Below are 57,671 nucleotides of genomic sequence, written 5' to 3'. Positions count from 1 at the left end.
ATGATATGCATAGTGATGTACAGGTTCTGTGTCTACAATAACACCATCCATATCAAAAATTACTGTTTTTATCATTTGTGTTGTTTGTACAAAAGTAATTATCTTGAACTGAATAAAAAATTCTAAAATAACAATCAAATTCACAACTGTGATTCTATGAAAGTAATTAATTTTAAGAATTAGAAATGATTTAAAATATTGTATAAGGAATAAAATGATAGAGATAAGAATATCTCAAATAACAAAGGCAACCTTATAGATTGCCTTATGTCTATTTTTTAAAATTTTGTAGCTGAGGATCATTAAGATCTGCATCTACTTTTTTATTGTATTTCTTTTGAATATAATCAGCTGCAAGACTAACGCCAATACCGCCAATAATTCCATAAATAGATCTTTTACCTAAAAATCGTGCAACAGTAATACCTGTCGTAGCTGCAGTAGCTAAAAGTCCAATTTTAGTTCCTTTTGTCTTAGAATTAGATCCTAATAAATTTAATAAATTACTCATAGTTTAATTGATTTACAATATACTACGCAAAGAATATTCCAAAGATGTTTCAGGCAAAAAAAAGCCCAGATAAACTGAGCTTTTATAATATTAATATTGAATTAAAATATAATCAATTTGTTTTTGAAGATTTAAAAACTCTAGAACTAATTTATCTTCTAGTTGATGCTCAAGTACATATTTATGTAATTTTTTAGCAATCTTAAGATTTAAATCTTTTTTAATGTCTTTAGACTTTTTATCTTTTTTAGATTTAGATTTTTTCTTCTTTTTCTTTTTCTTATCCTTCGCATCAGCTTTAACTTCTTTACGAATGATTTTCATTTGATCAATAACTTCTCTAAAAACTGGTAATTCAGAAATTTGTTCCGCTATAAGTTCATCTAAATCTGTTGTTCTCGCTAAAGTAATTAACTCTGCATGCGCATTATCCAAAATAATTGGATTAGGTACAAAGTCTAAACCTTTATTAAATTCTGCAGCAGCTATATCATCTATAACAATATAAGAATCTGCATCATCAATAGTAACGTCTTCATTCAACTCATATTCTTCAATAACTTCATCTCCATTTATTACAATGTAAGATTCGTCATCGTCTAAAGAAATTTCTTCTTTTTCTTCGAATTCTTGACCTTCTTCAATCTCAAAATCGTCGTCATCGTCATCTTCCCCTTCTCCAGGTTCTACAACTTGTAAAATTTCTCCATTTACACGTACAAACAAATAATCATTTTCATCTGTAAAGAAAGATTCTACATCAACAAATTCTACGGTAGAAATAACTTTGTCTTTTTCAACAAAAATAATTAAACGATCTAATGCTTCAGGAACCATTTCATTTGAAAAATTGTAGTCTAAATCATCAAAAAGGCGAACGAATAATTCAGCTAATGGTTTTAATTTTTTGTCCACTTCAATAGAAGCTATCTGCTCCTCAACTAATTGAAATAATTGAGAAGTGATATAATAATTGTGAATTGTGCTCATAGTATTAAATCATTGTTTACACTCAAATTTACGAATTGGATCCATATAAACAATAGCATTAAAAATATAAAAAACACATTAATTCATAATCAACGGATTAACTATATAAATAGCGGTAATTCCATCCATAATAATCCCACAATGCTCCACTATTTTCCACATAATAGTATATTATAAGCATTTTAATTTCTTTTGTAATCAAGAATATTTATCTTATTTTAGTTCAACTGATTAGCATGATATGGCACGAATTGATAAAGATGGATTAATAAGAGGTAAAATTGGAGACTTCGTTTACCGTAATTATAGAGGCAAACAAATCGTTCAAAGAGTCGCCGATGAATCAAAAACATCTGAAAAAGTAAAAAAGAATAATTCTGAATTTGGATACGCTAGTAGTAAGGAATCTATTATTCGTAATTTCTTTTTAGATCAGCTAAACTTAATAAATGATGGAAATTTACATAATAGACATCGTAAGGTTTTGTATGAATTATTAATCCATAATTATGCACAAGAACCTCATCAACGAAAATTATTAGATGGAAATCCTAAACAATATATTGGACTTAATTTTAACATAAATTCTAAATGGGAAGATTTTATGCCTTATTACATTCCAGTAAATGAAGAACAAAATAAGTTTATTATAACTATCCCTTTATTGTATGCAAAGTTGTTTCAACAAAAAGTAAAAAATTATGCGCTCGATCATCTGAAAATGACTTTATCATTATGTTCAATAGATCCTGACTTAGAACAGAACCCTAATGCAATTATATATAATCAACGAGAATTTGTAATATATAAAGATCAAAAAATAGAGGAAACTATTTGGGAGATTGCTGCCCTACCCTCTAACAGATTTTTATTAGTAATTGGTAAAATTGAATATTTTGAAATGAATTCTGTATTTGGTTTAAAAAGTTTAAATTCTAAAGAATTATGTCCAGCATGTGTAATTTATGCTACAAAATTTTAATAAACGAAATCATTATATATTATTCAATAAATTGATACATCAATTAAATAATATGTAATTCTACTCGGACAATAATTACGAATATGATATTTAAATACTAAAAAGTCTAAATTAAGGGATAAAAAGGAGTTCTAATACAGAAAAATCGGCTCACAAAATGGAAGAATTAGGCAAAATATAAATTACTAATAATTTTTAGTTAATTTAATTAAGATAAATGCAAACCTAATCGAGTAGATATTATCATATTCATAATACGAAAAAAGTCAAATCTAAATGATTTGACTTTTGTTTTAAGTATATTTTAAACGATTATAATTATAAAGTAACATTAAAAAAGAAGATATGAGCCAGAACCAGTATCCAAATAAGGGAAAGTCATAGTCACTAAATTCGATGATGTTTAGTTTAAAAATATAATCTAAACCAAATATTAGCATTTGTAAAAATGATAATATACTTGTGATAAAACTTAATTTAAAGCGATGAAATATCCATGAAAGGATAAGCGTAAAATTACCTAACCAACATATAAAATCGATTGGTAATTCAAAGGCCGTCATATATCCCATCAACAAATAAAAATAACCTAAATTTTCTGGATTATCTGCTGTATAATATTCTATAAAATGATCTCTGCCTAAACTAACAGGCAATAGTAGACTAATACTAAAAATTAGCAGACTTGCCCAAATAAAATATTTACTTTTCAACTTTGGCTTCTAATTTTTCAATTTGTTTTTCAAGCTTTAGTTTTTCTTTTCTTAATCGATTTTTAGGGCTAAACATGGCATAGGCAAACAAACCAATTCCAATTCCTACAATTGCTCCCAATTTTTGATTTTTATCTATAGCTTTAGAAATTGCAATACCAGCTGCAGCTCCCGTAGTGATAATTGAAACTGTATTTTCAAATTCTTTTGATTTAGTATCAATGGTATCTAATAAATTATTCATAGTATTTGTTTTTCTATTGTTCTTCAATTAATATTCCTAAATATAATCACTCTGAATTTATTTTAAAAATTGTGCTTATTAAATCTACGGATTATCTTTGCTTCTAAGTAAAACGACTATGGACATTCAAGAAAGAATATTAGCCTTACGCGAAGAATTAAATCAACATAATTATAATTATTACGTTTTAGATCAACCTTCAATATCAGATTTTGAATTTGATTTGAAATTACAAGAACTAAAAAAATTGGAAGATGAAAATCCAATATTTTTTGATGTAAATTCTCCTACTCAACGTGTTGGTGGAATGGTTACTAAAAATTTCCCTACAGTTTCGCATGAATTTAGAATGTATTCTTTAGATAATTCTTATTCTGTTGAAGACCTTAAAGAGTGGGAAAAACGTATTGAGAAAACTTTGGATGAGAAGGTTGAGTTTGTATGTGAACTGAAATATGATGGTGCTTCAATCTCTATTTATTATGAAAATGGAATTTTTAAACAAGCTATTACACGTGGAGATGGTTATCAAGGAGATGATATAACTAATAATATACGTACAATTCCATCAATTCCATTGCAATTAAAAGGTGATTTTCCAGAGAAATTCTATATGCGTGGAGAAATTACAATCCCTTTACAAACATTTAAATTAATCAATGAAGAAAGAGCTATCAATGGATTAGAACTTTACGCTAATCCAAGGAATACAGCCTCTGGTTCATTAAAATTACAAGATAATACTGAAGTTGCAAAACGCGGTTTACAATGTTTCCCGTATTATTTTATTGGCAACAATCTACCTTACCGTACACAATGGGAAATGTTAGAAGCTGCAAAACAAAATGGTTTTAAAGTTCCAAATACATCTAAACTATGTAATTCATTAGACGAAGTATTAGAATTTGTAAATTATTGGGATGTAGAACGTAAGAATTTACCTTACGAAACAGATGGAATTGTTATAAAAGTAAATTCTTTTACTCAACAAGACGAATTAGGATATACGGCAAAAGCGCCTCGTTGGGCAATGGCTTATAAATTTAAAGCAGAAGCAGCAGAAACTGAATTACTAAGTATTGATTATCAAGTAGGCCGTACCGGAGCTATCACACCAGTTGCTAATTTGGCACCAGTATCTTTAGCTGGAACTATTGTAAAGCGTGCGTCAGTACATAATGAAGATATCATTAAAAAATTAGATATTCGACTTGGTGACATGGTATATGTAGAAAAAGGAGGAGAAATAATCCCTAAGATTGTTGGAGTAAATACTGATGTTCGTCAACCAGATACGAAAGAGATAGAATTTATAAAAGAATGTCCTTCATGCGGAACTTCTTTGGTAAGAAAAGAAGGAGAAGTACAACACTATTGCCCAAATGATACAGGTTGTGAACCACAAATTATTGGAAAGTTAGAACACTTTATTTCTCGTAAAGCAATGGACATTGATAGTATTGGTGGAGAAACTGCCGCTCTTTTATACCAAGCAGGATTAGTAAATAACGTAGCCGATTTCTATACCTTACAAAAAGAAGATATTTTACCGTTGGATCGTATGGCTGAAAAATCTGCTCAAAACATCGTGAACTCTGTAGAAAAATCAAAAGAACGTCCGTTTGAAAAAGTACTTTATGCGATTGGAATACGACACGTTGGTGAAACAGTAGCGAAAAAATTAGTTAAACATTTCCAAACTATTGATCGTTTAATGGAGGCGACTATGGAAGAGTTAGTCTCTGTTGGAGATGTAGGGGAAAAAATTGCAATTTCTATTAAAGATTACTTCGGTAATGAAGAGAATTTAGCAATGATTACACGTTTACGAGAATACGGGTTACATTTCGAAATGGGTGAATCAGAAAAGCCTAAATCTGACGTCCTTGATGGAAAAACATTTCTATTTACAGGATCATTAACTAAGTTTACACGTACAGAAGCACAAAAAATGGTTGAAGCCAATGGCGGTAAAAATATTTCCGGAGTTTCTAAAAATTTAAATTATTTAATAGCAGGAGAAAAAGCAGGAAGTAAACTAAAAAAAGCAGAAGAAATCGGAACTATAATAATTTTAAGCGAAGATGACTTTTTAAATCTGATTGAAGAATAATGGGTGCCGGACTTGCAGTGATACTTTTAGGAATCATCATTTTAATATTGGTTCCGTTTATCTATTTTGGAATTAGAATGGCTGGTTATCCGAAACTAGCAATTGCAATTAGTATAACTATTTTTCTTATAATTTCTATTCCTTTATTGAAGTTAAGTTATCGTAGTCAAATGTATAGTAAGGAAGATGCTATGGTTGATTTTAATGAAGCACATTTACCTATAAAAGGCACATTGCGTATACTAGAGAATGATATCTCGGGTTTTAAATCGATTCATCAACAATCAACTTTTTTATTAGACTCAGCGGAAGTTAATCAATTCATCCATAGAATAGAGATACGTAAAGATTTTATCATTTCTCCTACTGTTCTAAATTTATATAATGAGTTAAAAAATGATAAAGTGAACAAAGTGATTCGTAGTTATAGACATAAGGATATGTATTTTATTGAAACCTATCAAAAGTTAGATGAATATACAATTCGAACATCCACTTTCACCTTAAAAAAGAATAACGATACGGTTCGTTTTAAAAAATTAGAAGAATAAAAAAGCGACCTTAATAGGTCGCTTTTTTATTTTAAACAACTAATAATAGGATTTATAAAGTTTTAATTCATATGAATTTGAAACTTTCGCGAAATTGATTTTTCAATCTTTCTCTGAATATGCTCATTCTTAAATTGAGTTGAATCAAAATCTTTTGATGTTAATGGATTAGATAAAAACATTTCTATTGTAGAATTCTTTCTATTGATTTATTTTATTTGTATCAAAAAAGATTGAATCGTTGTTTATCGTATAATTGCCTATTTCTCTTCTATTTCCAAAACAAAAAGATTTCTGTATATAAATTCCATTGGTTTTAAATGAAAATGATGATGAACAACTCGCTACACCTTCTTCATAAGCAAATAATACATTATCTCCATAGATCATTTTATCATCGATTATTCCCAAAGGTTTGTATACGGTTAAACCTAATAAGATACTACTTATCCATAAGGCAATTTTATGCGAACGTATCGGATTATTTATCCATTTATATATTCCAATAAGTATCATAACTAAAATAATAATGAAGAAAAAAATCTCAATGATGTAAAGTATAAAAGAAATTATACCGAGATTTAAAAAGTATTGAACTTGAATTACTAGAAATAATCCAACTGAGAAACCAAGGATTAATTTAAAGAATTTAGACATTCCGAATAATTTTAATAAAACCAAACAATAAACTTAAAATTCCTAAGCCAACACCAAGATATAATAATAACATACCGATAAAAATGCTTTGATTAAAAAATCTATGCGGAAAATATCCCGTCCACATCAATGCATTAATAATCCATCCTATAATCATTAATAGAAATAGATTTGTAAAAGGATATTTTATTCGCATATAAATTAAACGGTTTCATTACAATTCTATTGCATAAAAAAAAGCGACCTCATCGGGTCGCTTTTTTTTATATTATTTATAAATTCTATTTAGTTGTTTCGTGGTAACGGTTAGCTCTTTTAAATGTTCCTAAATCGTTAAAACGAACACCATTTGCTTTCATAACTTCATATGCTTTTTTACGTGCAATATGACGAACATAAAATGTTTCGTTTACAACAAAGTGATGAATAGCGTGTGTCCAACCAAAAAAGAAACAAAAAATTTGGAATGGATATGTCCACCAAACATTCAAAACTTGAGTCTGCTCTACAACATTTCCTTTTTCAACGTCTCCAAAATAATGAAGATTAGAAGTTATAAAATGTAATGAGAATTGACGTAATAAGTTTGGTAATAAAACGATATATATAATTGGATTACTCCATTGTATAATTGCTTTTAATGTTTCAGATAATACAATTCCTGTAGAAAACTTAGAATTTATAAAATCTAAGATAACATCGAACGAAAATAAATACAATACAATATGAGAAATAATAGTTAATGGAATTAATCCAAAAACTCCATATAGCTTAATCTTCTTAGCCGTTTCAAACTTTAGATTACCATTTTCAACTTCACGTTTTATATCTCTAAATAATCCTGTAACACGTAATAAGTTTCCTATAACTAAATCTGGAGTGAAAATTAAACGTTTTAAACTCCATTTTTCACCATTAGTAACTCCACGTTCCTCTACATCATGTAATGTACCTGAAAATCTATGGTGGTGAAAATGTAATGTTCTTCTAAACCATGGATTTAAAGTTAATGGGCGTAATATCCAAACCCATCCAAGCATGTAATTTTGAATAAATTTATTATTTTTAAAATACATAAAATGGATTAGATCATGTTCCAATTCATGTAAAATTCCAAATAAAAATGCATTAACTAAAATTAGTACCCACGCTGGGACAACTCCCGTATACCATAAATATCCCATCAGAAGACTAATGCAAACTGCTAAAGCAAAGATTGAAAAGCCAATGGCATTCTGATGTTTTAGAATTGGATACTTCATTTTCAAGTTTTTGTAAGACTCTGAAATACCTTTTCTAATATTACTCGTTTTCTGTTGATGCGTCACGATATAATTAATTCTAAATTTATCGCAAGTTAGCTAATAATCCGGAAGAAACCCAATAATGGACCTATCTTAACAAGATATTTACACTTACAATAATGTATGTCAAAAGTTATGCTAAGAACGAATAATAGATGTTATAATTTTATTCCCATTTTCTAGTAGTTTATGCACTGGACAAGCATTTGCAATTTTTTCAATGCGAGAGAATTCTTTATCATTTATAGATGTTGATACTTTTATAATTCTATTAAAAATTATAGGCGTAATTGTATTATCAAAATCGACAGCGACCTCAATAGTATTATAATTCCAACCTTTATGATTAAAATACATTTGTAATGTAATAATAGTACATGATGATAAAGCTCCAGCAATTAATTCCATAGGGGTCATAGCAGTATTTTGTCCTCCTTTTTCTAATGGTTCATCCACTGTTAGGGTTAAATCTCTTGCAGACAACAAAGTAATAAAATTAGAACTTGTTGATTTCCCTGTTATTTCTACACTCATTATTTGATATTATTTTTTAGTATAATCTGGTAAGGGTACATAATCACTATCTCCAGGTATCGTAGGAAACTTATGGTTTTTCCAATCTTCTTTAGCTTGTTCTAAACGGTCTTTAGAAGAACTAACAAAATTCCAATATATAAAACGTTCCTCAGGAAAAGCATCTCCCCCAAAAATATATATTGTAGAACCTGCTTTTATTTCAATTTCACACAGAGAAGCATCTTTAGCAATTAGTAGTTGTTTTTCTCCATATTCATTTCCACCATCTATCACTTTACCATCTAGAATATATAATGCTGATTCACCAAATAATCCATCCCCTAAATTTATTTTAGCATCTTCTTTGGCTTTAATTTCTATATAATATAAGGGAGAATGCACAGGAACTGGAGATTCTAAATCCTTGTATTTACCTGCAATTAATTTAAAATCAACACCATTTTCTGACCAAGTAGGTAGTTTATCAGCTTCTATATGATGAAAACTTGGCTCCATTTCTTCTAAATGCTTTGGTAATGCAATCCAGATTTGTAACCCATGTAACATTTTTTCCGTCTGGCGTAAATATTCTGGCGTTCGTTCAGAGTGTACAACTCCTTTACCACCATTCATCCAATTTACAGCGCCTGGAGTAATTTCTAAATCATTACCTAAACTATCTTTATGCTGGATAGAACCTTCGAAGAGATAAGTCAATGTAGATAAACCAATATGGGGATGTGGACCTACATCTAAATTTTGATAATCTTTTAAATGAGCTGGTCCCATGTGATCGATAAAAACAAATGGTCCTACTGCTCGTTTCTGACGAAATGGTAATAATCTACCAACTAGAAAATTCCCTAAGTCAGCTGCTCGTTCTTCTATTATTAATCCTACGTTTGACATATTAAATATATTTCTACTAAAATAATTCTTTATTTTAATACACTTATTGATTTAAGTTAATAAAAAAAGCTGACCAATTGGTCAGCTTATAAAATATTATTAATGATTAAATTTAGTAATCATAAGAATTTTGTGTTTCACCTCCAAAGTTCCAAGAAACTCCAAAGCGTAAAGTATTTTCTAACGCATTATTTGTTTTAGATGTTGGTATTAAATATGAAAAATCAATTCCAAATGAATTATATTTTAATCCAGCTCCTAATGTCATATGTTGACGATCACCTTTTAACTGGTTTTCGTGGAAATATCCAGCACGAATAAATAATGCTTCGTTGTATGAATATTCTGCACCTACAGCAAATGTAATTTCTTTTAATTCTTCTTTACCTCCTCCTGGTGCATCACCAAATGAACTAAAGATTCCATCAATTGGACCTTTATTTGGAATATATTTATATAAAATGTTTCCTTCTTCGTCCAATTCAAACTGAGGTGTCGGTACTAGTAATTTAGCAAATTCTGTAGATACTGCAACTTTATTATAATCATCAAATTTAAAATCATATCCTAAACCTAATCGTAAAGTTGTTGGTAAATATGATGAATTGTCATCTGAATTTGAATAATCTAACTTTGGTCCAATATTAGAAAGTTGAAAACCTCCTCTAAGTTTACCATCAAAACTATTCGTGCTCATTGTTTCAGATTGGTAAAAACCTGCTATATCTACTGCAAATGTGTTTGCTGGTTGTACTGTAGCGTCATTTAAACCATTGAAAAGATCTGAACGAATAAAACGACCTGTAACTGCCATCGAGTAGTTATCTGATAATCTCAAACCATAAGATAAATCGATCGAGAATTCATTTGGTTTAGCTAATCCATCTTGTTGAATTTGACCTGTAGCTGCATTTAAACTATTTAATTCGATTTCACCCATATTAAAATAGTAAATACTCGCAGCTAAAGTACTTCTTTCATCAGTTCCTAAGAATGTAAAATATGTAGCATTTAATAAGAAAACATCACTTGTTAAAGAACTCATATATGGAGTATAAGTAAATGCTACTCCTGAATAATCTTTACTGAAAGCATACTTAGCAGCATTCCAATATTGAGAAAAATTATCGGCTGATGTTGCAACCCCCTGATCTCCTAGAGATCCTGCTCTAGCATCTGGAGATATTCTTAAAAAAGGTGCACCTGTTAAAATCGGATTAGGTTCTTCTGTTGTTTGTGCAAAGGCTGCAACCGATAGTAACATTAATAAGCTACTGGTAATCTTTTTCATCCTCGTATAAATTGTATAGTTATTTTTTATTTTTTTGTATATATCACACTCAATACATGTAAATATACACTCTTTTGATATATAGCAATTTTATTATTTAATTTTACACCTCATCATGTATTTTGATTGGTAAACTAAATTCAGTAATTACTAATTTTTAACTTAAAATATGTATTTATAAATATTTCGTATTAACTCAATAGTAAGAAAACGCTATATGATATAAATTATTGTAAAATATTTTATTAAAATATTAAATCATGTTATTTAAGAATAACTAAACGTTCTATAGCTGTTGCAGTTCCTTTACATAACTCTGTATCTAAACCTTTTACATTTACTTTATACAAGTATGTACCTTTACCTATTTTATCGCCAAAATCATCTAATCCATCCCATTCTAGTGCATATTTTCCCGTACGATAACCTTCTCGAAATGGTTCTGCAGAAACGGTTTGGCGTATTGTTTTTACTAAACGTCCTGAAACTGTGAATACTTGCACCATAACATCTAATTCTGAATCACAATTATGTTCGAAATGGAAAAAAGTGTTATTTGTAAATGGATTCGGCCAATTCAAAAGTTTGTCAATTACCAATTTATTACTCCCATTTTCCATTACAACAAAATCTAGTGTTGCTGTATTAGAATTATTATTAATATCCCAAAATTTTAAATCTATCTTGTGTTGTCCTAATTCTAATTTTTTGAGTTGATAGATAACTTGACCTTTTTGATAATCCTCAAAATCTTTATTTATACATGGATTTGAATCACCTGATTCAAAATACTCATTCAATACATAGGAATCCTGCACTTGTCCGTCTAAGGTTGCAACAATATCATGGCCAATACTAGATCCTGTTGCATTAATTCCAGTATTATCTGTAAGACAAGCAACTAAATAAGGATCTCTATCTGTAATTCCACCATTGGCAAAGTTTAAATTATTCATGTATAACTTTCCTTGCGGAATTTCACTATCATTTAAACCATTTTCATTAATACCTCCAATTATTACCTTAGAATTCATTACAGCATCACTATGATCACTGTAAGCGTATAAAACAATTTTTCGTTCACCGACTTCAAAATTAATATCTTTAGGAACATAATATTTCATGATGAATTTACCTTCATTTACCTTAGAACTTCCTTTGTAGATAGTTTTAAATTCCTCTGTAAATGTATAAGGTTGGAATGTACTAAGACCTTTATTATTTCTTAATGGTTTTTGGATTGGTTTTTCATAAAGAATATTCTGCACAGTACCATTAAAACTACCATCTATCTGAGAGGATGGGTTTAAAACTTCACCTTCTATTTCTACAAAATCTAATGCTTTTATTTGATGAGATTTATAATCCACCTCATTTCCATTAACTTTAAATTTTACAATAGAGATGTCTTGTTTCGGTCTTGAAACTGCAACCATAGGATCACCCAATAAATTTACCCTTGCATGATCTGATGAATTTGGATTGTAAGATTGCTTGGCCTTTATCAATGCTTGGCCTGAAGTTAAGTTCTGATGATTATTTTCTCTAAATAATTCTTTTAGTAAATAGGAATTAAATTCTGAACCATAAATAGTACCAATCGGTCTATTTGTAGTTAACATAGATAATGCTCCTCCGTTAGGATTTTTTAACATCAATTCTCCTGCAGAATTGTATTGTGGTAAGTCCCAAACTGTAAAATCACATGTTATAGTTGCTACAATTGGAATACGCGAAAATGTATTTGTAAAATTATTTAGGTTAGATAGCTCCTCACCAGTAAGAATACGTTCTTGTGCCCATGACCTTGGTCCACCATGGCCATAATAAATCATGAAATTAGTTCCTAATTCTAAATTATTTAAAATGGATTGATTAATAATTGGATATCTTAATCCAGCAGAAGTTTGCTCAGGTTGATAAGCGTCTATATATAATTTATTAACTGCATAAAATTTGTTAATTGGAGTATTAAAAGTATCATCTATGTCTTTATCAAATTTAGGAGTGTTGATTTCAGATTTATCTGGATCATCAGATACCGCTACAATTTTTGTTCGCCAATCTCCGTAAGAATTTCCTTTATTTGGGATTTTTTGATAATAAGATATAATCTTATCAACTAAAGTCTTCGCTTCGGAAATATCGGATGCTGGTAAACGACCAATTGCAATATCAATCATTTTAGCGTTATAACTATATGAACCATTACCTGCTTCCGCTGCAAAATTTACATTATCCCCAATCATAGTGAAATAATCATCTGTAGTTGAAGAGGTTTCTAACGATTCTGAATTTAAATTATAAAATGAAGGAATGTAATTAATATTTCCTTGTACACGATTTTTAGGATCATAAGTAGTTGCTCCAAATAGAATTGCATATTCTAATGGATTCCCATTATCTTTTAGATATTTAAAGAAATCTCGGATAGCAATCGGATCTTGTGAACCAGATGAAAATTCGTTGTATACTTCTTCTGTTGTGACTACAGCTACTTTAATTCCATCATGTTCTTCACGAAAATTAGCTAATCTTATTGCTTGATCTTTAAACTTATTTGGTGTAATTATAGCTAAAGTAACATCATTAAATTTTCTGATATCTTGGTTTACAATACGACCAACATACTGTACATCAGTATATAAATCTTCCTCTTTAAAGGCTACAAATTCATTCCAAAAAACATCAGAATTAGATTGATATTTGTATACATTATCCGAAGGTTTAATTTGAAATGTCGATGAAATATCAGATACATTCCAAACTTTTATACCTGAATTATTTTGAATATTAAATCCAAAAATTTCTCCTGTATTTAAATCTTCTAAACTTCTGAAATCAAATTGACCACTTGTATATTGTAACTTTTCTTTATATTTTAATTCTATGAAATTAATAAAGGCTAACCCTCTTGGATTGGAAGCATTAGTATAATTTATTTCAACATTTATTTCATTTCCTTGCAATGGAAATTGTTGTTTTAATGTTCTATTGTTAAAATCAGATACATTAAAAATTATATTATCTAATGGATTACCATTTACATTTATTTTTGCTGAAGTATTTTCTGCATTTTTACCTACAACAGAATATCTTAAATATGCAGTTTGCCCAATATCAGCTTGTTTTGCGGTAAATTTCTTTGTAAAGTTATTACTCCCATTCAACATTTCACCAACCCATTGTCTTCCTACTTGGTTGATATTTAATGAATCTTTTTCATGAAACTGATATGCATCAAAATTGGTAAAAATACGTGTAGGAGTTCCTGTTAATTCATCTTCTACAATTCTTTTGCCCGCATCACCATCATAAGTGATATAGTAATAGGAATAGTCATCATATAAATTAAACCTAAGAAAAACGTCATCTAGAGAATTTTTCTGTTTTCTATACCACTGATGTGGACCTTTTGCATAAAATGAAATATAATCACCTTCATCAAAAGAATTATCAGTACTTCCTATAAATTCTATAGGAACCTCTTGTAAACCATCGTATCGATGATCTTCCATATTTTCAAATAGGCGACCACTTCCATTCCCATATACTTTTAACGTATTTAGATTATATCCTGAAGTCGGTATCCCGTTTTGAGTAAAGAATTTTTTATCTAGTTTAAAAACACCGGTTTTATCGACTTTAATTTTAAACCAATTTCCATCTTTTAATACACTTGTGGTATTACCAAAACTTCTATTCTGAAGGGTTTTAGGCGCTATGTTTTTATAAGTTGATATCTCAAAGGAATTTATCTTATGAATAACATTACCTTTTTTTAAATAAGGAAAAACAGAAACTAATGTTTTAGATTTATTGTTTTCAGTATAATTTTGAGAAATATATGTAATTTCATCTTTTATTAAATCATAAGCTTTAAATTGTATTAACTCTAAAGGAGATAATGCGGTAGTTTCTACATTAAAGATCTTCACATCTCTAACCGTTTCGTTAAAGATAACATTATAGTTTGGAGTATAATATTCATTTAAAGCATAATGCTCTGGATTATTAAAAAATGGAACCTTTATTATTTGCCCATTAGTTAATGCATAATCTTGGCTATTTTCCCAATTAATTTTGTATTTTTGAGAAAACAAATTGCTATAATTTAATAATGTTATTGCGAGAATTAGATATTTCTTCATTGTAAGAAAACGATTATTGAACAAATATATTTTTAGATTAATAAAATAAAAAATAAAATATTTCGTTTGACGTAAATAAAATGTATCTACCGGCATTGTTAAATTGCTGTTAAATGCTTTTATTTGCAATAAATATAATATTTGATAACCAGAAGTATTCTATGAAAATGAATAAAGGACGTATTTTTTCTTTAGTACTAGCAGCCGCTTCACTTACATTTGTAAGTTGTGCTACAGGTGGTGGAAAGAAAAAAGGTGGTGGAACTAAAAAATTCACAAGCCGTACAGGTTGGAACCCGAATGACAGTAAAGGATGGTTTTTTTCCGGGAAACAAAAACAAAATGTTAAAGGATGGCCAGGTATGGTCTACGTGGAAGGAGGATCTTTCACTATGGGGCTTACTAAGGACGACGTGATGCGCGATTGGAATAATTCACCTGTTCGCATGCAAGTTAAATCTTTCTTTATTGGTGAAACTGAAGTAACTAACTACGAATATCGTGAATACTTAACATGGTTAAAAGTAGTTTTTCCTCCAGAAGAAACATTATATAAAGATATTTATAATGGTGCATTACCTGATGAATCTATTTTTAATAATACACTTTCTCGTGATGATTTCTCTACAGAAAATTATATGTTTTCACCAGAATTCAGCTATTATCCTGTAGTTGGTGTAACTTGGTTACAAGCTGTTAACTATTGTGATTGGTTAACTGATCGTGCAAATGAAAAATCTTTAATGAATAAAGGTATTCTTGCAAAGGATTATTATTCTAATGAAGAATATAATTACGGTGAAAAAACTTTCAATACTGAACAATACAAAAAGAATGATTCTAATGTATCTGAAGCTATTGATTCAACCAAATTATTAAAGAGCTACCAAATAAAATCTACAAATACTCGTATACAGAATGCCAATAGAGCTACTCGCTCTGATGATGTTCAACCATTTCGCTTACCATCAGAAGCAGAATGGGAATATGCTGCATTAGGGTTAGCGGGTAATCGTGAATTTAACCAATATAAAGGCAAAGAAGTATCTCAAAATACTTTCCGTCAAGAAAAAGGAAAAAATAAAGGTCAATATTTAGATAATTTCAAACAAGGTCGTGGAGATTATTCTGGGATTGGAGGATTTGGAAATGATGGTTCTGCTATAACAAACGACGTAAAGAAATTCCCATCTAACGATTATGGAATTTATGGAATGCTTGGAAATGTAGCTGAATGGACGGCTGATATTTACCGCCCTATCATTGATGATGAAGCTAATGATTTTAATTATTTCCGCGGAAATGCTTATAAACAAAATATCGATAATGGTCAAGGTGGTTATGTAAAATATGATGACAGTAATATTGAATTTGATACATTAAACAATGGTCGTTTAGTTTACAAAGGTTTACCTGGATCATACAAAAAAGAAGTAACACAAGATTATAGAAATTATCGTGATGGAGATTCTAAATCTGCTTTAGAATTTACAAACAATGAGGATTTAAATACAAATGATATGTATAATTCTCCAATACGTACGTTTGTTGTAGATGATAAAGGTAAAGTGATTTTACAAAAAGATGCTACTACAAGAACAACAGAATTATCGGACGAAGTTCGTGTAATAAAAGGTGGTTCTTGGAGAGATCCAATATATTGGGTTGATGCTGGACAAAGAAGATACATGCATCAAGCAGATGCTACTTCTTGGGTAGGATTTCGTGTAGCGCAAGATTATAAAGGTTCAAAAGAATCTAAAAGATCAAGAAGATAATATTATCTATTTTTAATTATATTTAAAAAACTCGGTTCAATGAACCGAGTTTTTTTATAAATTTACTTCATGAATACATCAGCTATTTTTGAGTTATTTTTGAAGAATCCAAAGGTAACTACTGATACAAGAAACATAGAAAAAAATTCTATTTTCTTTGCATTAAAAGGTGCGAATTTCAACGGTAATTCATTTGCAAATCAAGCAATTGAGCAAGGTGCAAGTGCAGCTATTGTTGATGAAAAAAAATATGAGAATCAAAATAAAAATATTTTTTATGTAGATGATGCACTTTTTGCATTACAAGATTTAGCACGCGCTTACCGTAATTATTTAAAAATTCCTTTCATTGGTTTAACAGGTTCTAATGGTAAAACAACTACTAAAGAATTGATAGCTGCTACTCTAAAAGAAAAGTTTAAAGTACATTTTACTTATGGAAATTTAAATAATCATATTGGTGTACCGTTAACAATTTTATCAATTCCCGATGATACTGAAATTGCTGTTATTGAGATGGGTGCTAATCACCAAAAAGAGATTGAATTACTTTGCTCTATTGCTCAACCAAATTTTGGGTATATAACAAATTTTGGGAAAGCACATCTAGAAGGATTTGGTGGATACGAAGGTGTAATTAAAGGTAAATCAGAATTATATGATTATTTAAGAAATAATCATAGAACAGCTTTTATTAATTTACAAGATCCTATTCAAGTTGAGAAAACTGAAGATATTGATATTATCTCATTCGGAACTGAAAGTGGAAAATATATCATTGCTCCTGCTTCTTCAGATTCTGATTATATTGCTGTTGCTGTTGACGGAGTAAAAATCCAAACAAATTTAACAGGATCATATAACTTTAGTAATATTTCTTGTGCTATTGCAATTGGAAAACATTTTGGATTATCTATTGATGAAATAAAAAATGGCATAGAAAAATATACACCGACAAATAATCGTTCTCAAATCATTGAAAAAGAAGGATATAAGATTATAATGGATGCCTATAATGCAAACCCATCTAGTATGGAAGCTTCATTGAAAAACTTTTCTACTTTTAAAGGTACAAAAACTGTAATTCTTGGAGATATGTTTGAACTTGGCGAAACATCTGATTTAGAGCATAATAACATTGCTAGACTTGCTTTAGATTATGGTTTTGAGTACATTTATTTGTTAGGAAAACATTTTCAAAATACTGATATTCAATCTAATAATATAATAAAACTTGAAAATAAGGAAGAATTCACTAATTATGTTAAATCCAATTTTAAATATACAGACTCTATCCTTATAAAAGGGTCACACGGCATGCGTTTAGACCTATTATCTGATGTTTTATAAATATTAAAATTTAGAAATTTTAGATTTTGTAATTGATATTATCTTATATTTACTTTTATACAAATAAAGAATGATTGTTACTTTAGCATATTTAATTTTAAATACTATTTCTTTTTCAAATATTATAGATCAAACACCAAAGAAAGAGAAATCAATTGATTGGTCTGAGAAAAAATTGACTTTCAATGATTTTAAAGGTAAAACAAAAAGTTCAAAAGGAGTTCAAGGTGAATTAGCTACAAAAATCAGTTGGACTATTACAGAAGAAACTGGCCAACTTCCGATCTATAAAGTTTATAATAAAATGGATCCAAATCAATCATGGATGTCTGTAAAGCATGATGAACTTTTGAAAGAATATCAATTTATTTGGAATTTATCTGAACTGTATACAAGAAAAATAAGAAAGAATATCGAAGAGCTGAATCGTAGAAAAAGTAAGGACAAAGAAGCTTACCGAAAAGTAATTTCTAAACAGGTTGCTTATTTTCAGAAAGAAAGAAATCGATATTATGGTGTTTTACAAAATCAACCTGATATGTATAAAATGTTGGATAAGCAATATCAAGATTCTTTAAAACAATATAATAAATACAAATAAAATTATAAGTAAAAAAAAAACGTTCTCTATGAACGCTTTTTTTTATAAAATTAGTTAAACTATATTTTTGGTAAGAAAACTTCCGCCATCATACAACGAGCTGATCCTCCTCCTAGTTTTTCAATCATATCAATTTTAACAGGTAAAATCGGATTATATTTTTCAATAGCTTCAATTTGTTCAGATGTTAAAGAATCATAGGCAGTTTGTGACATGACAAGATAAGATTGTCCCATTCCCCCTACTTGCAACATATTTCCGGCAAACTTGTGTATTTGCTCCTCTGTTATCGCAATAATTTCTTTTCCGTAATCTTTTAAATTTTCGACTACATTTTTTCTTTCCTTTTTATCATCAATTGTATTAAGACAAATAATTGCGTATTTATCGGCAATACACATCATTACATTGGTATGATAAATTGGTAAACGCTCTCCATTAACTGTTTGGTTCGCAGTAAAAATTACAGGTGTATATTCTAATTCCTCGCAAAATTCGATAAACAAATCCTCATCTGTTCTCTGAGAAATTGCTGCGTATGCTAAATCATTAACACGGTCTAAAATAATACTTCCTGTACCTTCTAAAAAAATTTCATCTTCTTCGGCAGATGAAAAATCTAACACATCAATTATGTTAAATCCCTTTTCCTCTAAAAATTCTAAAACATCCTCTTCCCTACGTTCTAGCCTTCTATTTTCAGCATACATAGGATACATCACAACTGTACCATCTTCATGAAATGAAATCCAATTATTCGGAAAAATAGAATCTGGCGTATGTGGAGTTAAGGTATCTTTAATGGTTAAAACATTAATTCCTTTAGAACGTAATGTTGAAACCATTGTTCTAAATTCTTCTAGAGCTTCTTGCTGAATTTTTTCAGCTGCATCATCTACCTGATTCTGAAAATAATTATTTACTGCTGTTTGTGGATTGTAATTAAAATTTACAGGTTCCACCATCAAAATCGTATTTGTATATTGTTGTCTTCTCATTTTTATTCTCTAACTAAAGGCATTGTGGAACAACGAAGTAACCCTCCCATTTTAGAAATATTTCTATAATTGATTGGCTCTACTTTTATTCCCCAAACATTTTCTAAATGATTATTTAATCTCATAAAATTCTTTTCAGAAACAACAACTTCTGGCGAAATTGAAAATACATTTGGACTCATCCAATACATTTCTTCTTTTGTTACTTCAAAAATATTTTCTTCTCCAAAGATATTAACAATTGTTTGAAAATCCTTTTCAAATAGGAATCCATCACGATAAATTATTGCTTTATCATTTCCAACAGGCTGAAATGTGCAATCCAAATGTAAAATTCCTTCATATGGATTAGTATCATCTTTCTTTAAATCAAAATTCAGAACTTTTTTGTTGGGAAATTTTTCTTTTATGAATTCAACAAATTCAATGTTTGTTCTTCCTGTTTTAAAATTCTTGAAATCGGGTTGATTATATGTTCCAATAAAAATATAATCATTGTATAAAATAACGTCACCACCTTCTACAAAAATATTCTCTTGCAGATTTGTAATTTTATTTCCTTTGAATCTTTCTCTAATATTATCGTAAGCCTGTAATTCAGGTTCGCGATCAGGAATTATATTTGAAACGAAAAACTCATCTTCTATTACAAAACCTACATCTCTAGAAAAAACTTGATTACAATTTTCAATCAATTCTGGACGAAGAACTTCTACATCATATTTTTTTAAAACTTTTTCAAATTCTGCCATTTCACTTATCAAATCAACTTCATCCGGAAAATCATTATTCATAACCGTTTCATAAGATTTTGCGTCAAAAGTTTCTTCCAAAGTAGGAATAGCTCCATTAGATTCTGCTCTACCTAAAACGACTGATTTTAGTTTTGATGTCTCATTAATTACCTTTAATTTCATGGCTTTCTTTTGTTTAACGTTTTTCCAAAAAAAATCCCGCAGGTGCGAGATTTTTGAATTATTGTATAAATATACATTTTATTTTTGAATTCCTAAAGCTTTAAGTCCATTGTCTGTTGCAATTTCTGCTAATTTTTCCACATCATAAAAATGACAAGATTCTAGCATTACGCGCAATTCAGTTAATAAATGACCGTCTGAAAAAGGTTTATAAATATCATTAATATTGTCAGTTCCAAATGCAACATTAATTCCTCTTGGAATCATTTCATCAACAGGAGTTATTGAATTATGTGAAGGAGCTAATCGCTCAGTACGATTATGATCAATCCAAGCTGTTGGACAAGAAATAATGTGCATATCGGCTTGTTTTATTAATTCATATAATTCATAACGATATTTTCTTGGATGAGCTGCAACTGAAATTGAATGAACTGCTGAGACTTTACCTTGCATTCCATGCTCTATCGTTTTGCGTGCTAATTGTTCCGTTTCAATCTCTTCGTCTGTATTGAATTGATCTACATGAACGTGAACTAATTTATTTTTAGCTTTTGCTGTAGTTAGTAATATATCTAAATGTTCATCTTCTTTACCAAAATCTTTAGCTGGTAATCCTCCGATGATATCAACAAAATCCGATGATAAATCAAACCATTTTCGCGCAGCAGGATCAATCACACCTTTTAAAACTTGGTTTGCAAATCGTATTTCTATATCTTTTCCATAGTTTTCTTTAAGGCGAGTTGCTGCTAAAATTGAGCGATCCTCAATAACCTCATCACAGTCTATAAAAGATCCAATAGCCTGAGCACCTTGCTCTAACATAAATGTAATTGCTTTTTCCATACGGAAATAGATATCATCTACAGACGATTTACGTTTCATATCATCTACTAAATGCCATTTTTCTTTTAGATAGGAATTTGATAAAGCAAATGTATCAGCTGTTAAAGAATAAGCGCGATCTAAATGAGAGTGACTATTAACCCAACCTCCTTTAGCTTTAATAAGTTCTAAAACTTCTTCAATTGGATTATAATTTTTTGCGTTCATTGTGTTTGTTTTGTTTGTTTTCGGAGTGTAAAATTAATAATGATTTGTTGTTTTTCTTAACTGAAATGATAGGATATTATCTAAAATATTTCTTTAACTTTGTGCCTTTATTACTAGTCCCAACGAAAAAAGTCCAACAAAACATGTTGAACTTTTTATTATTTATTAGGTTTAGATTCTAGTTTTTATACGTTCTCTTAACCGTTTGTATGCCTTCAATATTTTGAAGTTCTTTCATTACCTCCTCAAGTTGATGCTTATTTTTAACAGATACTGTTATTTTACCATCAAAAATCCCAGCTTCTTCAGAAAGATTTATACTATGCATATTCAATGAATTATTTTTTGATACAACAAGTGTTATATCACTTACCATACCTGAACGATCAATACCTTGTAATTCTATAAGTGCCTTAAATTCACGCTGTGAAGAATCAATCCATTTTGCTTTGATAATACGGTAGGCATAATTAGCTTGTAAAGAAATTGAATTAGGACAATCTACCTTATGTACTTTTATACCTTTAGAAACTGTAATAAATCCAAAAACCTTATCTCCAGGAATAGGATTACAACAAGATGCAATTTCATAATCCAAACGTTCTTCGTCGTTACCAAATACTAAACTATCAAGTTTTGTTTTATCTACGAGTGGCTGTTCAACCTTTGGTTTTGGAGTAGGAAAAGTAGATTTTCTAAAACGATTAAAAAGTCCTGTAAAACCGGAATTTCGGTCAGCATATTGTCTTAGATCCGCATTATCGATAACACCAGTTGCAACATTATAAAATACATCTAAACTGGATGTTAATTTAAAAAATTGTTGTAACTGATTAACTGTTTGTTCAGAAAAATCAACTTTTAAATGTCTTAATTTACGAATTAATACTTCTTTACCTTCTTCTGCTATTTTACGTTTATCTGAATTTAGAGAAGCTTTAATTTTACTTCTTGCTTTACTCGTAATAGCATATTCTAACCATTCCAGTTTTGGCTTTTGTTGTGATGAGGTGATGATTTCAACTAAATCACCTGATTGTAATTTATATGATAATGGATATAGTTTTCCATTTACTTTAGCACCCAAACAGTGATCTCCAACATTGGAGTGAATAGCATAGGCAAAATCTAAGGAACTTGCACCTTTAGGCAAAGAATGTAAATCTCCTTTTGGAGTAAAAACATAAATCTCTTTTGAATACAAATTGAATTTAAAATTATCCATAAATTCAATGGCATCCTTTGTATCTTCTTGCTCCAACATTTCACGAACCTGATGTATCCATTCATCAACTTTCGTGTCATCTTCACTTATATTTTCTTTATACTTATAATGCGCAGCAATACCCATTTCCGCAACCTCATCCATACGTTCTGAACGAATTTGAACTTCAATCCAACGAGCAAGAGGCCCCATAACTGTAACATGAAGCGACTCATAACCAGTAGATTTAGGTTGAGTAATCCAATCCCGCATTCGTTTTGGATTTGGAATATATAAATCCGTTACCATTGAATAAATTTTCCAAGCAAGGAATTTTTCATTCTTACGATCAGATCTGTAAATAATTCGAATAGCAAATAAATCAAATACTTCCTCAAAAGGTATTCCTTGCTTTACCATTTTACGGTAAATAGAATTGATGGATTTTGTCCTTCCTTTAATTTCGAACTCTAAACCTTCTTCATTTAATTTATCCTGAAGAGTGCTTACAAAATTATTAATGTAATTAACTCGTTCCTCTTTAGTTTCAGTTAATTTACGATCTATAGCATAATAATCATCTGGTTTAGTATAACGTAAACTTAAATCTTCTAATTCAGATTTAATGTTATACAATCCCATCCTATGAGCTAAAGGTGCATATATGAATATCGTCTCTGACGCAATCTTAAGCTGTTTATCCTCTCGCATACTTTCCAAGGTTCGCATATTATGCAAACGATCAGCTATTTTTATTAAAATAACACGAACATCCTCAGATAAAGTAAGTAATAGTTTTTTATAATTTTCAGATTGTATGGAAACATCTTGCTTATTAAGTATAGCTATTTTCGTTAAACCATCAATAATTTTAGCTATTTTTTTTCCAAATAATTTTTCTAAATCATCTAGTGTATACTCCGTATCTTCTACTACGTCATGCATTAATGCAGCTGCAATAGAAGTAGCACCCAAACCTATTTCATCAGCAACAATTTTTGCAACAGCAATTGGATGGTAAATATATGGTTCCCCAGTTTTACGGCGTTGATCTTTATGTGCTTCGACTGCTAAATCAAAAGCCTTACGAATTAATTTTTTGTCATCATCTGATAACGTTACATAAGTGTTTTTCAACATTTCTTTGTAACGTCTCGTAATCTCTATATTTTCACGCTCAAGTTGTTCTTGCGTTATTACCGTGGGAGTAGCCATATGAACGAATTTATATTCTGTTTAAGTATAATCGGTCAAGAATTTTCTTTCCTTAGTTTAAAGATACACATATTCAAAAAAATCAACAATCTAAATGCCGATTTTTTGAAGGATTCAGTAATTAAAAATCAATCTAAAAAATAACTATTTGGTTTAATGGTAATTATAATTTGAAATAAGATTGAAAGAAAAAAATGCACTATCCATTAAAAAGCCTAGCGCTTTTAAATTATTTTAAAAGCACTAAAATAGCTTCGTTTCCTTGCAATATTGCATGGTCTTTCGCAGTTTTACCTGTATTATCTTTGATAGATTCATCAATTCCTGCTGCAATTAATTTCTTTGTAATTTCAACTTGTCCAAAGGTTGCAGCGAAGATTAATGGAGATGCACCACTATAATTAACTTGATTAACATCCGCTTTGTTGGCTATTAAAATATCGACCATTTCTGGATAACCTCTAAATGCTGCACCCATTAAAGCATTATTTCCTGAAGAATCTTGGGCATTCGGATTTGCACCATTTTTTAAAAGTAATTGTACAGCTTCTTTGTTATTGCTGTAAACTGCTAATATTAAAGGTGTATAACCTCTCGTATTTGCTTGATTAATATCAACACCATCAGTGATTAATTTTTCAATTTGAGAAGTATTATTTGATCGAGCTGCATCGAATAAATCCTGTGCATTTGCTACATTAAAAGCTAATACTAAAGCACAAGTTAAAATTAATTTTTTCATTGTTTTGATATTTTTTTGAAAGTCATGGAGCCGAACTCAATCGACTCCAATCCATTAGAAATTATTTTGGTAAATATTGTTTAACATCTTCCATTGAAGTATTTGTCGCTTTCATTAAACGTGTACCATACTCCGTATTTGCTTGATAGAAGTGTGCAATCATTTTGTGAACGATAACTTTATTTTTCACTGAATTTAAAGCTCCAGATAAGTTTTTGATTAAGTTATCTTGGTCTTTTTTAGAGAATGATTTATATAAATCACCTGCTTGTACAAAGTTATTTTCTTTATCAATTACATGCTGTGTTGTAGTTGTACCAGCTGGAAAAACAGATTTAGAATATTTAAATTTCACATTCTCTTTCACTTCAGGCACATTAGTAGATGGTTGATAGTTCACATCTCCTTTTTGTTCACGAATAGACATATACCCATCTTGGTTATAAGTTTTCACTGAAGATTTTGCTTGGTTTACAGGGATTTGTTGATAGTTTCCAGTTAAACGGTGACGTTGAGTATCTGCATAAGAAAATAAACGACCTTGTAATAATTTATCTTCAGATGGTTCAATTCCAGGAACTAAGTTTGAAGGAGCAAAAGCAGCTTGTTCAACTTGTTGGAAATAATTTGTTGGATTTTCATTTAAAGTCATTGTTCCCACTTTAACTGATTTTGCAACTGATTCTGGCCAAATTTTAGTTACATCAACTGGATTGAAATCTAAAGCGTCAAAATCTTCTTTTTTCAACATTTGAACGTATAAATCCCATTTAGGGAAGTTTCCTTTTTCAATTTCGTTACGTAAATCTAAAGTAGCATGTTCTATAGCTGATGATTGAATTTTGTTTGCTTCTTCTTGCGTTAAATTTTTCACTTCTTGTTGAGGAACCCATTTGTATTTAACGTAAGTAACCTCACCATTTGCATTCACCCATTTATAAGCGTGTACACCATTACCTTCCATTTGACGGTAATTCGCAGGAATACCATAATCAGAAAATAACCAAGTTAACATATGTGTTGACTCTGGTAGATTTGAGAAGAAATCAAATACACGGTTTGCATCAGAAGCTCCATTTGTGATTGGAGATGGTTTGAATGCGTGAACCATATCAGGGAATTTGATGGCGTCACGAATGAAAAATACAGGTAAATTATTCCCTACAATATCATAGTTCCCTTGTTCTGTATAGAATTTAACAGCAAATCCACGTGGATCACGGTAAGTCTCTGGAGAACCTTGTTGGTGAGTTACAGTTGAAAAACGCACCATTAATGGTGTTTTTTTACCTGCTTGAGATAAGAAATCAGCTGAAGTTACATCAGAAAAATCGGCTGAAGCTACAAATTCACCAAATGCTCCAGCTCCGCGAGCATGAACTACGCGTTCAGGAATACGTTCTCTGTCAAAAGCAGCTAATTTTTCAATTAAATGAATATCCTCTAATAAAACCTGTCCATTGTTCCCAATCGTTTTAGAGTTTTGGTTATCTCCTACTGGAGTACCAGTATTAGTTGTCAATTGCTGAGCGAATCCTACTGTAGATAAGAATGCTAAACCTAATAATAAACTTCTTTTTATCATAATTATAGTTATATATTGTGTGTCATTTATTAAAACAGGACAAATGTACACGCCTTACAACTATAAGTCAAATCTATAATATCTATAACTTATAATAAAAATTTATAATAACTGAATCTAAATGCATTACATACAGATTTTTATAAATTATTAGAATAATTTATTTTTTAATCAATAAAACAAATAATATTAAACAGTTTTTAATAAAAAATAGCTAACAATTATCAAATTGTTAGCTATTAAATTAAATTTTTCATAACCTCTTTTTTATCTTGCTCTTTGGAAAATCTGAGTAGGTTTAGATGTTATACTGTTATTATTTTCTAATACCATCAAATTTTGATGATGATTAAAATACCATAATGAATTTCCTTCTATCTCTACTCCTTGTAAAGAATGAATGTTGTTAATGTTGTAGTAACGCATCATAAATTTAAATATTTGTTAATTAATTATTAAAATGTTAATTATTCATCTTAACTAAATATATCAATATCAAAACTATGTATTAATAGTACATTTAGTCACACAAATTCTAATAAATCATTAATTATGCCAAAATAAATTTATTAAACTTAAAATGTGATTTTTCAAGAAATTTGGCTCCAACCAACTTTTTCTTTAAGGTTTTCTATAAAGTAATTTTTCATATTTAAATGAACTGGTAATGACATCGTAGGATCGAGTTTTAAAATATGTTCTACACAAGTTCTTGCCGCTTTTAAAATTTTTTTATCTTTTGTTAAATCAGCAATTTTAAAATTCAAAACACCACTTTGCTGCGTGCCCATCATCTCACCAGGTCCGCGCAATTCTAAATCAATTTCAGCTAATTTAAATCCATCATTTGTTTCACACATGGATTCAATTCTACGCTTACTAATAGGATTTAGTTTACCGCCAACCATCAAAATACAATACGATTGTTCTGCTCCTCGACCTACCCTACCTCTTAATTGGTGTAATTGAGATAAGCCAAAACGTTCCGAATTTTCAATAATCATTACAGATGCATTTGGAACATTAACGCCAACTTCAATAACTGTAGTTGCTACTAAAATTTGAGTTTCACCACGTTTAAAACGTTGCATCTCAAATTCCTTATCAGCCGGCTTTTGTTTTCCGTGAACAATACCTACAGCATATTTGGGCAAAGGAAATTCACGCGAGATACTTTCAAAGCCGTCCATTAAATCTTTTAAATCGAGTTTTTCAGATTCTTCAATTAAAGGATATACGATATAAATCTGGCGTCCTTTTTCAATTTCGTTTCGCATAAATCCAAAAAGCTGTAACCTATTAGCATCAGTTTTAGAAATTGTTTTAATTGGTTTTCTTCCTAATGGCAACTCATCAATAACCGAAACATCTAAATCTCCATACATTGTCATAGACAACGTTCTCGGAATTGGTGTAGCAGTCATTACTAAAATATGTGGAGGAAGTTTTGCTTTACGCCAAAATTTAGCGCGTTGAGCAACCCCAAAGCGATGTTGTTCATCAATAATTGATAATCCTAAATTATGAAACTGAACAGTATCTTCCAGTAAAGCGTGTGTACCTATAATTATTTGTAGTTTTCCTGATAATAAATTTTCATGGATTGGTTCGCGTTTTTTCTTAGTCACAGATCCTGTTAGTAAAGCTACCTCAACATTCATATCACCTAGCATTTCTACAATACTATTGTAATGTTGTTGAGCAAGAATTTCTGTTGGAGCTATTAATGCTGCTTGAAATCCATTATCCAATGAAATTAGCATACTCAGCAAAGCAACCATAGTTTTCCCAGAACCAACATCACCTTGTAAAAGTCGATTCATTTGCGCTGGTTGTTTCAAGTCTAAACGGATTTCTTTAATGACACGTTTTTGGGCTCCTGTTAATTCAAACGGCATATGCTCATTATAGAACTTATTGAAGTAGTTGCCTATAACTGGGAAAGCATGCGATTGATTTTTTGCTTTGTTTTGGATTTTTTTAGAAAGCATACTTAAATTCAAGAAAAAGAATTCTTCAAACTTTAATCTATTTTCAGCTCGTTTTAAATCATCTAAGTTATTAGGAAAATGAATAGTTCGGTATGCTTCTTCGCGTGACATCATTTTGAAGTGCGAAACCAAATTTTGGGGAATGTTTTCCTCAATTTTAATATTTTCGTCAAAAATAGAAGAAACCATTTTTTGAATGACTCTATTTGAAATTCCTCGTTTCTGTAGTTTTTCTGTACTTGGATAAACAGGAAACAATCCCATAGGGAGTTTCTTAGCATCTTCGACTGTGTCTACTTCTGGATGTATGATGCTATAATTCCCATTAAATTCATTTAGTTTCCCATAAATTACTACTTCTTTGAAAAGATCATTTTGTAATTTATCTCGTTGCCATTTAGTTGCTTTAAACCAAACTAGTTCAAGAGTACCAGTTCCGTCCTGGAATTTTGCAACTAATCGACTCACTTTACCCATTTTAATTTCATTTACAGAAATTATTTGGCCTTTTAACTGAATTTCTGCCGCAGTAGATCGAATTTCCCGTATCGTATAATATTTAGAACGATCAATGTAACGAAATGGAAAGTGGTTCAATACATCTTCATATCTAAAAATACCTAATTCAGCCTGAAGCGTTTTCGCTCTTTCAGGCCCACAACCTTTTAAATATTCGATGGTTTTCTTTAGTGGATTACGATACATGAAATAGACTTTATATTGCGAATTTAATTAATTTTAGCGACAAACAATGTCATATCAGAAACAAACCTATTGCTTAAAAAAGAACTATATTTGTGAAAATATTTAGAAGGCATGACATTATTAGATTTTATCCAAAAAGGATATAGTTTTGAAGATTATCTTGAACGCATTGAAGATGAATTAGAAGAACAAATTGAATTAGACGATCCAAAAGAGTTGGTAAAATATTATGCAATAGGTTTACAGCGCACAAGAAGAATAAGAAAGACTTTTAAATATAATCAAGGTTTAGAGAAAAGAATAAAATCTATCAAAACAGATTTAAAGTTTTTAATTATTTCTGAAGGATGGTGTGGTGATGCTTCACAGATTGTTCCTGTAGTTGATATATTAGCTAACACTCTAAATATAGAATCTAAAATTGTTTTTAGAGATGAAAATTTAGATCTTATGGAAGAATATAATACAAACGGATCTTTATCTATACCAATTATTATTGGTGTAACGCCAGAGGGTGAAGAAGCATTTAGATTTGGTCCACGACCTTCACAAGCTATGATTTTTACAAATCGCTTTAAGCAAGATCCTGATAAATATTCAAAAGATGATTTCCATGAAGATTTACAACGTTATTATAATGAAAATAATGGTCAGGATATCATTCTTGAAATATTAGATTCTATCAATGAATATGCATTAAATATAAAAGAGCAAGAGGATTAATATCCTCTTTTTTTATATCTGTTAGTCTACATTTAGTTATTATAAATACTTAAAATCACTTAAAATAATATTTATATATATATTTGTATATGATACAACTACAGTAAATGACGAACAAATCTAAAATAAGATCTGATTGGGATTTTTGGCTAAAATTTCCAAATAATGTTGCTAAAGAAACAAGGCCACAAATCAATAAAAGTTACTATTTTATTTATAATTGTATTACAAATGAAATATTATATACAAGCGATAGTTTCAAAGAAATATTGGGTTATAGTAAGGAAGATTACACCTTTGTAGAAATTATTAATTTTCTTCATCCGGAGGATTATGATTATGTTATTGCCTGCGAAAAGAAAGGTATAGAATTCACACGCAAACTTACGGTGAGCGAGCTACAGCGCTTTATTACTACATATTCTTATCGTACCAAAACAACTTATGGGTACTATATACGCGTCCAACAAAGCTATCACGCATTAGAAGTTAATGACCAAGGAAGCATGACAAGAGCAATTGTATTTCATGAATTAATCGATTATCATCAACCTAGAGAAAAGGATGATTTTAAAATTTTTGATAAACTGACAAATAGATATGTACAGCTTGAAAATCGATTTAATTTAACAAAGCGTGAAAATGAAATTTTTGAATTAATTATGAAAGGATATACAAGTCTTCAAATTTCAGAAAAGCTTCATCTGAGCAAACTTACTGTTGATACACATAGAAAAAATATTTTAGCTAAAACTAATACAAAAAACTTTATGGTATTAGGCCTACAATCGAATTGATAAGATAATATTTGTTGAATCTAAATTTTGTTTTCATCTTTGTTCAGACAAAAGACAATGTAATTTTATAAATTTTATAAATGAAAAAAGATAAACAAATCATTTTGGCAGTAGTTGTCATCATTGGATTAATAGCTATTATGTTTACACCTATCGGAACAAAAATAAAAAACCTGTTAGAAGGTGAAGATCACTTGGTTGGTGTAAGAGATGATAAATTATCAGACAGTGATTTTGATATTGATTTAATAGGATATAATGGTGCTAAAGATACAAACTTATTAGATTTTAAAAATTCTGGGGAAGTTGTATTTATTAACTTCTGGGGAAGTTGGTGCCCACCTTGCGTACAAGAAATGCCTACCATACAAAGCTTATACACTTCTAAAGGAAAAAATGTAAAATTTGTACTTGTCACTATACAAGATAAACCAAAAACATTTACAGCTTTTTTAGAAAAAAATAATTATACTATGCCGGTCTATGAACCTAATAGTCCAATTTCTGTAAATATGCTACCACACGTTTTTCCGACAACTTATATTTTAAATAAGAAAGGCGAAATTGTTTTAAAAGAAACAAAAACAAGAGATTGGAATGATACAGAAATCAATCAATTATTAGATAAATTAATTGCTGAATAAATAAAAATGTCACTCTATAAAGAGTGACATTTTTATTTTATATTAACTTCTCTTTCAGAAACTGACCTGTAAAAGATTCTTTAATTTTTATAATATCTTCCGGTGTACCTTCTGCGACTAACTTACCTCCATGTTTTCCTCCTTCAGGACCTAAATCTATAATCCAATCTGCAACTTTTATGATATCCATATTATGCTCAATAACAAAAACAGAATGACCTAAATCTATCAAAGCTCGCAAAGCTTTTATTAATTTTTTGATATCATGAAAATGTAATCCTGTAGATGGTTCATCAAAAATAAATAACGTTTTGTCAGCTGTTTCTCCTTTAGTTAAGAAATAAGCTAATTTTACACGTTGTGCTTCACCTCCGGATAATGTACTAGAAGATTGTCCAAGTTTAACGTAACCTAATCCTACATCTTGTAAAGGTTTAAGTTTATCTACTATTTTTTTCTGAGCATGAGTATTGAAAAATTCAATTGCTTCATCTATTGTAAGATTTAAAACATCTGAAATAGAAAGATCTTGGTATTTTATTTCTAATACAGATTTCTTAAACCTATCACCATTACATTCTTCACAAACTAAATCTACATCAGCCATAAATTGCATTTCGATTGTAATGGTTCCTTCGCCTTTACAAGCGTCACATCGGCCGCCATCTACGTTAAACGAGAAGTGCTTTGCTTGAAATCCATTTAGTTTACTTGCTTTTTGTACCGCAAATAAATTACGGATATCATCATAAGCTTTTACATATGTTACAGGGTTGGAACGAGAAGATTTACCAATTGGATTTTGATCAATTAATTCAATCCCTTTTAATTGAGCTAAATCACCAATTAGTCCATCACTTTCCCCTATTCTATTCCCATAAATTTCAAAATGACGTTCTAAAGCTGGCGTTAGTATATCTTTCATTAATGTTGACTTCCCAGAACCTGATACACCTGTAATAACAGTTAACATATTAAGAGGAAATTTAACATCAATATTTTTCAAGTTATTTTCTCTCGCACCTATAATCTTAAGAAAATTTTTAGGCTTTATTCGTTTATTTGGAATTTCTATTTCAAGTTTTTGATTTAGATATTTACCCGTTAAAGTATCTGCTTTTAATAGCTCTTCATACGTACCTTGGAAAACAACTTCTCCTCCATTTGTACCTGCTTCTGGACCAATATCAATTATATAATCAGCAGCTTTCATGATATCTTCATCATGTTCTACTACAATTACTGTATTTCCTAGGTCACGTAAGCGATGTAAAATTGTTACAAAACGCTCTGTGTCTTTTGAGTGTAAACCAATAGATGGCTCATCTAAGATATACATAGATCCTACCAAACTACTTCCTAAAGAAGTTGCTAAATTAATACGTTGCGATTCACCACCTGATAAGGTGTTAGATGCTCTATTTAGAGATAAATAATCTAGCCCTACATCTAATAAAAATTGTAGGCGAGAACCTATTTCGTAAATTATTCGATTAGCAACTTGACGATCAAAATCAGAAAAAACAATAGACTGAAAAAATTCGTTTAATTCATTTAAAGGAAGATCAACTAATTCTGAGATAGCTTTGTCATTAATTTTGACATAATTAGTCTCTAATCGTAGTCTACGACCTTTACACGTAGGACAAATAGTTTTACCACGATAGCGCGATAACATAACACGATATTGAATTTTATATGTATTTTGCTCTACCATTTTGAAAAATCCATCTAGACCTTCCCAACTTGAGTTTCCTCTCCATAGAAAATCTTTTTGATCTTCGGATAATTCATAATAAGGTTTATGAATAGGAAAGTCAACTTTAGTAGCTGCTTTCAAAAAGAAGTTTTTCCATTCACTCATTTTATCGCCTTTCCACGCTGCAATAGCATCCTCATATATAGAAAGAGATTTATTTGGAATTACTAAATCTTCATCTATTCCTATAATCTTCCCGTAACCTTCGCAAGTAGGACAAGCACCATAAGGATTATTAAAGCTAAAAAAATGCGTATTTGGTTCATTAAAAATCATCCCATCTGCTTCAAACTTATTAGAGAAATTTTTAATTACTTTTTCATCTACATGGAGAAGTTTAATATTCCCTTTGCCTTCAAAAAAAGCCGTTTCAATAGAATCAGCTAACCTATGAAAAAAAGAATCTTCAGCTTCTTGTGGAATAGAAATACGATCAATAAGTAATGAAACTTTATTGTCAGGTTGTGGATCAAAGTTAAACGAAATTAAATCTTCTATTTTAACTTGATTTCCATCTATAGATAAACGAGTAAACCCTTGTTGTTGAAGTATACTAAGATGTTCTACAAATGTTCTTTCCTCTGGAATAATTAAATCAATTCCAAGTATAAATTTAGACTCTGCAGGATATGTTTTCATAAAGTCAATTACATCTGTTACCGAATCTTTCTGAACCAATTCCCCTGTAATTGGAGAATAAGTTTTACCAATACGAGCATATAATAACTTTAGATAATCATAAATTTCTGTAGAAGTACCAACAGTAGATCTAGGATTTGTAGAATTCACCTTCTGTTGTATTGCAATAGCTGGAGCTATTCCATGAATATAATCTACTTGAGGTTTATTTAACTTACCTAAAAATTGTCTTGCATAAGATGATAAACTTTCTACATATCGACGCTGACCTTCTGCATACAATGTATCAAAAGCTAATGTCGATTTACCAGAACCAGACATTCCAGTTATAACTATTAGCTTATTTTTAGGTATAGCAACATCAATATTTTTCAGATTATGAAGCTTGGCTCCTTTAATCAGAATATATTTTTTAGGATCTAATTTACTTATATCTTTTTCCATCGAAAAGCAAATTTAATGAATTCTCTTTTGTTTTGAGCCAAATAAAATCTTAATTCCTTAAGCGAAGTATTAGCACTATGTTTTTATTTTTTTACAAATTGAAAATCTAGTGTTTTATCGGGATAAATGTATCTTTGTCGCATGACGATAAAAGGAATAAAAAACAGTTTATATCAAGAGTTAAATACTTTATATAATGACGATGAAATTGAAGCAATCTTTAGATATTATATTGAAATAAGATTAAATATTTTAGATTCATTTTTATTTAATGATGATAAAATTGAATTTAAAACTCCTCATTTCGAAAAAGATTTATCGGAATTAAAATCTGGAAAACCAATACAACAAGTTGTTGGATATGCATTTTTTTATGATTATTTCTTTAAGGTTAACGAACATACTTTAATTCCACGTCCAGAAACGGAAGAATTAATCTATTTAATTACTGAAAAATACAAAAATAATCTACCTCTAAAAATAATTGATCTAGGAACAGGATCAGGTTGTATTCCTATTACCTTAAATAAATTATACCCTACAGCAAATGTACAGGCAATTGATATTTCTACCGAAGCATTAAAAATTGCAAAAGAAAATAATGAAAATTTAAAAACTGATGTAAAATTTATACATCAAGACTTATTAGAAGATTTTCAACTTGATTATAAATATGATTTAATCATCTCTAACCCTCCTTATATCCGAGATTTAGAGAAAAAAGAAATGCATATAAATGTGCTACAACACGAACCTCATTTAGCATTATTTGTTTCTAATGATGATCCTTTAGTTTTTTATAAAAAAGTGGCTCAATTTGGAAAGTTACATCTAAATAACGATGGTAAAATTTTTTGTGAAATTAACCAATATTTAGGGAAAGAAACGCAGGAAATGTTTCTTAGATATTATGAACATGCTATTTTACACAAAGATATATCTGGAAATGATCGGATTATAGAAATATATAATTAATGTGTTAAAATTTATACTATATTTCCTATAATTAGTAGGAATTACTTACATTTAAATTAAAATATAAACTACTTATCACAAAAAGTGGTTTAATTATTGTTTTTACTTTAAACCAATATATTATAAACTAAAAAAACTTTGATTATGAAAAAATTATTCGTAGCTGTTGCTGTAGCTGGTTTAGCATTTGCAACTTCTTGTAAAACTGAAACGAATAAAACTGTTGTTACAGACTCAGATAGCGATACAATTGCAGTAGTAGAAACAACAGAAGTTGACGGTGTTTATGTAGACGAAGCGGAAGCTAAGGCTAAGGTAGACCAAGCACAGAAGGATTTAGATGAAGCTATTGCAAAAGGTGATAAAGCCGCTGAAGAAACAGCGAGAAAAGCATTAGACAATGCTAACGTTGCATGGGAAAACACAAAAACAGCAGTAAAAGGTGCAGCTAATGATGTGAAAGAAGGGGTAAATGATGCAGCAAATAAAATTGATCAAAAAGCACAAAATGTGAAGGAAGATGTAAATGCTGCTGCTAAAGATGCTAAGGAAGACGTAAACCAAGCTGCGCAGGATGCTAAAGAAGGAGTTAACAAGGCTGCTGAGGATGCAAAACAGGGAATTAATAATACATTAGAAAAAGCTAAAATTAAATAATTAAGCTTTATAATTTTATAAAAGCCCTGAAATTAATATTTCAGGGCTTTTATTTTTAAATAAAACATACTGTGATCGAAATACGTAAAGCCAAAATAGAAGATGCCGCAATCATTTCTGAATTAATGCTTTTTGCAATGAGAGATATTGCATTCGAATTTATTGGAGAAAAAAATGAAGATAAGGCAAAATATTTTTTAAGAACTTTAATTGAAAAAGAAGCAAATCAATATAGTTATCAAAACTGTAGCGTTTTACTTTATGATAATGAAATCGCTGGGAGTTTCACAATATATGATGGTGCAAAATTAGATGAATTAAGAAAACCAGTCTTAGAAGTATTATCTACCGTATATAACCAAGATATACAACCAGAAAATGAAACTGAAGAAGGCGAAATTTATATTGACACTATTAGTATTTTCCCAGAATTTCGTGGTAAAGGTTTCGGAAATTATATTTTAGATTACTTAATTGAAGAAGTTGCAAATAAACAAGATAAAGTGTTAGGTTTATTAGTCGATTTTACAAATCCTAAAGCAAAAAAATTATATGAGTCGAAAGGATTTAAAGTTGTAGGAGAAAAAAGATTGATGAGTGAAAATCACGAACATATGCAATATAAAAAAGGAGTTTAAAAAACTCCTTTTTTATATTATTAGTTATTTCATCACTCCTATTTGTTTAAGAATTTTTTCTTCATATGGATCAATTTCAAATTGTTCAAATGGAACAAACTCATTATTATCATTTAAGTAACCTTGCTGATAATTTTGTCGAACAACAGGCTTTCCATCATAACTTTCTAAAACGGGTAATTCAGAAACTGCTTCTAAAATGATATTATTTTCGATAGAAACCAGGCCAAAATTCATTAAATAATTATCTTTTGACAAGAAATAAGGAAAATAAGCTAATATATCTGGACGTTCAATTTTTATTGTAGTAGCTTTCCCAAATGTTAAATATTGATGATCAACTGGAGTTAAATATTCATATTGAAAGTCAATTTTAAGATTATTTTCTTTATCAATTACACCCCATTTATCATTTTTAACAACACCCGCTATTCCAGCTCTAAAATCTGTACATCCATCGTAATCAAATGGAATTATTTCAGTATTTAATAAATCAATAAACCCCCATTTATTATCTTTTTTTACAGCGCATAAATTTTCAATAAAATCTGAAGTTAAATCATAAATAATTGGAATAATTATTTGATTTGACTTAGTTACAAATCCCCATTTATCATCTTTGGAAACACTATATGCATTTATGGTAGACATCACAATAGACTGATATTCGAATGGAATAATTACGTCACCTTCTCCATTAATAAGACCAAATAAATTATTCTTAGAAACTGGAGCTAAACCGTTTCGATCAAATACTGTAACACTTTCAAACTTTGTTGAATCATCATGTATCAATTGATCAAATTGATCAATTTCATTTATTTTTATTCTCATTTTGCTTATTTTCTATTACAAAATTATGAAAACTTTACAACTACCTATTTCATTCTCACTATAATTGGGTAAAAAAAACTGTATATTCTTAACTTAATAATTATTATAGTATCTAAAATTATGTTATTTTTGTACAAATACTTTAAATGAAAACCTATGAACAGCTTTAAAAAAATATTGTTATCCGCTTTACTTATTTCAGCCAGCTACTCTTATTCACAACATACGGTAGTAATTAAGGATGATTCATCTTCTTTTAATCAACAGTATGAGTTTCGAGGGAATTGGGGAATTAAAAGTGATGATATGAATAATTCTTATGTTATCAATGGTTCTCAAATAATGAATAATTCTACTTCTAGAAGTAATGATTTAGAGTTATCTGTTTTTTTTGTTCCTACACAAACAAAGTATTCTATAAATGAATTACCAAATAAATTATCGCGTGTTACTGCGTTAGGTCAAATTGATGGTAATAAAACTAGTTATAATAATTTAAGAATAGTTTTCAGTCAAAAAGATATTGAAAATTTAGCTCCAGGTTCATATAATACAGTTATAGTTTTAAGAGATAAACTTAAAGGTTCTGTTATAAATTATAAAATTTTAGATAACACACTTAGATATGTTGATAACAAATTTAGATTAGTTGATGAAACTAGCACAAATTATTTATTAAATGGCGAGAAAGCTGATAATACATTATCTAACATCTATTCTACTGTTAAAAGTTCTCTAAGCTTAGCATATGTTCCAAATCAGATTGTATTAACAGGTGACTGGAAATTAGAAGTTGATTTTGCAGCATTATCAGTTAAAATTGATGGAGTGAATAATAGTATTCAGAATCGTACAGCTGAAGATACTAAAAAATTAAAATTGATGGTTTATTTCTCAGAAACTGAACCAAGCAATTATGCAAACGTTGAAGGTTACGAATTATTAAATGTAGATATTAAACCTATCTCTAAATCTTCTGAGCTTAAAAATACATCTATAACTACTAATATTACTAAACCGTTACCAAGTGGGGAGTATTATCCAATTTTAGTTTTAACAGAAGCTGATGAGGATGGAAATTATAAAGTGAAATCAGCAATCATTTATAAAGATAAATACGTTCTGTAATCATATACATAATTATAAAAAAAGGTGAATTTAATAATTCACCTTTTTTTTATTTTATAAAATGATAATAATAAACCAATTCAATATATTTAGAATATGATATCGTGCCTTCTTGGTTATTTGCTTTCAGAAATTGATCATTAAAATTTGAAAATATTTCATTTGTTTTACCATCAAATTGTGTATAATAACTAAGTTCATATTCTCTATCTGTCTTTATACCCAAGGGTAGATTTTCCATTTCCTTTTTTACAAATTGGGAATCATATTTAGAGATTTCACTTAAAAGTGAAAAAATCAATTTATAATTTACTGCATACCTTACTTCCGCTAAATTTGATTTGCTACCTAAATAATATGCAATAAAATTTGCTTCACTCTCAGATGCAAATCCCATTTGGTGTGCCAATTCATGAAAAATTGTACTTGGGGTTTTCAATTGTGTATTGTGAAAATTAATATTACTTTCAATTGTAAACGGATTATAATACCCTAGTATTCCAGAATAATTAAGTAAGTTTGAGATATATGAATGTTTAACAACAGGTTGTTCTATTATAATATAATTATTAATCCATTTTTCTTGCTGTAGCAAATACTGATTTTTTTGGAAATCATTCAAATAATCTACCTCGCTAAAATTAAACTTAACATATTCTTTTTCGTTTAACTGAAGACTATTTCTATCAAGTATAGATTTACTTAACGTACTGCAATAAAGCAATTTAAGATTATCAACCTCAATTATATATTTAGGTTTATCAATTTTAAAATTATCTTTATAATATGTAATTCCCCATACAGATTTATACAAGAAAAGTATACATGATAATATTATAAATGAGGATTTTAGAAAATATGAAATTGTCCTTACCTTAATACATTTGTATATCCAAGATAAAAGAATTATTATTACACTTAGGTATAAAAATTCTCCAATAGGCCAAGAAATTTTAGCACTTAAATGATATATTACTTGGTTATAATTTGCCGTTATTACATTAAACCATACTGAATTTAATGTATCAAAATTATGTAAAAATGTCCACCATACTATTTGAACAAAAAATATAATACCCCAGCTACTCCATTTTTTTAGCATATTGAGAAGCTTTATAACTTATAAACATTAATTGAAAAGTATGGTAAATCATGATTGGCAATAATATAAATCCTATTTCTTTACCAAAAATAATTCCAGCCATTACAGAGCCATGTACTAGAGATTTCTTCGTACCACAAAATTGAAGTGTAATGAAATCTGATTTTTTATATTTCCAGAATGCATTATTTAAATATTGTATAAAGTAAAATACAAATATAAATAATGAAACTACACATACAATTGTAAGGAACAAATTAAAATATCCAACACTTGTTATCAAACCATTATGAAAAGTATGGCTAAAACTAACGTATACAATTAAAACGATAGTAAGCTTATCTATATTACTAAATACATTTTTATATTTTTCATAGAATTTACCTAAAAATGGTTTACACAAAGCGCCTAATACTACTGGAAGAATTACGCTTATAATTAAATCTAAAAAAATTTGAAAAGAATCTACATCACCATTTTGTCTAATAAAGAAGCTCATTAATAATGGCGTAATTACAATCCCTAATAACCCTGATAAGCTAGCATTAAATATTGCTGATGTAACGTTCCCATGTGCCATAGAAACCATAACAACTGAAGAAGAAACGGTGCTAGGTAGACAGCATAAATAGAAAATAGCTAAAAATAATAGATAGAAATTTTCATTAATCAAGGTAATCGGATAGAATAATAATCCTAATATAGGAAAAAGGCAGAATGTAATAGCTTGGATTCTTACATGTAATTTCCAGTTTTTTAAATCTCTAAAAACTTCATTCCATTTCAATTTTAATCCATAAAAAAAGAATACAGCCATAACCCCAATGTCAATAATATTTTGAAGATTATACTCTTTAAAACTAATATCGCTAAGTTCAGGTAAAAAATATGCTAGGATAAGTGAAATAAGTAGATAAAAAAGTAATGGATCTGGAAATATTTTTTTAAAGATGGTCATGCGTTTTTTTTAATAAATATATCATACTTAATAACAATTATCAAAAATACATTTTTCTAATTATCAATAACTTACATAAATTTTATATTTTTATATAAACAAAATCAGCTAATTATGAGAAAAATTCTATTGAATATAACTTTAACTTCTTTATGTAGTTTAGCTTTTGGACAAGTACCAAATGGATATTATGATAGCGCAACTGGGGATGGGTTTGAATTAAAGACACAACTCTATCATATTATAAAAAATCATACCACCAAAACTTATGCTAATCTTTGGGGATTATATACCGGAAATCCATCTGCCTTTAATGACAATTGGTATGATTCTACAGATACGAATAAAATCATGGATATATATAGTGAAAAACCACAAGGTCAAGATGCATATACCTTTATCCCAGGAACGAACCAATGTGGCGGATCTGGAGGAAACGAAGGAACATGTTATAACAGAGAGCATTTAATACCTCAAAGTGTTTTTAACCAAAATTCTCCAATGGTTTCCGACCCTTTTCATATATGGCCTACCGATTATCAAGTAAATAATAGGCGAGCTAATTATCCTTTTGGCGTTGTAAAAAATCCTACATGGACTTCAACTAATGGATCAAAATTAGGTCCTAACAACAACTCAGGATATTCAGAAGGATATTCAGGAGTAGTTTTCGAACCAATTGATGAGTTTAAAGGAGATATTGCAAGAGCATATTTTTATTTTGCAACAAGATATCAAGAGAATGGAATACAAAATTGGAATTATCCTATGTTTAATGGAACCAAAGATCTTGTATTTACAACTACATTTTTAAAAATCTTAATGAATTGGCACACTAATGATCCGGTATCTCCTAGAGAAATTGCACTTAACAATACCATTTACACCTTTCAGAATAATAGAAATCCATTTATTGATTATCCCGAATATGCTCAAAAAATTTGGGGATATAATTTAAGTAATAGTGATTTTGAACATCAAGAAAGAAATGAAATTAATGTGTATAAAAGTGGACCTAATACGATATCCGTTATATCTAATAATGATAATAAGATTATAGAAATACATATATTTAATATAAATGGCCAATTTATTAATAAGATAGCTAATGTAAAACTTAATAATAAGGTTGATATTTCATTAAATAATAAAGGGACATATATTTTTAAAATTATAGGTAAATCAATGGAAATCAACAAGAAAGTAGTGTTATAAGTATGAATAAGTAATTTAAATGATTAATACCTATATTTAGGTATTTTTCATCAATATTTAACATTTTTGTTATATTGTATTAAATATTTAATAATTTTGTAGTGTATAACCTAACTTACTTATTATTTATGAAAACATGCATTCAATGCGGTCAAACCCTTTTTGGAAGAAAGGACAAGAAATTCTGTAATGATTTTTGCCGTAACACGTACAACAATCAATTGAACAAAGAAAATGTTGAAGTTATAAGAATAACCAACAATAGATTAAAAAAGAACCACAAAATTCTTAAAAATTTATATGATACGGAAAAGTCTACTGTAACATATACTGAATTAGAATTGTTAGGTTTTGATTTAAATCTTATAACTAGTTACGAATTCAATGAAGGAGTAATTTCAAGAAAAGTATATGATTATCTTTTAGAACAAAAAGATGATAAATTACTTTCTCTTAAACAAATTTCATAAAAACAAAAAAGGTTCCAATTAAGGAACCTTTTTTTTAATCTTTATAGTTAAGCTTGTATTTATTTATACCATTTACAAGCCAATCATTATACTTTTTGATATCTAATTCTGCTTCTAATGGCGTAGAGTAACGTTTAAGATTCTTATCAACTAGAATGTAATAAGGTTGTGCATTAGCTTTAAAATGTTCCATTTCAAAGGCTGTCCATTTATTACCTACAGTTTTTAATTTACGTCCTAAAGCTTCTGAGAAAACTTTTTGATCTTCTGGTAATTCTTTTTGATCATCTACATAAAGAGAAACTAAAACAACTTTATTAGTCAAAATTTCTTTGATTTGATTATCGACCCAAACACGCTCCTCAACCTTACGACAGTTTGCACACGCATGACCCGTAAAGTCTAATAAAAGAGGTTTATTTGTTTTCTCTGCATAGATTACTGCTTGGTCAAAATCTTTAAAGGTTGGTATTCCATGCGGACCTGCAACCATATTTGGATCATCAAAACCAGTTGATACACTATTTCCTCCTACACCTTCATGAAATCCTCGTGGAGACTCTGAATAAGTCATTGGAGGCATTAATCCACTTAATAATTTTAAAGGAGCTCCCCACATTCCAGGCACAAGATACACAACAAAAGCAAATGTAAATAGTGCAAAAAATAATCTTGGCACTCCAATTACTGGTGTTGGTGCATCTAACTCTAATCTGAATTTACCTAGTAAATATAATGCTAGTAGTAAAAACACTGCAATCCAAATTGCTAAAAATATCTCACGTGGTAGCCAGTTCATTTGCCATACTAAATCTGCATTAGATAAGAATTTAAATGCAAATGCTAATTCTATAAACCCTAATGAAACTTTAATCGTATTCAGCCATCCTCCTGATTTTGGTAGAGAATTCAACCAACCAGGAAACATTGCAAATAATGTAAATGGTATTGCTAAAGCCATTGAAAAACCTAGCATACCAATAATTAAAGAAAAGAAATGCCCTTCCTGCGTAGCTTGTACTAATAAAGACCCAATAATTGGACCCGTACAAGAAAATGATACTAATGCTAATGTAAAAGCCATAAAGAAGATCCCTATTAAACCTCCTTTATCTGCTCCTTTATCTGCAGCGTTTATCCATTTACTTGGTAAAGTAAGTTCAAAAGCTCCGAAAAAAGATATAGCAAATATGATAAAAGTTACAAAGAATGCTAAATTAACCCAAGGATTGGTTGACATTTCATTTAGGAAGGAAGGTCCAAATAACACAGTTGCTAATAAACCTAATATAACATAAATAAATATGATTGAAAATCCATAGATTAAAGCTTTAAAAACTCCTTCACTTTTGGTTTTACTCTGCTTCGTAAACATGCTTACCGTTAAAGGAATCATCGGAAAGATACATGGCATTAGCAAGGCAGCTAAACCACCTAAAAATCCTAACGAAAATATTTTAAGTAATCCATTGTTTCCTTTTTCATTATCTGCTAAAAAATCTTCATCTACAACACTTCTAGTATTAGACACAGGTTTTATTGTATCATTTTTAATTGTATCAATAGTTGTAGATGTGATAACTGTAGTAGAATCTGGAATAACTTCTATAAGAATATTCTCTTTTTCTTCAGTAACTTCTGTACTATTTTTAAGTTCACTAACATTTACAGAAGGACTTAATTTAACTGTTCCTGATATTTCATCTGGTGGTAAACATCTTTCAGCATCACACATCTGGAATTCTATTGTGTAATCAACATTTACAGCATCTTTACCTTTTACATTCACTTTCTGAACAAAAGTCACATTCTTTTCAAAATATTTCTCATCTTGCTCAAAAACAGTGCTGTATTTATCTATTCGCTTCCCTTTTTCAATGAATTTACCAACTAATTGACCACCGTTACCCGTTTGAAAATTTGCTGAAGCTGGAATTCCAATACCACCATCAGGATGTTTAGAAGAATATAAATGCCAACCATTTTCAATTTTACCAATTATTTCTACCTCAAAATTGTTATTCCCCAAATCTTTCACTTGAGTGGTCCATTTTGCAGGGCTATATAATTGTGCTTGTACTAAAATTGGAAACAAAAAAAGTATCCAAAGTTTTTTTAACATACGATAATATTTAAATAATTCTTAATATTCTCTTTCATTTTAAAACGTTCATCTAATCGGTAATTTACTACCCAAATAATTTGATCTAAATTATCCACTAATAGCCATGCGTTTTCCTTTTCAATTTTTGATAATTTTAAATCTTTGAAAAATTTACTGATCATTTTTTTCTGACCTTGCATTCCCAACGGAAAAAAATAATCACCTACTTTGACTTTTCTAAATCTTAATGGAAACTTTATATTATCTGCATTGATGCATTCTGTTGCATTTTCTAGTTTAGAGTTTGAACGAATAAATTTCAAATTTAAGGATTTGATTTTAATCTCATCTTGCTTTATGATAATTTCGTCCGTTTCCTCTATTGACTTTTTACTTAAAATTAAAAAATCCCTATTTTTTATTAATCTATAATATTGAGAGGTCAACTCACTACTATTTTCAGAACACTTCAATTTATTGATTAAATCAACATCTTTAAAACCATATCTTTCAAATAGATAGTATTGCACAAAGTTCATATTATCTAATGAATTAAGCGTCTCAATTTCAATAGCAGATTGTTCTTCATCATAAATAATCCTTTTACGAATATTCTCCATTTGACCCTCAATAAAGCTTTGAGCATCATTGATAAATGATAACGTTTTATTAAAATTAGTTTCAAAATTTGGATGAATCTCATTAAGAAAAGGTGCAATATGATGACGTATTTTATTGCGAATATATTCATCGGTTTGGTTGGTATAATCTTCTCTCCAACTTAATCCTTCAGAATTTGCATAATGCAAAATATTTTCTTTTGTAGTAGATAATAAAGGTCTAAAAATATTTTCTGCTGAGATTTTCATTCCAACTAATCCTTTTAAGCCAGTTCCTCGAGATAAATTAATTATAAAAGTTTCTATATTATCATTCAAATGATGAGCAGTAACTAAAAAATCAAGTCTATTGGTCTGCATTATTTCTTCAAACCAATTGTATCTTAAAATTCTACAAGCCATTTCGGTAGAATAATTTCCTGTACTTTTAAAGTTTTCGACATCAAATTTTACTGAATGAAAAGGTATGGTATGTTTACCACAATATTCTCTTACAAATTGTTCATCACCTAATGAATCATCACCTCTTAATTGAAAATTACAGTGTGCAACTTGGAAATTGGTAGAAGTTTTACGGAACATATCTAGTAAAACCATACTATCCACACCTCCACTAACTGCCAATAGATATTTAAAATCTTTCTTATTATGATTCAGTAAGATAGTCCTAAAATCCATCTCAATGCTAGTATTCATCGTGCTTTTTTAAAATTTATAAATATATCTTTGCTGTTCAAAAATAAGAGATATAAATGAAGAAGATACTATTTATTGTAGGTTTTTCCGCTTTAACATTTTTAAATGCACAGATCCCTACCTATTACAAATCAGTCAATTTCAATAAAAAAGGAGAAGAATTAAAAAAAGATTTAGCAAAACTAATAACAACTACACATAAGAATAATTTAACTTATAAAGAATTATGGAAAGCATTAGCTATCACAGATGCTGATCCAAGAAACAAGGAAAATGTATTAATGATTTATGGATTTGATGATAATAGTAAAAATAAAGATGAACATAGATCAAGACATAAATCAAGTACAGGTGGTGAAAAAGGAAAATGGAGCCGAGAACATGTTTATGCTAAATCCATTGGAAAACCAAATTTGGGACAAGCTGGTCCCGGTGCAGATGCACATATGCTAAGACCAGCCGATGTAACAAGAAATACTAAGAGAAGTAATCTACCCTTTATAGATGGTGTGGGAAAAGCCTCTAAACGCGATAACAATGCTTGGTACCCTGGAAATGAATGGAAAGGTGACATAGCAAGAATAATTATGTACATGTATGTAAGATATGGAGATCGTACTTTACCTAATAAAATGGCTAGTAGTAAAAATACTTATCACAAGAATATGCCCGATATTTTCTTAAAATGGAACGCAGATGATCCAGTATCTAATTTGGAAAAACAACGGAACAATTATTTAGGGAATTTGGCGAATACATTTGGCCAAGGTAATAGAAATCCATTTATTGATAATCCTTATTTAGCTACCAAAATTTGGGGTGGTCCTAAAGCTAAAAACACGTGGAAAGAAGTTAAATAAAACATCTAAAAACGATTATACATAATACTAATATACAATGAATTATAAAAATATATTTTCAGTTATTTTATTAATAATAACTGGTAGCACTTTTGTTTCGGCACAAATAACAAATGCTGAATCTCATAATAAATATGTTCAAAAAGTTGAAGAAAAATATCCTCTTATATTTTCTGAAATTAATCCTAAACATCCAGACACTGCTTTTGAGATTGGATTAAAAACAGAAGGATTTTCTACTGACTTTATTGGTGTTAATGGAAAAAATCAATTTTATTTAATCTATGCCCAACATTTACAATCTATTAATAAATTAAATTTAAGCGAGAATTATCGGTCTAACTTTATTCAAACTTTTCAATCAATTAATAGAATTAACGGTTTAATAAATACAAATGTTGCTTATCATGAAGTAATGCAAACTATGCTTATAGCTTATGCAGAATATGCGCTTTATGAGATTAAGGATTTAGATCAATCAAAACTATCGACAATTGATGTAAACAAACAAAAAAAATTATTTATTAAGAGTATAGAACAAAAGGTAAAAACTAAAAATCAAGAGTTTAAACTTAATTCATTACCAAACTTCAATAGAAATCAAGAATTAATTAAAACTGAGATTAACAATCTTGATAAATTAATAAATGATGCTTTTGCGTTAAAAGCTGCACAGATATTTCATTACACTTATTTCTAATCATATAAAAAAAAAACCTGAATTATATAATTCAGGTTTTTTTTTATTTTAAACTTTCTAAAGATTTATTCTCCAAGATTTCTAAAGTTGAATCTCTTAATTCTGCCATTACTTGATTTAATCTACAAACACCTTCATTTGGGCAATCATCACATTTCTCATAATAGTTTTTACTTACACATGGCAATAAAGCGATTGGACCTTCTAAGACACGAATTAACGAAGCAAGTGAAATATCTTTTGCTTCACGTGCTAAATAATATCCTCCACCTTTACCCTGTTTTGAATTTACAAATCCAAGTTTTTTAAGATCTAATAAGATGGCCTCTAAGAATTTTTTTGGAATCATTTCCACTTCCGAAATTTGTCCAATTAAAACTGGCTTATTACTTTCTTGTCTTGCAAGATAAGCCATGGCTTTTAAACCGTATTTAGTCTTTTTTGATAGCAATTTAATCTCATTTAGTTGAACAAAAATACCTATACAAATTGTATAAAGCAAATCAAATTATCTTAGAACGGTTCTATAAATATTTCATCATTAGGTTAATTATTTTCTGTGTTCTAGAATTATATGGATAATTGATGAATTTTGTCGGTGAAACTAACTGATTTACATCAAGAACTGGTTTTGCATGAGAAAAATCTTCGAATCCAAATTTCCCTGTTGAACTTCCAATTCCAGAATTATTTACTCCTCCAAATGGTAAATTGGGATGCATAATATGTATTAATGTTTCATTAACCATCACTGCTCCTGAAGAGGTTTCATCAGAAATTTGTTGAATTAATGCTTTATTTTTAGAAAAAATATACAGCGCCAAAGGTTTTTCACGTTCGTTGATAAAGTTTATCGCTTCATTTATAGTTGTATAACTTATAATTGGAAATACTGGCCCAAATATTTCTTCATGTAAAATCTCAGAATTTGAATCAACATGAGTTAATAAAGTTGGTTTAATGTACAATTCTTTCTCGTCATAATCATTTCCATAAGGACACTTCGCTCCTTTTGCAATTGAATCCTGAATAAGATCTCTAATACGGTGAAAGTTTTTATTATTAATAATTCGTGCTAAATCAGGCGATTCTTTAGGATCTTGACCAAATGTTTTTTCAAGATATTTGATAGCACTTTTCACGAAATCATTTAATCTATTTTCTTGTATTAATATATAGTCTGGCGCAATACAAGTCTGTCCATTATTTACTAATTTTCCCCATATTGCCTTAGATACTATGGTTTCCAGAGGCATAGTATCATCTATAATTAAAGGAGATTTCCCTCCAAGTTCTAAGGTCACAGAACTTAAATGTTTGGCGCCCGCAGCCATAATTATTTTTCCAACTTTCGGAGAACCTGTGAAATGTATATGATCAAATTTTTTGTTAAGTAAATGAGTCGTTACATCAATTTCACCTTTTACAACCTCAACATGATTTGAAGAAAAAACTGAATTAATAATTTTCTTGACTACCTTATTTGTATTGGGTGAAAATTCAGAAGGTTTTACAATTGCTGTATTTCCAGCTGCTATACACGCTACTAAATGAACTAGAGCTAATTGAAAAGGGTAATTCCACGGAGAAATAATCAAACAATTCCCTTTTGCTTCATATTGTATTTTAGCATTTGATCCAAAGAAAACAATATTGTTAGAAACAGATTTAGTTTTTGCCCATTTCTTCAGATTTTTACGAAATAACCTAATTTCAGAAATAATGGGGAATATTTCTGTAGATTCTGCTTCAATTATACTCTTTCTAAAATCTAAGTGTAGTCCCTGAGTAATTTCTTGACGGTGTGCTAAAATTGATTCTTCTAATTTTTGTAGTAATATAATTCGTTCATTAACAGTTAGTTTTTTAATTATAAACTTATTTTCAACTTGAGAATCATATATTTGATCAATAATTTGGAATTCATTTCTTAACATTTGCTGTGATTTGGTTAAATATAATTAATTTTATTACGTTATCAAATACGAAACAAGCTAAAAAGAATGATATGCCTTTAAGTAATTTAAGATTAATTGATAAATTAAATCATATAAAACACTTATTTCTATTAGGTAAAAAAGACGAGAGTTTGGATGAGAAAGAAATTTCAATTATTACACAAATAGCTAAACATCATGGTTTAAATTATAAAGACATTAATTACATTGTGAATCATACAGATGAGATACCATTCAGTTTACCTGAAACTTTTACAGATCGTTTAGCGGCATTATATGATATGGTTTTATTAATGGTTTCAGACTTCAATATTCATGAAGATGAAATCGCATTTTGTAAAGAAATCGCTAAAAAATATGAATTTAATCCACAGGTTATTAATGAATTGATAGAAGATGTTTTAGGATTTATTATCCAAGGAAAAGAATGTGATGATGTAATGCAATATTTAGTAAAATATGCGCATCCAAAAGCTAATTTAAATTAACTTATTTTATCAACTGATAAATCGTTAATAGAGATACAACACTAGTAACACCACCAATTACATAATTGATATTTTTTAAGATAAATGAATTTTCTTCTGATTTTGATTTAAAGAATTTTAAATAAGATCCGAATATAATCATCGATCCAACCACCACTCCAAAAGCGAAAACAGAACTATTGGGTTGGTTAAATACGGAGATATTATACGACTTTAAAGTCGCACTTAGAAATACATAAAATGGAACTGGAAATACATTAATTGCAGATAATAAAAGCCCATACACAAATTTATTTTTTTGCTGATACTCTCCTACTTGAGATTCCTTTTTCTTCTTTTTCTTTTGATCTTGTTTCTTTGCAAAAAATAAAAAATAGACTGTAATTAAAACAAAAACAACTAGACCAACTTCACGAAAAATTTTGGTTACTTCTTCATTAAAATTAATGAATTTCGCCAAAAAAATAGCTATATATACTTGCAAAGCAATCGTTACAGCTGTTCCAGCCATAAACGTATAAGCACTTTTAGAACCTTCACTTTTTCCAATTTTCACAACTGTCATATTTAATAAACCCGGTATGGCTGATCCTATAATTGCTGTAAAAATTCCGATTAAAATAAGTTCTAAATATTGCATAATTTCTTTTAGATAGAAGACCGCAAAGGTAGAAAATACAAAATGCTTTATACTATTTAACAAATAAATTTTACTTCATAAATTCGAATTTTCTCACTTAAATAAATGATTATAAAAAAAGCCACTCCTTTTGGAGTGGCTAATCTATATTTAAGAATAAATTTCGTTACTTTTATAAAGCTGCTAATTGCTCTTCGATTTGAGTAATCTTCTCTAAAGCATCAGCTTCTTTCTTGCGTTCTGCATTAATTACCTGCTCTGGCGCACCAGCAACGAATCTCTCGTTAGATAATTTTTTACGCACTGAGTTTAAGAAACCTTGGTTGTATTCTAACTCTTTTTGTAATTTTTCGCGTTCTGCTTTAATATCGATATTATCAGACATTGGAATCATAAACTCTAACGTACCAACACGGAATCCAAAACCTTTTTCTGGCTTATCTCCTGTATTGAAGTTCGAAACGTTACCTAATTTAGAGAATACATCTACATAGATTTCATTCGCAGCTTGTGCATCTGCAAAAACTTCTAAAGCTTCTTTTGGAGACATTCCTTTTTCTGAACGTAGACCACGAATAGCAGTAGTCGCTTCTTTTGTATTTTCGAACGCTTTAATAATCGTTTCGTCGAAAGAAGTAACTTCAGGATATTTCGAAATAATTAAGGCCTCATCTTCTGTACGATCTGCGATTAAGTGCCAAATTTCCTCTGTTAAGAAAGGCATAAATGGATGTAACACTTTTAATACATTTTCTAAGAAACCAATTGTCGCATCAAATGTTTTACGATCGATTGGCTCACCAAATGATGGTTTAATTGCTTCTAAGTACCAAGAACAGAAATCGTCCCAAATTAATTTATAGATCGCCATTAACGAATCTGATAAACGGTATTGATCGTAGTTGTGCTCGATATCCGCTAATGCTTGTTGGAATTTATTCTCGAACCAGTTTACCGCTTTTGCTTGTGCCGAAGTTTGCTCTAATTCTTCGTTAATTTCAAAACCTTTGATTAAGCGGAAAGCATTCCAAATTTTATTCGCGAAATTACGTCCTTGTAAACATAAATCGATATCAAATGGCAAGTCGTTTCCTGCAGGCGCAGTTAATAACATCCCCATACGTGTTGCATCTGCTCCGTACTCGTTCATTAATTCGATTGGATCGGGCGAATTCCCTAAAGATTTCGACATTTTACGACCTTGTTTGTCACGAACGATACCTGTGAAATATACATTTTCAAAAGGTAATTCGTTGCGGTACTCGTATCCAGCCACAATCATACGTGCCACCCAGAAGAAAATAATATCTGGACCAGTTACTAAATCTTGAGTTGGATAGTAATAATTGATTTCTTCGTTTTCTGGTTCGTTGATTCCATTGAAAACTGAAATTGGCCATAACCAAGAAGAGAACCACGTATCTAACGCATCTTCATCTTGACGTAAATCTTCGATTGTTAATGCAGCATTTCCTGTTTTTTCTTGTGCTAATGGTAACGCTTCTTCTTTCGTTAATGCAACAACGAAATCTTCGTTTCCATCACCGTAGAAGAATGCAGGAATTTGGTGTCCCCACCATAATTGACGAGAAATGTTCCAATCCGTTACATTTTCCATCCAGTTACGGTACGTATTTTTAAATTTCGCTGGGTGAAATTTAATCGTATCGTTCATTACATTATCTAATGCAGGTTTAGCTAAATCTGTCATTTTTAAGAACCATTGGTTCGAGATTTTAGGCTCGATAACCGCTCCAGTTCTTTCAGAAGTCCCTACATTATTTTTATAATCTTCTACTTTTTCAAGTAAACCTTTTTCTTCTAATTCTTTCTCAACTTCTTTACGTGCTTTGAAACGATCCATTCCGGCATAATGCATTCCATAATCGTTTAATTTCGCATCATCCGTAAAGATATCGATGAACTCTAAGTTGTGTTTCTTTCCTAATTCGTAGTCATTTGTATCGTGAGCTGGCGTTACTTTTAAACATCCAGTACCGAATTCTAAATCCACATACTCATCTTGGATGATGTTTACCTCACGACCAACTAAAGGAACAATTACTTTTTGTCCTTTTAACCATTCGTAACGCTCATCGTTTGGATTGATACATACAGCAGTATCTCCAAAAATAGTTTCTGGACGAGTTGTTGCCACAACGATATATTTATCAGAACCTACGACTTGGTATTTTAAGTGGTATAATTTTCCGTTTTTCTCTTTGTAAACCACCTCTTCGTCAGAGATATTTGTTTTTGCTTCTGGATCCCAGTTCACCATACGGTAACCACGGTAAATTAATCCTTTGTTGTATAAATCGATAAACACACGTTGAACAGACTCAGATAAATCTGGATCCATCGTGAATTTTGTACGATCCCAATCACAAGAAGCTCCTAATTTCTTTAATTGATCTAAGATGATTCCACCGTGTTTGTGCGTCCAATCCCAAGCGTGATCTAAGAATTTTTCACGTCCGATGTCAAATTTAGAAACACCTTCTTCTTTTAATTTCGCAACGACTTTCGCCTCAGTTGCAATTGAAGCATGGTCAGTTCCAGGAACCCAACATGCGTTGAATCCACGCATACGCGCACGACGAATTAAAACGTCTTGAATCGTATTGTTTAACATGTGTCCCATATGTAAGACACCTGTGACGTTTGGTGGTGGAATTACAATTGTGTAAGCTTTTCTTTCGTCTGGTGTAGATTTAAAATATTTTTTCTCCATCCAGTACTGGTACCATTTTCCTTCAACCTCTGTCGGCGTATATTTCGATGCGATTTCCATTGTGTATTTATTCTTAAAAACAAATTTGGGCAAATTTAATCAATCTGCCCAATATAATTAGTTCTGAAATGTATTATTTATTCAATATTTCAATCAATTTAACGAGATCTTCTTGCTTCTTTAAATTTAATTTATTTGATTTTATAATTTCCTCTACATTTATACTTAGTATCTGATTTAATTTTTTTGTTGAACGAGGAATCGTATGAATTGTTCCATTTATCCCGATTAAAAATTCTTTGGTAATATTAATTTTCTTTTCTTCAGTAGACTTATAACCGTTAATGTTATCATTTGCAGACTCGGTTACTTCAAAAGATTTATACAAAGAATATTTAGGAGTACCATCAATTACTATTTCTAAGAATCTTTCTTGACTATTCCCTTTTGTATCAAAAAAATGTAAATATTGATAAACAGATTCATTGTGATTAAACTTTAATCTAATTGATGAATTTTTAACAAGGTTTAAAAGTTCGCCATTTTCAATAAATTCGAAGTTATCTGTAAATCCATTATATCTATATTCATTACCTTTCTCAAATCCTTCTACATATGCTTTTTTAAATTCTGTATTTAAGTAATATTTAGAGATTATAGGATCTGTTTCATTTGGCCTTAGATATAATGATCTACCCGTTTGCGCTGATAAGTCAGCAATTAAATCTTTATTATTAACTTGCGAAAAAGCACATATAGTTATAGTAAATAGTAAAGTAGAAAAGATGATTTTCATTTGGTAAAATTAATTTTTGGATAAATTTAAAAGTATTTATCATTAAAAGCAATAACAGAATAAGTAAAGTTTTTATATCAACTGAGAATAGGATTATTTCACACACAATATTTAATGGTATAAATATTGGACTTATAAAGAAATAATAAAAAATTTGTTTGATCAATTTCAATAAAATAACAACGAAATAAATATAATCAACATATCAATTTTTAAAATATAAAATGGAAATAAATGATATTTTTAATATATTAAAGTATTTTATCTAAAAATGTTTTTATAAATTTGATAGTATAATTTAGACTCAATTATGAAAAAAATAATGTTATTAGGTGCTTTTGCAATGGGAATGACTTCTTTGTTTGCACAAGAACTTAAATTAGAAACTGAATCAGTTGAATTTGGTGAATTAAAATTAAATGCTAACATTCAAAAAACTGTTAAGGTTACAAATGTTGGTACAGAACCATTAATCATTAAAACTGTAGTAGGATCTTGTGGATGTACAGTTCCAGAATTCCCAAAAACTCCTATTGCTCCTGGAGGATCTGCAGATATTTTATTAAATTATAGTGTAGGATCTGTAGCAGGTGCATTTAATAAATCGGTAACTATTACATCTAATGATGTAAAAGCTTCTCGAAAAATCTTTCGAATTAAAGGAACTGCTAAATAATTTTTTTTTTAAAAAAAAGTATAATAAAAAAGCAACATATTAGACATGCCCCAAAAAGTTAGACACTTTCTGGGGCATTTTTTTATGACAAAAAAAATAAAATATGACGCATCATTTAAATTAAAATGTATCGAATTAGTAATAAAATCACATCAATCCATATATTCAGTTGCACAAGAATTTGCTTTTTCAGATATTTTGCTCAATAAAAGGCATAACGATTATAAAGCTTATGGCTCATCTGGTTTAATTCAAAATTGTATTTATCACCTGTAATGGATCTTTACAATCAGGATATTATCAGTTACGAATTAATCGAAAGACCAATATTTGATCAAGTAATTCAAATGCTTAAAAAGGCTTTTAATACAACCCCAAAATACGAAAGATTTAATATTCCATTCTGATCAAGGATGGCAATACCAAATGAAACAATATCAAACACAATTAAAGAAAAAAGGAATCATTCAAAGCATATCTCGTAAAAAAAAATGCTTAGATAATGCGATTATCGAGAATTTCTTTGGAACATTAAAATCAGAAATGTTTTACTTACAATAATTTGATTCGATTGAAGAATTAAAAAGGGAAATAAAATAAAAGCAGGTTCCTAAGCTACTTTTTCTATTTTTAATACCTCATTTCTTTATAAGTAATCACAGCTTAAAAAGACTTAAACGAGGTTTAATGTTATCTTATTCTTATAGATGAATTATTTTAGCCATGTTGCCAACATGATCCACCACTTTTAACAGTTCTTCTGCATCTTCCTCCAGATTTAGTAGGATATCCACAAGTACCTGAAGAATATGAAGAAGAATTAGAAACAGATTTTTTCTTATTTTTTCTTTTAGGATTTTTATTTGACGTGAAAGAGTTTACTGCTATGTTACTATTTGATCTTTCTGATTTGACCTTTTTTGTATTTAATTTATTAATGTTATTATTAGTCGAATATTCCCAAGTATTATTATCATAAACAATTACTTTTTTTCCTTTTTTTAAATTGAAAGTATGTTTTGTAGATTTTAGTAAATCATTCTTTTTTATACTATCGAGAATCTCCTGTCTAATTTCATTTTTTAATAAATTTCTATCCTCAGTAGAATTTTTTTTTAAGCAAGAAATTAAAATTATAGGAATAATAATTAAAATTTTTTTCATAGTTGAAATTTTAAGGTAGATAGATTAGAGGTAAGATTCAAATATACTAACATAGAGTATAAAAAAAAATTATGTCATTAACTTAAGTACTTACTATTAGCTATTTAATTTTAATTAACAATAAGGTTTTCCGTAAGGAATCATGTAAAAGTATAATTAGTTTTAAAATATTTTTAATGAAAACTATTTCTATTTCTCACAAATAAATTTTAAAAATGACTAAACCTTATAAACCTCGAAATCCATATTCAAATAGTCCTTACTCTAGAAAACGAAGAAGAGAAGAAACTCAGCGTCAAATACAAGAATTAAAAGATAGTGGAAACTGGAATGAAAATGATAGTTTTGGAGGATGTTTAATCGTTGGAATTGTATTAATTATAATAATGGGATTTATATTAATAATTGGAGGGCCTGAAGGTCTTTTAAAATGGCTTTCTCATTAATTTTTTTTAGATAATAAATTAAGCAGGTTCATAAGCTGCTTTTTCTATTTTTAATACCTCATTCTTGTTATATTATCAACGTTTATAATACTTTTATGAGGCTATATATTTATTATTTTGTTGATTTTGTAGTTGTTCAATAGTTACCTACACTAATGGGTGTTGTATTTTTAATTCCATATGTAAAATTGGATAAGGTTTTCCTGTTGAATCCATTTCTGAACAACTTGATATTTCAAATCCATATTTTTCATAAAAACCAACTGCTTGTTCATTTTGTTCATTCACGTCAACTTTAATAAAATTCATTTTGGCAATTGAATAATTTAATAAAGCTTTACCAATTCCTTTGCCTCTAGATTCAGGATGCATAAATAACATTTCTAAATTTTGTTCTGCTACACCAAGAAAACCTACAATTTTATTATCTTGTGCTCTTGCACATTTTAATTCCACAGCGTCTAGATATGTATTGAGAATTAGAGGTTTAAAATACAAAATATCTTCTTCTTTCAAAAAATGATGAGTTGCTCGAACTGAAGCTTCCCAAACGTCAACTACTTCTTTGTATTCGTTTTTATTTACATCATCTATTTTATACTCCATCATTTTAATACAGTTTCAAGTTGCTAATGCAATGTTAGTATAAAAATAGTCAAAATTTTGATTTGTTGATTTGTTGGATAATTATTGGATTAAAAAAAGTGAATTTTCAAATTTTAGCCTTAACCCTCTATTTCGCCAATGCGATGTTATCTGTAGTTTTATTTTAATTTTTCTATTATTTCTAAGATACCATTATAGGTACCTTTGTAATAATCATCATTTTTAAAATAAGGAATAAATTGATTTTCTATAATTTGTTTAGTTTCAAAGTCACTCAAAATCTCTTCTATTCCGATCCCATTTTGAATTCATATTTTTCTAAAATTTTTGGAAATAGTAATTAAAATTCCATTTTTTTTTCAGGTTTTCCAATTCCCCACTCATTTGCAACTCGAAGTGATAAAGCATCAAAATTTTCTTCCGTAACTCTTAATGAATCTAACGTTATTATAGCAATTTCATTTGAAGTTTGTTTCTCAAATTTAGTTATCAAAGTATTTAGATTTTTTATTTCTTTTTTTGAGTAAAATTTTTCATAATCTGTTACCCAGCCATAATGGTTAATAGGTTTTAACCAATATAAATCTTGAAAAATTTTTAAAGAATCAATATTGCTATTTTCAATCTCTTGAGGATAGAGATTGATACTTAAAAATAATATTATAAAACTAAGAAGTTTCTTCACTATGCAATCATTTTAAAATTATGGATAACGAGAAGGAAATTGAACGAAGGTCAAGTTCGTCCGTTCAAGCAAATTGCTTGGCTAAAACTAAATTAGATTAAAGTTTTTAGAAAAGCAATTTTGCGAGCGGAAAAAGATGGGATGAAAGTTTACTTTCAGCCCGTTTTTTGCAAATACAATCCTATGTTTGTAATTGATTATATTTAAGATATATAGCAAATAAAAAAAGAAAGAACTAAATGAGCAGATTAAGATCGTAAATACTATTAAGCATAAAGCTTCACTAACATGATAATCCCTGCTCATTTCTTGCTAAAAACCGTACAGTTTATTTGAACAAAAAGTTCGTGCTAGGATAGTAGGTTTCATTGCAAGATTAGTTCTCTCCTATAAAAATTAAATATAGAACAAATGAATGAAAAAATCAACTATTGTGGGATA

Annotated in this window: 54 protein-coding genes and 1 pseudogene (1 of these 55 running past the window's edge); 21 read left to right on the top strand and 34 right to left on the bottom strand. The window is 29.3% G+C overall.

Features of this window, described 5'->3' with window-relative positions:
• The 3 genes from IM532_RS00275 to IM532_RS00265 form a co-directional block, all read right to left on the bottom strand.
• Positions 1–75: the 5' end (the start) of an HAD family hydrolase gene (locus tag IM532_RS00275; protein ID WP_194181441.1), read on the bottom strand. 582 nt of this gene lie to the left of the window's left edge; the window shows 75 of its 657 coding nt (coding positions 1–75); the start codon lies at positions 73–75; its stop codon lies beyond the left edge, outside the window.
• Positions 76–271: 196 nt separating this feature from the next.
• Positions 272–511, bottom strand: coding sequence for a hypothetical protein (locus IM532_RS00270; RefSeq protein WP_194181440.1), 240 nt, complete (start codon positions 509–511; stop codon positions 272–274).
• A gap of 90 nt (positions 512–601) precedes the next feature.
• Positions 602–1,501 (bottom strand): hypothetical protein, encoded by a 900-nt coding sequence (locus tag IM532_RS00265; RefSeq protein ID WP_194181439.1) that lies wholly within the window; start codon positions 1,499–1,501, stop codon positions 602–604.
• A gap of 241 nt (positions 1,502–1,742) precedes the next feature.
• On the opposite strand from IM532_RS00265, the gene IM532_RS00260 reads away from it, so the two are divergent.
• A complete protein-coding gene (locus tag IM532_RS00260) occupies positions 1,743–2,483 on the top strand; it encodes a hypothetical protein (RefSeq protein WP_194181438.1) in 741 nt (246 codons plus the stop codon).
• Positions 2,484–2,776: 293 nt separating this feature from the next.
• On the opposite strand, the gene IM532_RS00255 is transcribed toward IM532_RS00260, so the two are convergent.
• Positions 2,777–3,196 carry a hypothetical protein gene (locus tag IM532_RS00255; protein WP_194181437.1) on the bottom strand — a complete coding sequence of 140 codons (420 nt, stop codon included), beginning with the start codon at positions 3,194–3,196 and terminating at the stop codon, positions 2,777–2,779.
• Entirely contained in the window at positions 3,186–3,440 is a 255-nt protein-coding gene (locus IM532_RS00250) for a hypothetical protein (protein ID WP_194181436.1), read from the bottom strand. The genes IM532_RS00255 and IM532_RS00250 overlap by 11 nt, the downstream gene beginning before the upstream one ends.
• Before the next feature lie 118 nt (positions 3,441–3,558).
• Between IM532_RS00250 and ligA the strand changes: the two genes are divergently transcribed.
• On the top strand, positions 3,559–5,553 hold the full coding sequence (gene ligA, locus IM532_RS00245) for an NAD-dependent DNA ligase LigA (protein WP_194181435.1): 1,995 nt from the start codon (positions 3,559–3,561) through the stop codon (positions 5,551–5,553).
• Positions 5,553–6,104, top strand: a complete 552-nt coding sequence (locus IM532_RS00240; protein ID WP_194181434.1) for a hypothetical protein — start codon at positions 5,553–5,555, stop codon at positions 6,102–6,104. Before ligA ends, IM532_RS00240 begins: the two co-directional genes overlap by 1 nt.
• Positions 6,105–6,305: 201 nt before the next feature.
• Here the strand turns inward: IM532_RS00240 and IM532_RS00235 are convergent, their stop codons facing one another.
• The 6 genes from IM532_RS00235 to porU form a co-directional block, all read right to left on the bottom strand.
• Complete coding sequence (locus tag IM532_RS00235; RefSeq protein ID WP_194181433.1) at positions 6,306–6,761, bottom strand: hypothetical protein; 456 nt, start codon at positions 6,759–6,761, stop codon at positions 6,306–6,308.
• Between the two features lie 281 nt (positions 6,762–7,042).
• On the bottom strand, positions 7,043–8,023 hold the full coding sequence (locus IM532_RS00230; RefSeq protein ID WP_194181432.1) for a fatty acid desaturase: 981 nt from the start codon (positions 8,021–8,023) through the stop codon (positions 7,043–7,045).
• A 180-nt stretch (positions 8,024–8,203) separates the two neighbouring features.
• Positions 8,204–8,599 carry an OsmC family protein gene (locus IM532_RS00225; protein WP_194181431.1) on the bottom strand — a complete coding sequence of 132 codons (396 nt, stop codon included), beginning with the start codon at positions 8,597–8,599 and terminating at the stop codon, positions 8,204–8,206.
• Between the two features lie 9 nt (positions 8,600–8,608).
• Complete coding sequence (locus IM532_RS00220; RefSeq protein ID WP_194181430.1) at positions 8,609–9,490, bottom strand: pirin family protein; 882 nt, start codon at positions 9,488–9,490, stop codon at positions 8,609–8,611.
• A gap of 112 nt (positions 9,491–9,602) precedes the next feature.
• The gene (gene porV, locus IM532_RS00215; RefSeq protein WP_194181429.1) at positions 9,603–10,781 is read right to left on the bottom strand and encodes a type IX secretion system outer membrane channel protein PorV; all 1,179 of its coding nucleotides are present in this window, start codon (positions 10,779–10,781) and stop codon (positions 9,603–9,605) included.
• Between the two features lie 263 nt (positions 10,782–11,044).
• Positions 11,045–14,932 (bottom strand): type IX secretion system sortase PorU, encoded by a 3,888-nt coding sequence (gene porU, locus IM532_RS00210; protein ID WP_194181428.1) that lies wholly within the window; start codon positions 14,930–14,932, stop codon positions 11,045–11,047.
• A 167-nt stretch (positions 14,933–15,099) separates the two neighbouring features.
• On the opposite strand from porU, the gene gldJ reads away from it, so the two are divergent.
• From gldJ to IM532_RS00195, 3 genes are all read left to right on the top strand, one after another.
• Positions 15,100–16,710, top strand: coding sequence for a gliding motility lipoprotein GldJ (gldJ, locus tag IM532_RS00205; protein WP_194181912.1), 1,611 nt, complete (start codon positions 15,100–15,102; stop codon positions 16,708–16,710).
• A gap of 69 nt (positions 16,711–16,779) precedes the next feature.
• Positions 16,780–18,060, top strand: a complete 1,281-nt coding sequence (locus IM532_RS00200) for a UDP-N-acetylmuramoyl-tripeptide--D-alanyl-D-alanine ligase (RefSeq protein ID WP_194181427.1) — start codon at positions 16,780–16,782, stop codon at positions 18,058–18,060.
• Positions 18,061–18,130: 70 nt separating this feature from the next.
• A complete protein-coding gene (locus IM532_RS00195; protein WP_194181426.1) occupies positions 18,131–18,661 on the top strand; it encodes a hypothetical protein in 531 nt (176 codons plus the stop codon).
• A 59-nt stretch (positions 18,662–18,720) separates the two neighbouring features.
• Here the strand turns inward: IM532_RS00195 and ctlX are convergent, their stop codons facing one another.
• The 8 genes from ctlX to recG all read right to left on the bottom strand — a co-directional run bounded on the left by ctlX (position 18,721) and on the right by recG (position 29,074).
• Positions 18,721–19,659: a citrulline utilization hydrolase CtlX gene (gene ctlX, locus IM532_RS00190; protein WP_194181425.1), complete on the bottom strand. Its 939-nt coding sequence runs from the start codon at positions 19,657–19,659 to the stop codon at positions 18,721–18,723.
• 2 nt (positions 19,660–19,661) lie between these two features.
• Positions 19,662–20,576, bottom strand: coding sequence for a dimethylarginine dimethylaminohydrolase family protein (locus IM532_RS00185; RefSeq protein WP_194181424.1), 915 nt, complete (start codon positions 20,574–20,576; stop codon positions 19,662–19,664).
• A gap of 78 nt (positions 20,577–20,654) precedes the next feature.
• Complete coding sequence (locus IM532_RS00180) at positions 20,655–21,632, bottom strand: amidohydrolase family protein (protein WP_194181423.1); 978 nt, start codon at positions 21,630–21,632, stop codon at positions 20,655–20,657.
• A 178-nt stretch (positions 21,633–21,810) separates the two neighbouring features.
• Entirely contained in the window at positions 21,811–24,051 is a 2,241-nt protein-coding gene (locus IM532_RS00175) for a RelA/SpoT family protein (protein WP_194181422.1), read from the bottom strand.
• A 229-nt stretch (positions 24,052–24,280) separates the two neighbouring features.
• Positions 24,281–24,793 (bottom strand): ankyrin repeat domain-containing protein, encoded by a 513-nt coding sequence (locus IM532_RS00170; protein ID WP_194181421.1) that lies wholly within the window; start codon positions 24,791–24,793, stop codon positions 24,281–24,283.
• A gap of 61 nt (positions 24,794–24,854) precedes the next feature.
• Complete coding sequence (locus IM532_RS00165) at positions 24,855–26,378, bottom strand: catalase (RefSeq protein ID WP_194181420.1); 1,524 nt, start codon at positions 26,376–26,378, stop codon at positions 24,855–24,857.
• Positions 26,379–26,645: 267 nt separating this feature from the next.
• Complete coding sequence (locus IM532_RS00160; protein ID WP_194181419.1) at positions 26,646–26,807, bottom strand: hypothetical protein; 162 nt, start codon at positions 26,805–26,807, stop codon at positions 26,646–26,648.
• 161 nt (positions 26,808–26,968) lie between these two features.
• The gene (recG, locus tag IM532_RS00155; protein WP_194181418.1) at positions 26,969–29,074 is read right to left on the bottom strand and encodes an ATP-dependent DNA helicase RecG; all 2,106 of its coding nucleotides are present in this window, start codon (positions 29,072–29,074) and stop codon (positions 26,969–26,971) included.
• Between the two features lie 111 nt (positions 29,075–29,185).
• On the opposite strand from recG, the gene IM532_RS00150 reads away from it, so the two are divergent.
• From IM532_RS00150 to IM532_RS00140, 3 genes are all read left to right on the top strand, one after another.
• A complete protein-coding gene (locus IM532_RS00150; protein WP_194181417.1) occupies positions 29,186–29,797 on the top strand; it encodes a thioredoxin family protein in 612 nt (203 codons plus the stop codon).
• 107 nt (positions 29,798–29,904) lie between these two features.
• The gene (locus tag IM532_RS00145) at positions 29,905–30,594 is read left to right on the top strand and encodes a LuxR C-terminal-related transcriptional regulator (RefSeq protein WP_194181416.1); all 690 of its coding nucleotides are present in this window, start codon (positions 29,905–29,907) and stop codon (positions 30,592–30,594) included.
• A gap of 80 nt (positions 30,595–30,674) precedes the next feature.
• Complete coding sequence (locus IM532_RS00140; protein ID WP_194181415.1) at positions 30,675–31,238, top strand: TlpA family protein disulfide reductase; 564 nt, start codon at positions 30,675–30,677, stop codon at positions 31,236–31,238.
• Between the two features lie 37 nt (positions 31,239–31,275).
• On the opposite strand, the gene uvrA is transcribed toward IM532_RS00140, so the two are convergent.
• Entirely contained in the window at positions 31,276–34,080 is a 2,805-nt protein-coding gene (gene uvrA, locus IM532_RS00135; protein ID WP_194181414.1) for an excinuclease ABC subunit UvrA, read from the bottom strand.
• A gap of 141 nt (positions 34,081–34,221) precedes the next feature.
• Here uvrA and prmC point away from each other — a divergent pair, with 141 nt between their 5' ends.
• The 3 genes from prmC to IM532_RS00120 all read left to right on the top strand — a co-directional run bounded on the left by prmC (position 34,222) and on the right by IM532_RS00120 (position 36,350).
• Entirely contained in the window at positions 34,222–35,055 is an 834-nt protein-coding gene (gene prmC / locus IM532_RS00130; protein ID WP_194181413.1) for a peptide chain release factor N(5)-glutamine methyltransferase, read from the top strand.
• Positions 35,056–35,199: 144 nt separating this feature from the next.
• Positions 35,200–35,712, top strand: a complete 513-nt coding sequence (locus IM532_RS00125) for a hypothetical protein (protein WP_194181412.1) — start codon at positions 35,200–35,202, stop codon at positions 35,710–35,712.
• A 71-nt stretch (positions 35,713–35,783) separates the two neighbouring features.
• Positions 35,784–36,350, top strand: coding sequence for a GNAT family N-acetyltransferase (locus IM532_RS00120; RefSeq protein WP_194181411.1), 567 nt, complete (start codon positions 35,784–35,786; stop codon positions 36,348–36,350).
• A 24-nt stretch (positions 36,351–36,374) separates the two neighbouring features.
• Here the strand turns inward: IM532_RS00120 and IM532_RS00115 are convergent, their stop codons facing one another.
• On the bottom strand, positions 36,375–37,184 hold the full coding sequence (locus tag IM532_RS00115; protein ID WP_194181410.1) for a WG repeat-containing protein: 810 nt from the start codon (positions 37,182–37,184) through the stop codon (positions 36,375–36,377).
• 156 nt (positions 37,185–37,340) lie between these two features.
• Here IM532_RS00115 and IM532_RS00110 point away from each other — a divergent pair, with 156 nt between their 5' ends.
• Complete coding sequence (locus IM532_RS00110) at positions 37,341–38,312, top strand: hypothetical protein (RefSeq protein ID WP_194181409.1); 972 nt, start codon at positions 37,341–37,343, stop codon at positions 38,310–38,312.
• A 49-nt stretch (positions 38,313–38,361) separates the two neighbouring features.
• On the opposite strand, the gene IM532_RS00105 is transcribed toward IM532_RS00110, so the two are convergent.
• A complete protein-coding gene (locus tag IM532_RS00105; RefSeq protein ID WP_194181408.1) occupies positions 38,362–39,414 on the bottom strand; it encodes a DUF3810 family protein in 1,053 nt (350 codons plus the stop codon).
• The gene (locus IM532_RS00100) at positions 39,395–40,372 is read right to left on the bottom strand and encodes a bile acid:sodium symporter family protein (RefSeq protein ID WP_194181407.1); all 978 of its coding nucleotides are present in this window, start codon (positions 40,370–40,372) and stop codon (positions 39,395–39,397) included. Before IM532_RS00100 ends, IM532_RS00105 begins: the two co-directional genes overlap by 20 nt.
• A gap of 114 nt (positions 40,373–40,486) precedes the next feature.
• Between IM532_RS00100 and IM532_RS00095 the strand changes: the two genes are divergently transcribed.
• Both IM532_RS00095 and IM532_RS00090 read left to right on the top strand, forming a co-directional pair.
• Positions 40,487–41,587, top strand: coding sequence for an endonuclease (locus IM532_RS00095; protein WP_194181406.1), 1,101 nt, complete (start codon positions 40,487–40,489; stop codon positions 41,585–41,587).
• A gap of 128 nt (positions 41,588–41,715) precedes the next feature.
• Complete coding sequence (locus IM532_RS00090; RefSeq protein WP_194181405.1) at positions 41,716–42,057, top strand: hypothetical protein; 342 nt, start codon at positions 41,716–41,718, stop codon at positions 42,055–42,057.
• Positions 42,058–42,091: 34 nt separating this feature from the next.
• Here IM532_RS00090 and IM532_RS00085 read toward each other — a convergent pair whose 3' ends face one another.
• Together IM532_RS00085 and tilS are read right to left on the bottom strand one after the other, a co-directional pair.
• The gene (locus IM532_RS00085) at positions 42,092–44,179 is read right to left on the bottom strand and encodes a protein-disulfide reductase DsbD family protein (protein ID WP_194181404.1); all 2,088 of its coding nucleotides are present in this window, start codon (positions 44,177–44,179) and stop codon (positions 42,092–42,094) included.
• Positions 44,173–45,477 carry a tRNA lysidine(34) synthetase TilS gene (gene tilS, locus IM532_RS00080; RefSeq protein WP_194181403.1) on the bottom strand — a complete coding sequence of 435 codons (1,305 nt, stop codon included), beginning with the start codon at positions 45,475–45,477 and terminating at the stop codon, positions 44,173–44,175. The genes IM532_RS00085 and tilS overlap by 7 nt, the downstream gene beginning before the upstream one ends.
• Positions 45,478–45,533: 56 nt before the next feature.
• Here tilS and IM532_RS00075 point away from each other — a divergent pair, with 56 nt between their 5' ends.
• Both IM532_RS00075 and IM532_RS00070 read left to right on the top strand, forming a co-directional pair.
• The gene (locus IM532_RS00075; protein ID WP_194181402.1) at positions 45,534–46,337 is read left to right on the top strand and encodes an endonuclease I family protein; all 804 of its coding nucleotides are present in this window, start codon (positions 45,534–45,536) and stop codon (positions 46,335–46,337) included.
• Between the two features lie 37 nt (positions 46,338–46,374).
• Positions 46,375–47,037: a hypothetical protein gene (locus tag IM532_RS00070; protein ID WP_194181401.1), complete on the top strand. Its 663-nt coding sequence runs from the start codon at positions 46,375–46,377 to the stop codon at positions 47,035–47,037.
• 43 nt (positions 47,038–47,080) lie between these two features.
• Here IM532_RS00070 and IM532_RS00065 read toward each other — a convergent pair whose 3' ends face one another.
• Both IM532_RS00065 and IM532_RS00060 read right to left on the bottom strand, forming a co-directional pair.
• Positions 47,081–47,488, bottom strand: a complete 408-nt coding sequence (locus tag IM532_RS00065) for an RrF2 family transcriptional regulator (protein ID WP_194181400.1) — start codon at positions 47,486–47,488, stop codon at positions 47,081–47,083.
• A gap of 73 nt (positions 47,489–47,561) precedes the next feature.
• Positions 47,562–48,974 carry an aldehyde dehydrogenase family protein gene (locus IM532_RS00060; protein ID WP_194181399.1) on the bottom strand — a complete coding sequence of 471 codons (1,413 nt, stop codon included), beginning with the start codon at positions 48,972–48,974 and terminating at the stop codon, positions 47,562–47,564.
• Positions 48,975–49,045: 71 nt separating this feature from the next.
• On the opposite strand from IM532_RS00060, the gene IM532_RS00055 reads away from it, so the two are divergent.
• Positions 49,046–49,483: a hypothetical protein gene (locus IM532_RS00055; protein ID WP_194181398.1), complete on the top strand. Its 438-nt coding sequence runs from the start codon at positions 49,046–49,048 to the stop codon at positions 49,481–49,483.
• Between the two features lies 1 nt (position 49,484).
• Here IM532_RS00055 and IM532_RS00050 read toward each other — a convergent pair whose 3' ends face one another.
• From IM532_RS00050 to IM532_RS00040, 3 genes are all read right to left on the bottom strand, one after another.
• Positions 49,485–50,123, bottom strand: coding sequence for a LysE family transporter (locus tag IM532_RS00050; protein ID WP_194181397.1), 639 nt, complete (start codon positions 50,121–50,123; stop codon positions 49,485–49,487).
• A 172-nt stretch (positions 50,124–50,295) separates the two neighbouring features.
• Positions 50,296–52,917, bottom strand: a complete 2,622-nt coding sequence (locus tag IM532_RS00045; RefSeq protein WP_194181396.1) for a valine--tRNA ligase — start codon at positions 52,915–52,917, stop codon at positions 50,296–50,298.
• A 73-nt stretch (positions 52,918–52,990) separates the two neighbouring features.
• Positions 52,991–53,653 carry a hypothetical protein gene (locus IM532_RS00040; protein ID WP_194181395.1) on the bottom strand — a complete coding sequence of 221 codons (663 nt, stop codon included), beginning with the start codon at positions 53,651–53,653 and terminating at the stop codon, positions 52,991–52,993.
• Positions 53,654–53,963: 310 nt separating this feature from the next.
• Between IM532_RS00040 and IM532_RS00035 the strand changes: the two genes are divergently transcribed.
• A complete protein-coding gene (locus tag IM532_RS00035) occupies positions 53,964–54,329 on the top strand; it encodes a DUF1573 domain-containing protein (protein ID WP_194181394.1) in 366 nt (121 codons plus the stop codon).
• Positions 54,330–54,719: 390 nt separating this feature from the next.
• Positions 54,720–54,881: pseudogene (locus tag IM532_RS13835) on the top strand (IS3-like element ISEnfa3 family transposase); the annotation flags it as partial.
• Between the two features lie 165 nt (positions 54,882–55,046).
• Here the strand turns inward: IM532_RS13835 and IM532_RS00025 are convergent.
• Entirely contained in the window at positions 55,047–55,493 is a 447-nt protein-coding gene (locus IM532_RS00025; protein WP_194181393.1) for a hypothetical protein, read from the bottom strand.
• 215 nt (positions 55,494–55,708) lie between these two features.
• On the opposite strand from IM532_RS00025, the gene IM532_RS00020 reads away from it, so the two are divergent.
• Positions 55,709–55,939 (top strand): hypothetical protein, encoded by a 231-nt coding sequence (locus IM532_RS00020; protein ID WP_194181392.1) that lies wholly within the window; start codon positions 55,709–55,711, stop codon positions 55,937–55,939.
• 147 nt (positions 55,940–56,086) lie between these two features.
• Here the strand turns inward: IM532_RS00020 and IM532_RS00015 are convergent, their stop codons facing one another.
• The 3 genes from IM532_RS00015 to IM532_RS13785 form a co-directional block, all read right to left on the bottom strand.
• Complete coding sequence (locus tag IM532_RS00015; protein WP_228063620.1) at positions 56,087–56,548, bottom strand: GNAT family N-acetyltransferase; 462 nt, start codon at positions 56,546–56,548, stop codon at positions 56,087–56,089.
• Positions 56,549–56,703: 155 nt separating this feature from the next.
• Positions 56,704–56,841 (bottom strand): TPM domain-containing protein, encoded by a 138-nt coding sequence (locus IM532_RS13830; RefSeq protein WP_394368342.1) that lies wholly within the window; start codon positions 56,839–56,841, stop codon positions 56,704–56,706.
• Between the two features lie 44 nt (positions 56,842–56,885).
• A complete protein-coding gene (locus tag IM532_RS13785; RefSeq protein ID WP_194181390.1) occupies positions 56,886–57,230 on the bottom strand; it encodes a TPM domain-containing protein in 345 nt (114 codons plus the stop codon).
• Positions 57,231–57,671: the final 441 nt, after the last annotated feature.

The organism is Faecalibacter rhinopitheci, assembly GCF_015234135.1.
In the GTDB taxonomy this organism is placed as follows: Bacteria; Bacteroidota; Bacteroidia; order Flavobacteriales; family Weeksellaceae; genus Empedobacter; species Empedobacter rhinopitheci.
This window is presented reverse-complemented; position numbering and strand designations above follow the sequence as displayed.

Excerpts from the sequence above, each read along its gene's own strand:
- IM532_RS00270 (WP_194181440.1), bottom strand. The coding sequence starts at position 511 with ATGAGTAATTTATTAAATTTATTAGGATCTAATTCTAAGACAAAAGGA.
- IM532_RS00265 (WP_194181439.1), bottom strand. The coding sequence starts at position 1,501 with ATGAGCACAATTCACAATTATTATATCACTTCTCAATTATTTCAATTA.
- IM532_RS00260 (WP_194181438.1), top strand. The coding sequence starts at position 1,743 with ATGGCACGAATTGATAAAGATGGATTAATAAGAGGTAAAATTGGAGAC.
- IM532_RS00250 (WP_194181436.1), bottom strand. The coding sequence starts at position 3,440 with ATGAATAATTTATTAGATACCATTGATACTAAATCAAAAGAATTTGAA.
- ligA (WP_194181435.1), top strand. The coding sequence starts at position 3,559 with ATGGACATTCAAGAAAGAATATTAGCCTTACGCGAAGAATTAAATCAA.
- IM532_RS00240 (WP_194181434.1), top strand. The coding sequence starts at position 5,553 with ATGGGTGCCGGACTTGCAGTGATACTTTTAGGAATCATCATTTTAATA.
- IM532_RS00235 (WP_194181433.1), bottom strand. The coding sequence starts at position 6,761 with ATGTCTAAATTCTTTAAATTAATCCTTGGTTTCTCAGTTGGATTATTT.
- IM532_RS00230 (WP_194181432.1), bottom strand. The coding sequence starts at position 8,023 with ATGAAGTATCCAATTCTAAAACATCAGAATGCCATTGGCTTTTCAATC.
- IM532_RS00225 (WP_194181431.1), bottom strand. The coding sequence starts at position 8,599 with ATGAGTGTAGAAATAACAGGGAAATCAACAAGTTCTAATTTTATTACT.
- IM532_RS00220 (WP_194181430.1), bottom strand. The coding sequence starts at position 9,490 with ATGTCAAACGTAGGATTAATAATAGAAGAACGAGCAGCTGACTTAGGG.
- porV (WP_194181429.1), bottom strand. The coding sequence starts at position 10,781 with ATGAAAAAGATTACCAGTAGCTTATTAATGTTACTATCGGTTGCAGCC.
- porU (WP_194181428.1), bottom strand. The coding sequence starts at position 14,932 with ATGAAGAAATATCTAATTCTCGCAATAACATTATTAAATTATAGCAAT.
- gldJ (WP_194181912.1), top strand. The coding sequence starts at position 15,100 with ATGAATAAAGGACGTATTTTTTCTTTAGTACTAGCAGCCGCTTCACTT.
- IM532_RS00200 (WP_194181427.1), top strand. The coding sequence starts at position 16,780 with ATGAATACATCAGCTATTTTTGAGTTATTTTTGAAGAATCCAAAGGTA.
- IM532_RS00195 (WP_194181426.1), top strand. The coding sequence starts at position 18,131 with ATGATTGTTACTTTAGCATATTTAATTTTAAATACTATTTCTTTTTCA.
- ctlX (WP_194181425.1), bottom strand. The coding sequence starts at position 19,659 with ATGAGAAGACAACAATATACAAATACGATTTTGATGGTGGAACCTGTA.
- IM532_RS00185 (WP_194181424.1), bottom strand. The coding sequence starts at position 20,576 with ATGAAATTAAAGGTAATTAATGAGACATCAAAACTAAAATCAGTCGTT.
- IM532_RS00180 (WP_194181423.1), bottom strand. The coding sequence starts at position 21,632 with ATGAACGCAAAAAATTATAATCCAATTGAAGAAGTTTTAGAACTTATT.
- IM532_RS00175 (WP_194181422.1), bottom strand. The coding sequence starts at position 24,051 with ATGGCTACTCCCACGGTAATAACGCAAGAACAACTTGAGCGTGAAAAT.
- IM532_RS00170 (WP_194181421.1), bottom strand. The coding sequence starts at position 24,793 with ATGAAAAAATTAATTTTAACTTGTGCTTTAGTATTAGCTTTTAATGTA.
- IM532_RS00165 (WP_194181420.1), bottom strand. The coding sequence starts at position 26,378 with ATGATAAAAAGAAGTTTATTATTAGGTTTAGCATTCTTATCTACAGTA.
- IM532_RS00160 (WP_194181419.1), bottom strand. The coding sequence starts at position 26,807 with ATGATGCGTTACTACAACATTAACAACATTCATTCTTTACAAGGAGTA.
- recG (WP_194181418.1), bottom strand. The coding sequence starts at position 29,074 with ATGTATCGTAATCCACTAAAGAAAACCATCGAATATTTAAAAGGTTGT.
- IM532_RS00150 (WP_194181417.1), top strand. The coding sequence starts at position 29,186 with ATGACATTATTAGATTTTATCCAAAAAGGATATAGTTTTGAAGATTAT.
- IM532_RS00145 (WP_194181416.1), top strand. The coding sequence starts at position 29,905 with ATGACGAACAAATCTAAAATAAGATCTGATTGGGATTTTTGGCTAAAA.
- IM532_RS00140 (WP_194181415.1), top strand. The coding sequence starts at position 30,675 with ATGAAAAAAGATAAACAAATCATTTTGGCAGTAGTTGTCATCATTGGA.
- uvrA (WP_194181414.1), bottom strand. The coding sequence starts at position 34,080 with ATGGAAAAAGATATAAGTAAATTAGATCCTAAAAAATATATTCTGATT.
- prmC (WP_194181413.1), top strand. The coding sequence starts at position 34,222 with ATGACGATAAAAGGAATAAAAAACAGTTTATATCAAGAGTTAAATACT.
- IM532_RS00125 (WP_194181412.1), top strand. The coding sequence starts at position 35,200 with ATGAAAAAATTATTCGTAGCTGTTGCTGTAGCTGGTTTAGCATTTGCA.
- IM532_RS00115 (WP_194181410.1), bottom strand. The coding sequence starts at position 37,184 with ATGAGAATAAAAATAAATGAAATTGATCAATTTGATCAATTGATACAT.
- IM532_RS00110 (WP_194181409.1), top strand. The coding sequence starts at position 37,341 with ATGAACAGCTTTAAAAAAATATTGTTATCCGCTTTACTTATTTCAGCC.
- IM532_RS00105 (WP_194181408.1), bottom strand. The coding sequence starts at position 39,414 with ATGCTAAAAAAATGGAGTAGCTGGGGTATTATATTTTTTGTTCAAATA.
- IM532_RS00100 (WP_194181407.1), bottom strand. The coding sequence starts at position 40,372 with ATGACCATCTTTAAAAAAATATTTCCAGATCCATTACTTTTTTATCTA.
- IM532_RS00095 (WP_194181406.1), top strand. The coding sequence starts at position 40,487 with ATGAGAAAAATTCTATTGAATATAACTTTAACTTCTTTATGTAGTTTA.
- IM532_RS00090 (WP_194181405.1), top strand. The coding sequence starts at position 41,716 with ATGAAAACATGCATTCAATGCGGTCAAACCCTTTTTGGAAGAAAGGAC.
- IM532_RS00085 (WP_194181404.1), bottom strand. The coding sequence starts at position 44,179 with ATGTTAAAAAAACTTTGGATACTTTTTTTGTTTCCAATTTTAGTACAA.
- tilS (WP_194181403.1), bottom strand. The coding sequence starts at position 45,477 with ATGAATACTAGCATTGAGATGGATTTTAGGACTATCTTACTGAATCAT.
- IM532_RS00075 (WP_194181402.1), top strand. The coding sequence starts at position 45,534 with ATGAAGAAGATACTATTTATTGTAGGTTTTTCCGCTTTAACATTTTTA.
- IM532_RS00070 (WP_194181401.1), top strand. The coding sequence starts at position 46,375 with ATGAATTATAAAAATATATTTTCAGTTATTTTATTAATAATAACTGGT.
- IM532_RS00060 (WP_194181399.1), bottom strand. The coding sequence starts at position 48,974 with ATGTTAAGAAATGAATTCCAAATTATTGATCAAATATATGATTCTCAA.
- IM532_RS00055 (WP_194181398.1), top strand. The coding sequence starts at position 49,046 with ATGCCTTTAAGTAATTTAAGATTAATTGATAAATTAAATCATATAAAA.
- IM532_RS00050 (WP_194181397.1), bottom strand. The coding sequence starts at position 50,123 with ATGCAATATTTAGAACTTATTTTAATCGGAATTTTTACAGCAATTATA.
- IM532_RS00045 (WP_194181396.1), bottom strand. The coding sequence starts at position 52,917 with ATGGAAATCGCATCGAAATATACGCCGACAGAGGTTGAAGGAAAATGG.
- IM532_RS00040 (WP_194181395.1), bottom strand. The coding sequence starts at position 53,653 with ATGAAAATCATCTTTTCTACTTTACTATTTACTATAACTATATGTGCT.
- IM532_RS00035 (WP_194181394.1), top strand. The coding sequence starts at position 53,964 with ATGAAAAAAATAATGTTATTAGGTGCTTTTGCAATGGGAATGACTTCT.
- IM532_RS00025 (WP_194181393.1), bottom strand. The coding sequence starts at position 55,493 with ATGAAAAAAATTTTAATTATTATTCCTATAATTTTAATTTCTTGCTTA.
- IM532_RS00020 (WP_194181392.1), top strand. The coding sequence starts at position 55,709 with ATGACTAAACCTTATAAACCTCGAAATCCATATTCAAATAGTCCTTAC.
- IM532_RS00015 (WP_228063620.1), bottom strand. The coding sequence starts at position 56,548 with ATGATGGAGTATAAAATAGATGATGTAAATAAAAACGAATACAAAGAA.